This is a genomic window from Peribacillus sp. NPDC097224 (assembly GCF_044761985.1).
GTDB lineage: Bacteria > Bacillota > Bacilli > Bacillales > DSM-1321 > Peribacillus.
Window position 1 is genome coordinate 459,628 of the sequence record NZ_JBIWDK010000003.1, and the last position, 57,671, is coordinate 517,298.

Sequence of the window (57,671 nt, forward strand, 5' to 3'; positions counted from 1 at the left end):
GAAGCAAAATGTGTGCATGAAAAACTACATAAACATGATTCGCAATTATTTAGGTATTTTGGAACTACCAAAGCTAAGTTTGCAATCTTGACCAATGGTATTGAATATAAGTTCTTCACCAATTTAGAAGAACCTAATAAAATGGATGACAAACCATTCTTTATATTTAATTTACATGAAATAAGAGAAAATCACCTTCTGGAGTTAGCCAAATTTAGAAAAAACTTTTTCAATGTAGAAAATGTATTAACTACTGCCTCCGAATTAAAATATACAAATGAAATTAAGAATTTTTTAACTCAACAATGGGAGGAACCAAATGAAGAGTTTATCAAATTCGTATTAAATGATGTTTATCAAGGTGTAAAGACAAAAAAAGTAATCGATAATTTTCGGGAAATAGTAAAAAAATCCCTTAATCAATTCGTCAATGATAAAGTAAATGATAAGCTTCAAAAAGCTTTAAGTTCAACTGATGGAAATGAGTTGAATACGACGGAAAAAATAAATGACGATATAGCACCAACAAACGAAGAAGAGCTAATTGATGAACTGGAAAAAGTAGTAGATGGACCTGTGATTGTGACAACCGAAGAAGAAATAGAGGGATATGTTTTAATAAAACTTATGCTTAAGGAAAACCTAGATGCAAATAGAGTTTACTATAGAGATAATAAAAGTTATTTTAATGTTTTACTGGATGATAATATCCGTAAATGGATTTGTAGATTAGGTTTTAATACTAGTAATAAGTATATCCAATTAAATGATGAATTAAAAACTACACATAAATTAGATAGTGTAAACGACATTTTATTATACAAAGATGAAATATTAAGGGTTACCGAACAATTCAACTAAAAATAGTTGATGATTGGACACCTTATAATTAGACAAATATAGCCACGTGACTATAAACACGTGGCTAATGAATTTTGTTCTAAAAACATGTGAAATCCAAAGTTATAAACCTTCAAAACCCACTATATCAATACTCCAATTAAAACGCCCAATCTCCATTACGGAAGACAGGTTCTGAAGTGCCGTCAGGAAGGATGCCGTCGATGTTCATTTTATCCGAACCAATCATGAAATCAACATGGGTTAGACTTTCGTTCAGACCATGTTCCGCCAGTTCCTCGGGGCTCATGTTTTTCCCGCCTTCAAGACAGAATGCATAAGAGCTTCCGATTGCTAAGTGGTTGGATGCATTTTCATCGAATAATGTATTGAAGAATAATACGTTTGATTGGGAAATGGGCGAATTGAATGGGACTAGTGCCACTTCTCCTAGATAGTGTGATCCTTCATCCGTATCGACCAATTGTTTCAGTATTTCTTCGCCTTGTTCAGCCTTCACTTCCGTGATCCGGCCGTCCTTGAACGTCACGGAGAAATGATCGATGATATTGCCGCCGTAACTAAGCGGTTTTGTGCTTGCAACCGTTCCATTTACGCCTGTTTTCAATGGGACCGTGAACACTTCTTCCGTTGGCATGTTAGCCATGAATTCATGTCCTTGCTCATTGATGCTACCAGCTCCGCACCAAAGGTGTTTTTCAGGCAATTCGATGGTTAAATCTGTGCCTGGTGCCGTGTAGTGCAATTTCTGGTAATGCTTTTCATTTAAATAATCCACTTTTTCATGAAGCGTGTCGTCGTGTTTCTTCCAAGCCTCGACAGGTTCTTTTACATCAACCCGGACTGCTTTAAAGATCGCTTCCCAAAGTGCATCGATGCGTTTCTCTTCAGCTACTTCAGGGAAGACTTTATCAGCCCAAGCTTGTGAAGGGACTGCGACAATGGACCAACTCACTTTATCGGACTGCATATATTGACGCCATTTTTTCAGTGCGGTACCCGATGCCTTTTGGAAGTTGGCGATCCGCTCAGGTTGAACATTCTTCAAAAGGTCAGGACTTGAGGAGATGACCGATAGAAAAGCTGCACCATTTTCAGCAAGCTCGATCGTTTCTTTTGCCCGCCATTCTGGATACTCGTTAAATACTTCAGCGGGGGCCATTTCATATTTTGTACGACCAACAATATCATCATTCCAGTTAACAATGACATTACGTGCGCCGTTTTCATAAGCCTTTTTAACGATGAGCCGAACAAGTTCAGCTCCTTCTAAGGTTGTGTTTAAAACGAGGGTTTGTCCCTTCTGGATATTGACGCCGACTTTAACGGCCAGTTCTGCGTATTTTTCTAAATTGGTTTGAAATTCATTCATCTTTTAAAACTTCCTTTCTCTTATCTACAGTTTAATTGTATCGATAATTTCTGAAAAAAGAAACTTTTTACACATATGTATCATAAAACGTGGGGGTTCAAATAAATCCGATAAAAAAATAGAGGAGGATGGAAAAGCTGAGTGCAGGGACTCAGCTTCTGTGAACACTCTCATTATTTTTTCAGTACATCATGGTCTACATAACGTTCCCCGTTGATTTCACTTAATAGGTTAATAGCCACTCTGGCTCCGTCACCGGCTGTAACGATAGTATGAACGCTCACGCCTGCACCAGCGCCAGCGGCCCAAATTCCCTCTACGGATGTTTTCCCTAGTGAATCCACGTCATACACTTTTTTAGTGCGCGGCTCTATGCCGTCTTTTGTTGTGACTCCCGCTTCTTCGGCTAGATTAGTGATCATTCCCGTCGCGAGGATGATGTAAGTAGCATCAATAGGGCCGTTTTCCGTTTCGATTGTAAATCCTTGTTCCGTTTTTTCGATGCCTGTAACTTTCGTTTCGATATGTTCAGCACCGAATTTCTTTGCCTGTTGAATTCCGATATGGACTAAGTCAGGTCCAGAGATTTCATCCACACCATAATGGTTTTCCATCCAGGCTTTTTTTGTGATACTTGCATTGCTGTCGAGAATGACTGTCTTTTTTCCTGCCTTGGCCGTGAAGATGGCGGCACTTCCGCCAGCGGGTCCGGCACCGATAATGGCAATTTCATACATAGGAATATTCCTCCTTTTTCTCTAGTTTGATTCTATCAAACGTACATAGGAAAAGGCTATTGAAATGATTTGAGAATAATCACAATAGTAAAATATATTAAAAGGGTGCAAAAAGCATGGAAGAGAGGGTCCCGGAAGACCCTCTCTTTTAAAAATTATTTGTCTAGGTTAATCCAGACGCTTTTAACTTCTGTATAATTTTCAAGTGCATAGGAACCCATTTCCCGTCCGATTCCGGATTGCTTATAACCACCGAATGGGGAGGCTGCATCAAATGCATTATAGCAGTTTACCCAGACAGTACCGGCACGTAACTTTCCTGCTACATAATGGGCGTTAGCTAGATCGCTTGTCCATAAACCGGCAGCCAACCCATATTCACTTGCATTTGCCCGGTTGATTACATCGTCTATATTCTCATACGGCATGGCAGCAATGACTGGACCAAATATTTCTTCTTTGGCAATGGTCATTTCCTCTTCTACACCGGCAAAGATCGTTGGTGAAACAAAGTAGCCTTCATCGCTAGGATTGTTTCCTCCTACCAATATTTCTGCACCCTCTTTTTTTCCTTTTTCAATGTAACCAAGAACTCGATTCTGCTGTTCCTGGGAAACGAGTGGTCCAATTTGTGTATTCGGATCCAATCCGGCTCCTTGTTTGATCTTTTTAGCGTGACTAGTCATATCAGCCACGACATTATCATAGTGTTTCTTTTGTATATAAACCCGGGAGCCGGCACAGCATACCTGACCCTGGTTAAACATGACACCATTTAAAGCTCCAGGAATGGCTTTGGAGAAGTCGGCATCTGGAAGAATGATGTTAGGCGATTTCCCTCCGAGTTCCAGTGTCACGCGCTTCAATGAATAAGAAGCAGAACGCATGATCATTTTCCCTACTTCAGTAGAACCGGTGAAGGCAATCTTATCGACTTCAGGATGGTCGACAAGGGCTTGACCAGCCGTTTCACCGAATCCAGGGACGATATTGACGACACCGTCAGGGAAACCGGCTTCCGCGATTAGCTCTGCTAAATAAAGGGCGGATAATGGCGTTTGTTCGGCAGGTTTCAAAATGACCGTGCAGCCAGTCGCAAGAGCGGCTCCAAGTTTCCACATCGCCATAAGAAGCGGGAAGTTCCAAGGGATGATTTGACCAACGACGCCTACAGCCTCATGTTTTGTATAGTTGAAGTAATTTCCATTTACCGGAATAGTTTGACCGACGATTTTAGTTGACCAGCCAGCAAAATATCTCATATGCTCAATGGCTAGAGGGATATCCGCATTTGTTGTTTCACTGATGGGCTTTCCATTGTCCAGTGTTTCTAATTGCGCTAATTCTGTTTTATTTTCTTCCATTAAATCTGCTAGTTTATACATCAACCTGCTACGGTTAGCGGCGCTCATCTTGGACCAAGGGCCTTCATCGAATGCTTTTCTTGCGGCCTTAACGGCTAAATTGATATCTTCTTTATCCGCTTCATATATATCTGCGAGTTTCTTGCCTGTTGCGGGGTTGGGAGTGGTAAAGGTCTTCTTCGAGGCACTTTCTACGAATTTTCCATTGATATAGAGCTTTTTAGGACCTTTTAAAAACTTGTCCAGCTTTCCACTTACTTCTAACGTTAGATTGGTCATTGTTTCCCTCCTGAATATAATGATTATATTGGGCAAAACATGATGACTTAATTGATAACGCTTTCATATGCCAATATTTATCATAAAATAAATAGATGAAATATTCAATCATTACTATTCGACATTTTATTCTTAAATGGAAAAAGGCTTGAAATCAACGTTTTTTCTATTTGAGTAAAGAAAAGTGTCAAGACAGTTGTAAATACTATAGCGAAAAGGAAAATTAATAGGTAATATTAAATAGGAGAATATATTGGTAAGCGATCAGATTTTAGGAGGTTTATATGGAAAACAATGCGAAAGTGATATCGCAGCGTAAACTGCTGGGTGTCGCTGGTTTTGGATGGATGTTTGATGCACTTGATGTCGGGATGCTTTCTTTTATCATCGTTGCATTGAAACAGGATTGGAATTTAACGAGCCAACAGGTCGGTTGGATCGGAAGTATCAATTCTATCGGGATGGCAGTAGGGGCGATTCTCTTTGGAGCAATGGCAGACCGGGTTGGCAGAAAGAATGTCTTTATCATAACCTTATTATTATTTTCGATTGCGAGCGGTCTGTCTGCAGCCGTCAGTACGCTTAGTTTATTCCTGATTTTGCGTTTCTTGATAGGGATGGGGCTCGGGGGAGAGCTACCCGTTGCTTCAACACTCGTTTCTGAAAGCGTCGAGGCAAGTAAAAGGGGACGTGTTGTGGTACTCCTTGAAAGTTTCTGGGCGGTCGGCTGGTTGTTGGCGGCGCTCATCTCTTATTTCATCATTCCTGTATACGGATGGCGTGTGGCTTTGTTATTAAGTGCGGTTCCGGCATTATATGCTCTATATCTACGTTTGAAATTACCCGATTCTCCTAAATATACGGAGCTTGAAAAGAAACAGAGACCGTCTGTGCTGAACAACATGAAAATGGTCTGGCAAAAAGGGCACGCACGTCAGACACTTGTTTTATGGATTCTTTGGTTTTGTGTGGTCTTTTCCTATTACGGCATGTTTTTATGGTTACCAAGTGTCATGGTCATGAAGGGCTTCAGCATGATTCAGAGTTTTGAATATGTATTGATCATGACGTTAGCCCAATTGCCTGGTTATTTCTCTGCTGCGTGGCTGATAGAGAAGATGGGGCGTAAGTTCGTATTGATTACATATTTAATAGGAACGGCAGGTAGTGCATTTTTCTTTGGCTCCGCTGAAGGCTTATCACTCTTGATCGTATCCGGCATGTTCCTATCGTTTTTCAACTTAGGTGCATGGGGGGCGCTTTATGCGTATACACCTGAACAGTATCCAACCGTCATTCGTGGAACAGGGACGGGGTTAGCAGCTGGAGTCGGACGCGTCGGGGGCATTTTGGGGCCGTTGCTTGTCGGGTATCTAGTTGCTGGAGATACACCGATATCGACCATCTTCACGATTTTCACAATCGCAATTTTAATTGGTGCTGTTGCTGTGGCATTTGGAAAAGAAACGAAGAATACCATTCTTTCATAAAGGAAGGAGGATGACTCGAAATGAGCATCCTCCTTCTATTAATTAGTGAATCTTTTTATAGTGTATGAAAGGAGTGTAGCCGCGTCCATTGGATTTTTTGCCTGTGTAATGGCAGAGACGACCGCAGCACCGGCAATTCCACTTTTAGAAAGCCTGTTGATATTATCCGCTGTAATCCCACCGATCGCAACGGCAGGAATCGAGGTACTGTGACAAATTCTCTCCAGTTCCCCTTTTTTCAAAGCAGTTGCGTCTTGTTTCGTTTTTGTCGGGAATACAGAGCCAACACCAATATAGTCAGCGCCATTGTTTTCAGCTTCAAGGGCCTCCTCCAAGGTAGAGACGGATACTCCAATGATCATATTGTCAGGAACAAGGGTCTTGATGATGGGAAGAGGAAGGTCATCCTGCCCAACATGAATTCCATCCGCTCCTACAGCAAGCGCAATATCCACGCGGTCATTAATGATTAACGGAATCGAAAGTTCATCAAGGACACCTTTTAATAGAGAAGCTTTTTGATAAAAAGTAAGGGAAGATGCCTGCTTTTCTCTAAGTTGGACGGCCGTAACTCCGCCTGAAACCGCCTCGGTGATGATAGTGGTCATGTCCTCGACGGCTAATGATTCTTCCGTGACTAAATAAAGGCTCAAATCAAATGGCACTTTCTTCATGCATTTTCACCTCGTATTTCCATATGGAATCATTCATTCCTGAGATGGCATCGATAATCCGTGTCCGGTATGTCCCTGTGCCATCATTTTTTTCAAGGGTTCTGGCAGCAAGCTCACCAGAGATGCTCATGGTTGAAATTCCTGCGATAGCAGCTGAATAGTAATCCTCCGTAATTCCGCAGAAGACCCCAATCAAGGCCGTCGACATACAGCCTGTGCCGGTCACCTTTGTTAAAAGAGGGTTTCCATTATCGATGATGGACGTACGTGAAGAGTCACTAACGGCATCCTTGGCTCCACTCACGACGACAACACTCTTCAGTTTTCTAGCAGCACGTAGGGATAGTTCTGCATTACTCATGGAAAGCGGTCCTGAATCGACCCCTCGCGTTACGATATCGCCTCCCATTAGCCGATGGACTTCACTTGCATTGCCGCGAATAATCTGGACAGTCATTGAATCGAGCAGTTCCATAGCTTTCTCTGTTCGGTAAGTGGTGGAACCGACGCCCACAGGATCTAAAATTACGGGTATATGGCAATCGTTCGCTGTTTTCCCGGCAATCGCCATCGCCTCCAAGGAAACATCATCCAGTGTACCTAAGTTAATCACCAGTGCTTGTGCCAGTTTGACCATGTCCGCCACTTCTTTTGGATTGGAAGTCATAACGGGAGAACCACCAATTGCCAGGGTAGCATTGGCACAATCATTTGCAGTAACAAAGTTGGTGATTTGGTGGACGAGTGGTTGTTTCTTTCTCACTCTGCCAAATAAGTCTGCAACGGATGTATTCATGTGAAATCACTCCGTTCCTTTTTATAAAATTGATGGAAATGGTGAACGGGTCCGTGTCCCTTACCGAGTTCTAAGCTATTTCGTATCGCTTCTGAAATATAGATTTTCGCTTGTTCAATGGACGTCGCTAAAGGAAGTCCATTAGCAAGATTAGATGCAATGGCAGAGGAAAGGGTACAGCCAGTTCCATGCGTATTTTTCGTATGAATGCGTTCACCCTTGATCCAAGAGAACTCCTTGCCATCATAAAAGAGATCATTTGGATTTCCTGCTGCATGTCCTCCTTTCAGTAAAACAGCCTTCGGACCCAGTTCCAGAATAGCGGTACATGCCTTATAAAAGTCCTGCTTCGTCCGGATCGGGAATCCGGTAAGGACCTCTGCTTCCGGTATATTCGGCGTGACAAGTGTAGCAAGTGGAAGTAAATCGATTTTTAACGACGAAACGGCCCTCTCATCTAACAGATGGTGTCCACTTTTGGAAATCATGACAGGATCAAGGACGACGATAGCCGGTTTAAATAATTTTAGTGAATGGGCGACGGTTTCGACCGTCTCCTTTGATCCAAGCATCCCTATTTTTACTGCGTCTACACGAATGTCTTCAAATACGGCCGCAATTTGATCGGTGATCACAGGGAGATCGATGGGCTGTACAGATCGAACTTCCAAGGTATTCTGTGCCGTAACGGCGGTGATAACAGACATGCCATAAACCCGATGGGCCGAAAATGTTTTTAAATCAGCTTGGATGCCGGCTCCGCCCCCAGAGTCAGATCCGGCGATCGTTAGTGCCCTTTTCATAAAAAAACCCCTTCATATAATGATTTTTTAAGAGAACTTTCAATAAAAGAAAGCCTATAATTGCGCCCGTTAAAGAACTAAGAAGAAAAGCTGGCAGAAAACCAAAAAGTGCCGCTTTTTTTCCCAATAATAAAAGCGCGATCGGATAACAGGCGATGGATCCGAGAATGCCTGTCCCCACTATTTCTCCCAAGCAGGCGTGTCCCATCCTTCTTGTTTTTTGGTAGAGGAAGGCCGCCAGCAGGGCACCAACCATGCTGCCCGGAAATGCAAAAATGGAACCTGTACCTGTCATGTTCCTGATAAGGGATACTAAAAAGGCCTGTGTCACAGCAAAAAGCGGCCCCAACATAACGGCTGTCATGACGTTGGTTACATGTTGAATAGGAAACACCTTCGCAAAACCAACAGGGATGTAAACGAATGAGCTAGTCAGGGTAGTGATGGCCGTGAACAAGCTAGTCAACGTCATTTTCCGTAACAAGTTACCAGTATCTAGCATTCAAAGAGGCCAATCCTGTTCGTTGTGAACCATGTCCCAAAATAAATATTCATATCGGGAGGTCATTAAAAAGTGTTTCTCTAATCTTTTTAATTCCCCCTCAGGCATATCTTCCGTCAGTTCGTCTAACAGCTTGGCCAACCATTTGTGCGCATCTGCGAATTCGGGGGATGCATATGATTGAATCCAAGCGATATAACGATTTGTTTCTAGTGCTGTACCATTTTGTTCTTTTAATAACGAGCCAATTTCATAGTAATCCCAGGCACAAGGAAGTAAGCAGGCAATAAGGTCGGCTAAAGTTCCATGATGGGCAGCATTGAGCATATAACCTGTATAGGCAAGGGTAATCGGAGTGGGTTCGGTATTTTCCAATTCCTCAGAACTAATTCCGAACTCCTTGCAGTAGCTCCTATGCAAATCCATTTCTACCTGTAGAGTCTCATTTAAAATACTCGCAAATTTGGTCATGATCTCAAGGTTAGTGGCCTTGATGGTCCCTAAGGCAAAAAGCTTGGCATAATCCATAAGATAGATATAGTCCTGCTTTAAGTAATAGGCGAATTTCTTTTCTGATAGTGTCCCGTTTCCAATTGCTTGAACGAAAGGATGAGTATGATTCTTTTTCCAAATTTCTTTTGAACGTTCGTGGAGTCTAGCACTGAAAGTTTTCATTTGGGTTTTCGTCATGATTTTTCCCCCTTATAATTCATTCACATACAAAGGAGGGGAGTGTCCAAAAATGAAGAACAGCCGCTTTCATATAGAAAGCGGCTGTTCTAGGAATGTACGAATCCCTTTTTCAACCTGCTTTCCTCCGCTGGTATGACCAGATCAGGTACAAAGGGTTTGATTCTCAGCCTATTAATGGCTCCCCTAGCAGTTTATTATTCAATTAAACGAAAACCCCGTTCCTGAAAACGGAACGGGGCAGATGGATGAAGTCAAATATACGACGACGATATCATCCACTTTCCTCCGCCGGCATCACCCGGATCAGGTTCAAAGGGTCCGGAACATCATTCCATCTCAGTCTTATAGAAGACTCCCCTAGTGGTATTTCGTATGTGATTATTGTCATCATATCAGATAAAAAGGAAAATGCAACCTTTGAATCCAATAGAATTTTATGAGTATTTTGTGGCGTGAAAGGGGTAGTAGGATAAAATCCCCAATGGTAAATGGAGCATACCTAACCCACGGTCAATTGGAGGGAAATATAGTTATTAGCAAAATAGGGATATGGTCTTACCTTGTGCTAAAAGGGCACACGGAAAAATAATATAAAAATTAAAAATTATTTGAATGTAATTGACTTATCCTTGCAAGTGGGATAAAATCATGTCAAAATCATTTATATTCTGTATTCTTATCCAGAGAGGTGGAGGGACTTGGCCCTATGAAACCTCGGCAACAGACCCATCGGGGAACTGTGCTTCTTCCAACAAGCAATCGCTTGGAAGATAAGAAGAGACGAACGGACCTCTGTCGACCTCTTCTTGGATTAGAAGGGGTTTTTATTTTTGTCAAATAGGGTTTAAGAATCCCATACAACAGGTATATATATTTTGGCTTTAGCAAATCCTATAAGATTAGGGGCATTATATGTGGAAAATATGAATAAAAGGAAAGGGGCCATTCATATGGCAGAGTTTTTCGAGAAAAAAGAACAGAGGAGAGCATTGTTGATAGAAGAACTATTATCAAATGGTGTATACAAAACCTCTGATGAAAAGCATCTCTATGATGCTCCATTAAAAGCTCTTGAAGATGAATATAAGATCGTTATAGATAGATCAGGTAATGAGTCACCTCCAGAGTGCATGACTTAGTTAACCTATAGTGAACAATCAAAGAGAAAAAGCATTTGCTGTGTAAAAGCGAATGCTTTTTCTCTTTGAACTGACATAAAAAGTACAAAATAGAAAAATATAATGGGTATTTTGTCACATTTCACTAGTGAAATAACATATTTAAAACATGTAAAATGATTGATTTCGCCTAGTGCTTTGGTTATGATAAAAATGTAAAATAATTGAAAAATAGGAAGTGATTATATTGAAGCCTCCTCATATAACAACAGTTGAAAAAATTGAAGAAAAACGAAAAGAAATGATTATGTTAGCAAAAAATTATGGTTTGACAAGCAGGATGACCATTCAAGCAAGTCAAGAGTTGGATTCTTTATTGAATGCGGTCACACATATAAAATTCCTGGGAGTTTGTCGCGAATAATCAGTACATCCCACTAGACCATTCAAATCCAGGCAATCGCCTTTTGCAATGGAAGTCATGTAGTGACACGTTTACCAAGAATGACCAAATCGCGTTCCACTCCATCGAGTTCTGCTATTTTCGGTAAATGCGCCCATTTTTCAAAACCAAATTTTGAAAAAAGCTTAATACTTGGTGCATTGTGTGCGAAAATAAATCCAAGAAGTGTCTTAATCCCTATCTTCGGACTCACCTCTATAGCCTTTTGGATTGAAAGTTGTCCAATTCCTTTCCCACGGAACTCCTCATCTATATAGATGCTAATTTCAGCGGTAAAATCATATGCGGGTCTACCATAAAAAGATTGAAAACTCATCCATCCAGCTGTTTTTCCATCATGTATGATCATATATAATGGCCGTTTGAGAATATGATGTTCTTCAAACCATTTGAGCCGTGATTCTACTGTAACTGGTTCTGTATCCGCAGTGACCATCCTCGAAGGTACTGTAGAATTGTAAATTTCGATAATTTTAGGCAAATCCTCAAATACTGCTTCCCTGAATTCTGTAAACTCCTTCATCATTAAGCTCCAATCCATTTATTATGGCATTCCAATCACCAGTACAGGTGCGTCATGCAATTTAATTTTTATTAAGTTATTCAAATGTTAGGCTTGTCCTCTTTTTGGGTATTTAAAAATAAAATACTTCCTAGTGAATACAAAAGGAGAAGCAAAACAAATGAAGAAAATCGTTGGCTTATTTTTTATTGTACTTGTTATTTGTTTAGTTGCCTATGCGTTTCAGGCAGTAGATGCGAAAAACGATCAAAGAGTCATGGCATTTGGAGATTCTTTGACTTACGGAAAGGGCGATAAAGAAGGGGAAGGATATATTGATGACTTGAAACATAAAACGAATGATTCCGATTCAGAAAAAGTCCAATTCTGGAATTATGGTATTAAAGGTCAGGAAACGGACGGTGTCATTAAACAGCTCGAAGATCTTGAGATTAACACAAAATTGGATAAGGCTGACACATTTATCGTCTATATCGGAATCAATGATTTAATTAACAGTAATGGTGGAAACTTAAAAAAAATCAATGATCAAAAGATAAATGATGAAAAGAAAGAGTATGTACAACATTTAGATAAAATTCTTTCTGAGCTTCTAAAGAAAAATAATAAAGCTGATATCTTGGTGATAGGGTTATATAACCCCAATAAAGACGACTTGAAATTAGAAAACCATATTAGTGATTATAATCATTCGATTCAAAAGATGGTGGACAAGGATAGTAGACTAAAGTATATCCCTACAAACGATTTATTCGAAAACAAAGATAAAAAAGCATACTTCAGTGATGAAATTCATCCAAATGAAGAAGGCTATCAGCTTATAACCAATCGAATCTTAGATAAATATGATTTTAAATAAGAACGATAAAAGGGCATGGAAACTTGATTTCCATGCCCTTTTAGGTTTATTTATCGGGGGCGGATTTCTGGTTGGTTATGTTTCTGATGGTGCCTCCGCCTGTGGAAACTGTAAGTCATGGAGCTGCCGATAGCGACCATTATTTAGTAGCAGTTGTTCGTGCGTTCCATTTTCTTGAATTACCCCTTTTTCAAGAACGACAATTTGATCTGCCTTTTGAACGGTTGATAACCGATGGGCAATGACGATTGAAGTCCGGTTCTCTAATAGGTTGGATAACGCTTCCTGAATCAGATGTTCGGATTCCGTATCGAGCGATGCCGTCGCCTCATCGAGAATGATGATTTGGGGATTCTTCAAAAGGGCCCTGGCGATGGCAATCCGTTGCTTTTGGCCACCAGAAAGTTTGACCCCACGTTCTCCGATTTGTGAGTCATATCCTTTTGGGAACGTCTTGATGAAATCATGAGCATATGCCGCCTTAGCCACTTCGATAATTTCCTCGTCCGTAGCGTCGAGTTTACCATAGGTTATATTATCGCGGATGGTCCCGGTAAACAAAATGATGTCTTGCGAAACAACCCCCATTTGGTTCCGTAAAGATTTGAGGGTGAGATCACGAATATCATGGCCATCCATTTTTATTGTCCCTTGTTGGGGGTCATAGAAACGAATTAAAAGGCTGGTAATCGTTGATTTCCCTGCCCCGGATGAGCCGACAAGAGCGGTTACCTGTCCTGCTTTTATCATCAGGTTAAGATTTCGGAGTACTGGTACCCCCTCGACATAAGCGAAATCAATTCCTTGAAATTCGATTTGTTTCGTGATTTTGGGAACATTAATTGCTGTCTTTTTGTCCTGGATTCCAGGTTGTGTCTCCATTATTTCGGTGATCCGTTCAAAAGCTGCAGCCGATTGTTGCACGATACTGATTACACGGCTGAAATTACGGATTGGACTTTGCAGAAGCCTGAGATAAGCCAGGAATGCCACGATTAATCCAATCGTAAATTCTCCCTGCATCACTTGCCAGGCACCAAATACAATCACGGCGATCAGACCTAAATTATTCATTAAATCTATGAGCGGGCCAAACATGGACCTCAGTCGAACTGATTTGATGTTTGCTACCGTATTCTCATGATTTCGGTCCGCGAATCGTTTTGATTCAAATTCTTCATTTGTGAAGGATTGGATGAGCCGTATGCCGGAAAGGGAATCCTGCAGCTGATTGCTGACATCGCCGGCCGAACTTTGCACGCTTCTGAATGAGAGGCGGATTCGTTTACCAAATACACGTGTCAGATAGAACATGAACGGAAAGGTAATGAGAAGGACCACGGTCAGTTTCCAATTGATGAACAGCATATAGATTGCGATGGCAAAGAAGGTGACCGTATCTGTAATAACTTGTAGCATGCTTGATGAGATGAGTTGTTGAAGCAGGTTCACATCATTCGTGAGCCGGGACATTAAGTCACCCGTTCTATTTTTATCAAAAAATTTCATATCCAATTTTTGAATATGGTCATACATTTCATTTCGTAAATTCATGATCGCTTTTTGCCCCACTTTAGATACGATATAGCCGTTCACATAATTAAGCAAAGCTAACAATATGGCCGCAAAGAGGATACCTATGCCTACCCAAATCAATGAGTCATATTCTTTCCCAGGTATGACATCATCAATCGTATATTGCGTAAGTTGTGGGATGGAAAACTCAAGCATGGAAATAAAAAACATTATGCATATGATCATACTTGAAAATTTCCATCTGGATGGGATACGATTGAATATTTGTTTCAACATTGACCGAATGCTTCCTTTTGATGGTGCAGCTGTCAGGGTGCTACGGCCCTTGTGGCTGAAAGGGATATGTCCCCCGCTCATATTTAATCACTCCTATGGTAAATTGAAAGTTGTCTTTAAAAGCAAAAAAACCTTTATGATTATCATAGAGGTTTTAAAAAAATAGACAACTTTTGAGCGGTTTTTCTTTAATAAAGAAGCTTATATTTTACAACTTATCCCTTCGGTGGAATAATTATAAAAAAGTGAATAAGGAGCTGGTAGAGTGGAAGAAAACACAAAAATCAGGGAAGAACTTCTCCAGGCAGTGAACGGGTTATCGGATGAACAGGTAAATGCACATCCCGAAGATGGACGTTGGAGCATCATTCAGGTATTGGAGCATCTATTTCTAATGGAGAGGGCGGTAACAAAAGGAATTGCCGATACACTGGCAAGTGGCGAGAGCAATCGAGTAGATGATAAACCGATCCAGTATACATTAAATCGTGACGTAAAAGTGGACGCGCCTCCATTTGTCATTCCGTCAGAGAAGTTCCAAACATTAGCTGAAGTAAAAGCTAAGCTCGCCTCTTCACGTAAGGCATTGGAAAAGGTAATCTCCCAAGCGAAGGAGAATGACTTGGAAGAGAAGTCATTCCCACACCCCTTGTTTAAAGATTTAAGTTTGAAGCAGTGGATTCCGTTTGTCGGTTTGCATGAGAAACGGCATTTATTGCAAATTGAAGAGTTGAAGGCCAAACTAAAAAAACTCAGCCAATAGGTTGAGTTTTTTTTATATATGTATTGATTTAGGAAAGACTATATAAGCAGTACTTACCTATTGAGAGATGAGAAAAATGTGGGTAAAAATCATGATTATTGCTTTAACGCGCAAAATTCGTTAAAGTGAACTAGTGAGAAAATGGACATAAAGGAGTGCAGTCACCATGGAAGAAATAAAACATTGCTCGGACTCTTTGGTTATAAAAACGAGTCTAGTTCTACCACCTGATACAAATAATATCGGTACAATGTTTGGTGGGAAATTAATGGCTTACATTGATGACGTTGCGGCCATTTCTGCCATGCGCCATGCTAGAAGTAATGTCGTTACGGCATCGACCGATTCTGTCGATTTCCTGCATCCCATTCATGAAGGAAATGCAGTATGCCTAGAAAGCTTCGTTACGTATACGGGTAGGACATCTATGGAAATTATCGTAAAAGTGGTTGCCGAGGACTTACTTACTGGAGAACGGAATCTATGCGTTATTTCCTTTTTGACCTTTGTTGCCATCGATGAGAACGGAAAACCTGTTCCAGTTCCCCGCTTGGTTCCGGAGACTGAAATGGAGAAGAACTTGAATGAATCTGCCAAACACCGGGCAGACGTTAGGAAAAAAAGAAGAGATGATACACAATTCATCGCAAGCACATTTGGTGTGAAATTGCCTTGGACTGAAAAATCAGAACCAGGGTTATATAAATAAGTACGAAAAAACGGGCATTTGCCCGTTTTTTTTAATCATTGCTTGATAATATACCGAAAAAGCGAAGGATGTTTATAAACAGGTTGATGAAATCAAGGTACAGATTCAATGCCATGAGCGGGACTTCTTCTGCCGTTACCCCATAGTGCTTCATGCGGTTGAAATCATATAGAACATATCCGCTGAAGACAAGAATGCCAATAAAGGAAAAAACAAGCATTGCCGTGGAACTTAACGGTGAGAATATATTAAAGATACTGATGGCGATTAGCGCTAGCAAGGCAGCAAAGAAGATTCCACTTAGAAAAGAAAGATCTCTCTTAGTGGTTGTTGCATATAGAGCTAACCCCCCAAAGACGACGGTTGTCGTCACTCCAGCCAAAATCACGACGTTAGCGCCTGCCAAAGCGAGATAGTGAGCGATGATGGGATAGGTGGTCATTCCCGATATGAAAGTAAATGCATAAAGAAATGTATATCCAATTGCTTTTTTCCTTCTCAAGATAAAGGCTCCAATCAGCATGGCGATTTCCAAAATCGCCAAGGGAAGAAATAAGGCCGGGGGTATAAATATTCCAGCAGCCATTCCTAAAACGGAAATCGCGAGTGATAGAGCAAATGTGCGCATAACAGAGGGCATATACGCATTAACGGTATGTGAATACATTCGGTCAACCTCCATATAATTATTATTACCCATTCTTACGAAAGATAAGGGGAAAGGTTTCACTTTATTACCCAAACCCTGCTAGAAAAAGCTACGCACCGTCCATTCATAAGGTGAGTATTATCAGAATATAAATTTTCTGAAATATCAAAATATTTAGATTGGTTGGATGAGTGGAACTAATACATAAAAAATTTCAGTTTGAAGATAAGATAATTATTCATTATTTTTAAATACAAAAAAATCTTCATTCTTTGTGATGAGCAAAAGCTATTAGAATCCTTATCGGAGTAAATAAAAAGAAATAAAGTTAATTTTTAGAAATAAAATTATAGGAAAAAATTATTCCTCAAGTTATAATATATTAAAAAAATGTTATAATTTGATATAAATATATTGAATTAATATTAAAAATTGATTACACTTTTATTTAATTATCAGAAAATTTTTATTTTACCGGTAAAACAGTTTAGGGGGGATCGGGTTGGAAAAGACAATATTACAGATAGAGAACCTCACTACGTCATTTCGTATTAAGAATAAATATCACGCAGCGGTGGACGATGTCTCGTTCACGGTGAATGAAAATGAAATTGTAGCCGTGGTTGGTGAGTCAGGTTGTGGTAAGAGTGCACTAGCCCTCTCTATCATCCAATTACATAATATGCAAAGAACGAAATCTGAAGGTGTCATAAATTATAAGGGTCAGAATCTACTTGACCTTAATGAGTCACAAATGAATAAAGTTCGAGGTAAGGAATTGGGGATGATATTCCAAGAACCTCTGACGGCATTGAATCCCCTAATGACTGTCGGAAAACAGATTGAGGAAAATCTTGATTATCATACGAATCTATCAACCAATGAAAAAAAGAAAAGAACAATTGAACTGCTAACCCAGGTTGGTATCCCTTATCCGGAAAGGACCTACAAGCAGTTCCCTCATGAACTTTCAGGTGGCATGCGCCAAAGGGCCATGATATCGATTGCGATAGCTTGTAATCCTGCCTTGGTCATTGCGGACGAACCAACGACGGCTCTCGATGTGACGATCCAAGCTCAAATCCTGGATTTGTTGAAGGAAATACAGAGCAAGACAAAAATGGGAATCATCTTGATTACTCATGACTTAAGCGTAGTGGCCGAAGTGGCTGACCGGATTGTCGTGATGTATGCCGGACAAGTGGTCGAGACTGGCAGTGTTAAAGATATATTCAAAAAACCATTGCATCCTTATACACGATCTTTGCTAAATTCCATCCCTTCGGCTACCACTGAAAAAAAACGTTTGCACGTTATAGAAGGAATCGTGCCCTCCATAGCGAAAATGGATAGGAATGGGTGCCGATTCCAAGAACGGATTCCTTGGATCCCCAAACAGGCCCATGAGGAGTCACCTGTCCTGCATGAAGTTGGCCAAGGTCATTATGTTAGGTGCACGTGTTATAAGGATTTTTATTTTCAATCTGAAGGAGAGGCAACGCCTTATGACATTACTCAAGGTAGATAATTTAAAAGTGCATTTCCCTATAAGGGGCGGTTTTTTTCGTAGAGTAGTAGATCATGTCAGAGCTGTCGATGGTGTGTCATTCGAATTGCAGCAAGGTGAGACCTACGGTTTGGTTGGAGAATCAGGTAGTGGGAAGTCAACGACGGGTAAAGCTGTGGTCAAGCTGAATGAGGTGACATCAGGAAAAATCATGTTCGAAGGCAGGGATTTAGCTTCGTTGAGCAGAAAAGAAATCAAGCCATTCCGAAAAGATATCCAAATGATTTTTCAAGATCCGTATTCTTCTTTAAATCCTAAAAAGCGGGTTCTCGATATCATTGCCGAGCCGTTAAGGAATTTTGAAAAGTTGTCGCCTGGAGAAGAAAAGAAAATTGTTCAGGACTTCTTGGATAAAGTCGGTCTAAGTCCCGAATCCATTTATAAGTATCCACATGAGTTTTCAGGCGGACAGCGTCAGCGTATAGGAATTGCGAGATCTTTGACGTTAAAGCCAAAACTGATCATTGCCGATGAACCTGTGTCTGCGCTGGATGTATCGGTCCAAGCACAGGTATTGAACTTCCTTCAAGATTTACAGGAGGAGTTTAACTTGACCTATTTATTTGTCGGCCATGATCTTGGAGTAATCAGGCATATGTGTGACAGGATGGGCGTGATGTATCGCGGAAGAATCGTAGAAGAGGGCACAAGCCAGGAAATCTATGAAAACCCTCAGCACATCTATACCAAACGTCTGATAGCGGCCATTCCGGACCTAGAACCGGAAGTGCGTGAGCAAAAAATACTACTCAGGAGGAAATTGACAGCGGAGTATGAAACGTCTTATTCCCAATACTTTGATGAAAACGGACGGGCCTACGATTTAAAGCCAATTTCGTCCACTCATAGAGTCGCAATACAATAAGGAGGTGGAAAGTAATGTGGAAATTTATCCTTAGGCGCCTATTAGTCATGATTCCGCAGCTCTTTCTGTTGAGCATCATCGTTTTCATGATGGCAAAAGCCATGCCAGGTGATGCCTTGTCAGGTCAGGAAATAAGCAACCCAAGGGCGGATCCGGCTGAGCTTGAAAGAATCAGGGATGACATGGGCTTGAATGACCCTTGGTACCAACAATATGTAAGATGGGCATCAAATGCTGTCCAAGGGGACTTCGGAGTGTCTTATACGCACAAAATACCAGTTATGGATGTCATTGAAAACAGGCTTTGGAATACGGTTTTTCTTGCAATCGTCACTCTTATCTTTACATATTTGCTAGCTATTCCACTCGGCATAGTGAGCGGTAGATATAATGATACGTGGATGGACAAGGGAGTTACCGGTTATAGTTACCTAGGTTTTGGTACACCAATTTTCATATTTGCTCTTATTATGCTATTTGTTTTCGGGTTCGGTCTAAATTGGTTCCCATCTGGTGGAAGCGTCGATTCCAAATTGGATTCAGGGACGTTCGCTTATGTGGTCAGTAAGATTAACCATTTGATCCTGCCAGCTTTAAGTACGGCTTTAATTGCAACGACAAGTACCATTCAATATTTGCGAAATGAAATCATAGATAATAAGATTAAGGATTTCGTAAGGACCGCTCGATCGAAAGGTGTTCCGGAATCGAAAGTATACTCACGACATATCTTGAGAAATTCATTTCTACCGATTGCAGCATTCTTAGGATATGAAATCACTGGATTAATCGGTGGCTCTGTCATAATCGAGACCATCTTTAGTTATCCAGGATTAGGCCAGCTATTCCTTAGCTCTGTAAGCCTAAGGGACTTCAGTGTCGTGACGGCCATTGTCATGATGACAGGATTCGCCACTTTGCTTGGCACTCTTCTTTCTGACATCATACTTAGCGCGGTGGATCCGCGTATACGGATAGAATAGGAAGCGGGGTGAGTCTAATGGAAATGAAAGTGCAAACTGGAAATAACATACAAATTCAAGAAGTGAGTCCTTCGGGAATGAAAATCATTTGGCAGGAAATTAAGAAAGATAAAATGGCAATGGGCTCATTGATTCTACTGGCAGCCATCTTGCTTTTCGTTTATGGCGCATCTTTCTTCATGGATGCCAAGGAAATCGCTAAAGTCGATTTCCTATCCATCTATATGGAGCCATCTTCGGACTATTGGCTTGGAACTGACTATGGTGGACGGGATGTATTTGGACAACTCATCATCGGTACAAGGAATTCATTCACGATTAGTTTATTTATTACTTTATTCACGGCTATCATCGGATTGACTTTTGGGCTTCTTGCTGGTTATTTTGGCGGTGCTACCGATAATGTAATCATGCGTATTATAGATTTTGTCATTGCGCTGCCACAGTTAATGTTCATCATTGTTTTCGTTACGATTGTGCCTACTTTTAATGTCCCGGTTTTCATTTTGATCATGACGCTGTTTTTATGGACCGGTAAGGCAAGGCTCATTCGTTCGAAGGTATTATCTGAGCGAGAATTGGATTATGTTCATGCGTCACAAACACTTGGTACTCCACATTGGAAAATCATTATTTTCCAGGTGCTTCCAAATATAAGTTCTCTGATCATCGTAAACTTCATTTTGAATCTTGCAGGCAATATTGGCCTAGAATCCAGCTTGACCTTTTTAGGATTCGGTCTTCCAGAGAGCACACCGAGTTTAGGTACGCTCATAAGTTATGCTCGAAACCCAGATGTTTTAGAAAACAAATGGTGGATATGGATACCCGCATCACTCATGATTCTAGTGTTGATGCTGAGTATAAATTTTGTTGGTCAAGCATTGAAACGTGCTGCTGACGCAAGACAAAGAAGAGGATAAAAAAGGGGAGTGTATGTCATGAAAATTAAAAATTATAGCAAAGTATTAAGTGCATTGGCCATATCGTCGCTACTTCTTGCTGCATGTTCAGATGATACGTCGACTAAGGAGAAAAAGGGAAAAGCTGTTGAACAAGTGGATGCATCGAAATTCCCGGCGGTTACATCAAATAAAGGGAAACCAATCGAAGGCGGTCACCTTACTTACGGTTTGGTATCTGATACGCCATTTGAAGGAATCTTAAATAAAGTCTTCTACCAAGGTGATCCGGATAATCAAGTTATTACGTTCTTTGATGAAGATTTATTGGATACCGATGAAGATTGGGTATTTACAAATGAAGGCGCAGCTACCTATGAAATATCAGAAGATAATAAAACGGTCTCACTTACCATCAAAGACAATGTTAATTGGCATGACGGTAAACCTGTAACGGGGGCCGACTTGGAATATGCTTATCTCGTAATGGGAAGCAAAGAGTACAAGGGAGTCCGTTATGATGAACAAATGGCATTGATTGAAGGGATGGAAGAGTATCATGAAGGTAAGGCAGACAGTATTTCCGGAATCAAGGTAGACGGAAAGAAAATCAGCTTCACCTTTAAGAAAGCGAATCCTTCGGTTAAGACAGGACTATGGACATATCCGCTTCACAAGGAATACTTAAAAGATGTTGCGATTGGTGATTTGGAGTCTTCCGATAAAATCCGTAAAAACCCAATAGGTTTCGGACCATTCAAAGTGAAGAAAATCGTTCAAGGTGAAGCGGTCGAATTCGAAGCGAATAAAGATTACTATCGCGGAGCTCCTAAGTTGGACAGCGTCACCTTGAAAGTCATCAACCCATCCGTTGTTGTAAAATCATTGGAAAACGGGGATGTTGATGTAGCAGAAGTTTCAGCGGATTATTATGATCAAGCCGATAAGTTGGAAAACATCGAGATTTTAGGGAAAGTCGATTTGGCTTATACGTACATCGGTTTTAATTTAGGGCACTATGATAAGAAAAAAGGCGAAAACGTGATGGATAACCCGAAATTCCAAGATAAACGACTTCGCCAGGCGATGGCCTATTCCATCAACAACGAACAGGTCGGCGAGAAGATGTATAAAGGACTTCGTTTCCCTGCCAACTCGGTTATTACGCCAACCTTTAAATATAACAATAAAGATATAAAGCCATATGAATATGATCCAGAAAAAGCGAAAAAATTATTGGATGAAGCAGGATATAAAGATACGAATGACGATGGCCTTCGCGAAGATCCGGATGGCAAGGAGTTCAAAATTAATTTTGCATCCATGAGTGGTGGAGATATTGCCGAACCGCTTACGAAATATTATATCCAGCAATGGCAGGAAGTCGGGCTGGATGTACAAATGTTAGATGGACGTCTTCATGAGTTCAATTCATTTTATGATTTGTTGAAAAAAGATAGCGATAAGGTAGATATTTTCCAAGCAGCTTGGGGTGTGGCTTCCGATCCAGATCCATCTGGAATCTGGTCAAGACAAGCACAATTCAATTATACTCGCTGGGTGAATGATAAGAATGATGAACTATTGGCAAAAGGAATTTCGGAGGAAGCGTTCGACGATCAATACCGTGTCGATGTCTATAACGAGTGGCAACAATTGATCCATGATGAAGTGCCTCTTATCCCAACTCTATTCCGATATACAATGACAGGGGTCAATGAACGTGTGACTGGTTATGATTATACTGCAGGTCGCCAATATCAATGGTTTGATGTAGGTGTGACAGAAGAATCAGCTAAAAAATAATGTAGAAAGTCGGCTGCCTCCATTGGCAGCCGATTCTTTGGTTTTAAGATGGTGAATTAAGGTTATATATGAATTGTAAGTATTTGGAAGGGTGATAGTGATGGAAGTGAGAAATCCAAATGAAACAAAGCGGGAACTTGAAATATTGTTTACGGAATCGGTTGGTCGTCTATTAAAGCCACTTGAAGAGGAAATCATTACAGACATCGTAGCCTATCCTGATGAAAAGAGAATTGCCTTCTTGGAATTTATGAAGGAAATGTCCAATAAACAAAGACAGTTAAAGTAATCATGGTTCGCAAGTTTAATGACGTTACCTGGATTAAGGAATTTCGGTTGTATGGGACCGTCATATGACGGTCTTTTTATATGGCTTTTAATATGTTCTTTGATCACTGAAAGAGATATACTTTTATATAAGAAGAAGGGAGTGTCATTGATGAATCAAGTTAATGAAAAAGAAATCGTTTCGTACATAAAAGAGTTAGTATCCATTCCCAGTCCATCCGGTTATACGGAACAGGCCATTAAGTATACAGCAGCCTTCATGGAAAGTAAGCAAGTACCCTACCAAATCACGAACAAGGGGGCATTGCTTGCCACTTTAAAAGGTAAAGATGATAGCTGTCATCGATTGCTGACGGCCCATGTGGATACATTGGGAGCCATGGTTAAGGAAATTAAGCCAAATGGCCGGCTGAAGTTGACGATGATTGGCGGGTTTCGGTGGAATTCCGTTGAAGGAGAATACTGTGAAATCCATACCGCAAGTGGAGATATTGTCACAGGCACGATATTGATTAACCAAACATCCGTACATGTGTATAAAAATGCTGGGGACGCTAAGCGTGATGAAGAGACAATCGAGGTTCGTATCGATGCAGTCGTCAAATCAAAAGAGGAAACAGAGGCCGTGGGCATATCCGTTGGTGACTTTGTTTCATTCGCACCAAGGATCGAGGAAACGAAGACTGGTTTCTTGAAGTCTAGACATTTGGATGACAAAGCAAGTGTTGGCATTTTGCTTCATATTATTGAGCAGATTCAAGCGGGGAAAATCGAATTGGCATATACGACGCATTTCCTGATTTCAAATAATGAAGAAATCGGATATGGCGGTAATTCCAATATTCCTGATAAGACGGTTGAATACTTAGCTGTCGATATGGGCGCAATCGGGGAAGGGCAAACGACGGATGAATATAGTGTTTCCATTTGTGCTAAAGATTCTTCCGGTCCGTACCATTATAAGTTACGCCAGCATCTGGTTTCACTTGCCAAGGCGAATGACATCGATTATCGCGTCGATATTTACCCGTACTATGGTTCTGATGCCTCAGCAGCAATCCGTGCAGGATTCGATGTGGTTCATGGCTTGATCGGACCAGGGATTGATGCATCGCATGCATTTGAGAGAACGCATCTCTCATCTTTGAAGCATACAGCGAACCTAGTTGCACACTATTTACAATCTGAGCTTGTCTGATCACATAAAAACACCCTCGCTTAAGCGAGGGTGTTTTTATTTATCGGTCGATTCCATTCGTTTATCAGTCAAACTTGAAGATATATCGGTCCATTTATCAATATATCGGTCAAATTACGATGTTTATCGGTCAATTGGTTACTTAAAGGTTTAGTTCTTCTGGTGGCTCACCGTTATTATTCATAAGTCGAATAGAATCGGGTTTGATCTGTAATAATACGTAGTTTGGATCTTCTGGCCCTTCAAACCATTGTTCAAAGGATTTATTCCATAATTTTTTCTTCAATTCGGCGGTATCATTGATTTTCGATGTTCCTGAAATTTCAATGTATGAATCGCCAAGGCCTTCATTGTCATAGCCAAACAAGACATGAACATGTGGGTTCTTTTCTATTTCATCTATTTTTTCAGTCTTTACGCTTGTTGGTGTATAAAAGGTTAATTCCTCGTTGAAGAATGTCATGTAGCGCGAATAGGGCTTGTTATTTTCTACTGTTGATAGGACTCCGATTTTGCTTTCCTTGATCACATTCAATATTTTTTCTTTTAATTGATCTTGACTCATCTTCACCACTCCTTTTATTTTTCTCTTTATTACTCTTCCTCTTATGCCTATAACTTAAACGGATTTGCACAGTTTTTATTATTTGGATGAATGGAATTTATGCTAAAGTACCATACTATTGATTACGTGTTTATGGAAAAAGCAAATTCTTGTTTTTAAATCTATAGGTGAAGGTGAGTACAAGCAAATGAATTGTGGAGAATTACTGATCATCGGCGGGGCGGAAGATAAATGCCTAGAAGGTGAAGTTTTGAATAAATTCGTGGAGCTTGCAACGAGAAAACCAGGTGGAATCGGGATCCTACCGACTGCTAGCGAAATTCCCGATGAGGTTAGTAAAGAATACATCCGCATCTTTAAAGAGCTTGGTGTAAATCGAGTGGAAGTTCTCGAGGTGAATTCGAAAAGAGATGCAGAGGATCCGGCCATTTGTGAACAATTGGCCTCTTTTTCGGCTGTATTCATAACAGGGGGGAATCAAAGTCGATTGTCCGAGCTGATCCGTGATTCCCGATTGCATCAGACTCTTTCGAAGTCCTGGCATGATGGAATGGTTGTGGCCGGGACAAGCGCGGGTGCCTCGATTATGGGGAAGCGAATGATTGTTGCCGCAGATATGAAATTGGATGATGAAAAATTGAAGGTGGAAATAGGGAAGGGATTCGGATTTTTGGATGGACTCCTGATTGACCAGCATTTTTCACAACGCGGCCGGTTCGATCGGTTATTAAGTGCGATAGCTGAAAATGAAGAAATCATGGGTATTGGTATAGATGAAAATACAGCGATAGTAGTAAGCGATGGGAAATTTGAAGTGTATGGAATAAATCAAGTTCTGGTGCTTGATGGAAGTAGTAGTGACTATATCAATATTACGATTGCTGAAAACGGAAGCGAAGAACTGACACTTTCAGGTTTTCGTCTACATGCTTTAACTAGAGGGTATCAATTTGACTTGAAGACAAGAAAATTGTCGCTGGAGAAGAGGATTCAATCATGAAAATCAATCGAGTCCGCTATTTAAAAGGACCTAACTTTTTCGCATATAAACCAACCATTTGCATTGAATTGGACTTGGAGGAACTGGAGGAAAGGCCATCTGATTCGATTCCTGGCTTTAATGAAAGGCTGTTGGAGGTGCTCCCCGACCTGGGCAAGCATACATGTTCTCATGGATACGAGGGTGGTTTTGCTGAGAGGTTGAACCGTGGTACATGGATGGGACATGTATTGGAGCATATGGCGATTGAACTGCAAAATATGGCTGGTATAGACGTTGTTCGTGGGAAAACGATTATGATGAAAGATCCTGGGGTTTATTCCGTTACCTACGATTATAAGGAGCCTAAGTCGGGATTTCAGGCATTCCTCTCCAGCAAAGAAATCGTGGAAGCCATTTTAAAACGTGAAAAGAATATCAATGTTCAATCCTATGTGGAGCAAATAGCCAATTTATATTACCAACATAAATTGGGACCTAGTACAGAGGCCATTTACCAGGCGGCACATGCGAGGAATATCCCTGTGGAGCGAATTGGGGAAAATAGCTTGGTCCGGATAGGGACTGGTTCTAGGCAGAAGTTTGTCCAGGCGACGATTACAAGCCAGACTTCCAATATAGCCGTAGAGAATGCCTGTGATAAATCGATGACGAAGGAAATTCTGAAAGGCTGTGGCCTTCCCGTACCGGAAGGCGAAGTCGCGCATTCGATTGAGGAAATATTTGATTCAGCGGATAGACTTGGTTTTCCACTCGTCCTTAAACCTTTTAACGGACGGCAGGGCCAAGGGGTCATTACTCATATTAAAAATAAAGATGAATTATTTAATGTCGCTCATTGCTTGGAATCCCACGTACAGAAGTATATTGTGGAACGCCATTTTGAAGGACATGATTATCGCTTATTAGTCGTAGATGGAAAGCTTGCTGCCGCTAGTCTCCGGCTACCACCTTACGTCATCGGGAATGGGAGGGAGACTATACGCAACTTGATAGAGAAGGAAAACCAGAATCCGTTGAGGGGAGAGGGCCATGAAAAACCGATGTCCAAAATCCCCCTTACACATACGGTAACGTGTTATTTGGAAAAACAGAACAGGAACCTGGGGAGCATTCCGAAAAAAGGCGAGGTAATCCAAGTGGTCGGAAATGCAAACCTTTCAACTGGAGGGAAGGCAATCGATGTAACGGAACAGGTTCACCCGACTATAAGGAAAGTGGCTATAGGTGCTGCAAATGCGATTAATCTGGATGTAGCGGGCATAGACTTTATTTGCCAAGACATTTCGAAACCATTCGATTACACAAAAATGGCCATCATAGAAGTGAATGCAGCACCGGGGATTCGGATGCATCATTATCCAAGTGAAGGCAAAAAAAGAGATGTGGGCAAGGCAATTGTCGATTATCTATTTCCTAGCCGAGAAGAAGCGGCCATCCCGATTATCGCAGTAACGGGGACAAACGGAAAAACCACAACGACCAGAATGATACATTATTTTCTTTCTAATGATCGGAATAAAGTCGGAATGACGAATTCCGACGGGGTATATGTGGGACAAGAGGTTCTCGATCAAGGGGATTGCAGTGGGCCAATAAGTGCAAGAATGGTCTTATCCCATCCAGAAGTAGATACAGCCGTATTGGAGACAGCAAGAGGTGGGATTTTAAGGGAAGGGCTTGCTTTTCGTAGGTGCGACGTAGGGGTTATTACCAATGTGAGTGAGGATCATCTTGGTCGTGATGGAATTGAAACGCTGGAGGACCTAGTTAAATTAAAGCGACTGGTAGCGGAGGTTGTTCTCGAAAATGGATATTGTGTGTTGAACGCGGATGACCCTCATGTAGTGGCCATGAACGAATATACAGACGGGGAAGTGATTTATACCTCTACTCAAGCCAATCATCCCGTCATAATGGCAGCGATTAAAGAAAGAAAAAGGGCTTGGTTTGTGGATGAACAAGGAATAATCAATTATGCGGAAAACGGAGGAGTAAAACGTTTCATGGAATGTGAGGAAGTACCCATCACGATTAAGGGTAAGGCCCGCCATAACGTATCCAATTTGCTCCAAGCTTTAGCGGCAGCCTCGACACAAGGCATTTCTATCGATGAATTACGAAAGAAGGCTATGACATTCATGCCAGATGGAAATCTATCCAAAGGAAGATTTAACTTGAAAAAGGTCAATGAAAGGACCATTCTCATTGACTATGCTCATAATGCAGCAGGACTAAAAGCCATTTTCGATACCGTTAGTGCGTATCATAGAAATCGACTCATTACTGTTTTGGCGGGACCAGGCGATCGAATAAATGAAGAAATCATTAGCCTGGCAAATATCGTGGCTGTACAGACGGATTTGTTCATTATTAAAGAGGACGATGATTTGCGAGGCAGAAACCCTTTAGAAGTAGCTGAACTGATTCAGGAAGCAGCGTTTAAAAGAGGTTTGACCGGTGAACAGGCAGTCATTGTTCCAAATGAAATGGATGCGTTTTTAAAAGCTTGGGAATTATCCCAACCTGGGGACCTTCTATTGTTTTTTTACACCGATTTTAATTATGTAGAGCGGTTTTTCGAAACCATTACAAAAAATGCATTGCTTAAGAAAATGAATGGAAAATAGGTAAATAGCGGCTTTAGGAAGATGATCCTTACATAAAGGTCATCTTCTTTGGCCTTTTACCCTTTATCCTATAAAAAAACCTGTAGTTCAGACTCCTAAAAAGTCTGAACTACAGGGTATAGTAATAGGGTTAGCTTTTTTTTGCGTTGGTTTCATTGACGGCAGGCACATTTGTCTTTTCGTTGTTATAAACACGTTGAAGTACAATGGTCTGTACAATCATGAATAATCCGCCTACTGACCAATATAGTGGCAAAGCAGCAGGGGCGGAGAATGAAATGAACAAGATCATGGCAGGTGAGACCAAACTCATTATCTTCATTTGTTTCTGTTGATCTTCCGGCATTTGCCTCATGGAAATCACAGATTGGAAATAGTAAATGACTCCGGCAATGAGTGCCATGGCGATGTTAGGCTCCCCAAGGCTGAACCAAAGGAAGTTATGGGTAGCAATTTCATGAGATCCTTGAATCGCATAATACACACCCATTAGAATCGGCATCTGGATCAAAAGGGGCAGGCAACCCATATTTAAAGGATTGACACCATGTTTTTGATAGAGTTTCATCATTTCCTGCTGAAGTTCCTTCTGTTTGGCCGGATCTTTCGTTTCTTTAATCTTCTGCTGAATGGCAGTCATTTCTGGCTTGAGTCCATTCATTTTCGTCTTCATGTTGCGTTGTGTTTTATATTGCTTGATATTCAATGGTAACAGAATGAGACGAATGATGACAGTCATCATGATGATGCCTATCCCATAATTCCCGTTAAAAAAATCCGCATTAAATTCAAGCAATGTGTTCATCGGATTGACTACTACAGTATGAAAGGGTCCGCTAGTAGCTGCTGAACATCCTGATAAAAGGCCGATCATTAGAAAGAGTGTTCCAATTAATAGTACATTTTTCTTCTTCAAAATATATTCCTCCTCAAATTGTTAATGGTTAAACAATGAGAAGGAGGCTTGGCTCTTCAGAATCATCTGGAGAGTCCTTTTGGCGAATATAAGTGATAAAGCGTCGTATTCCTAGTGGATGAAAAACGCTACCTGTATAAACAAGAGATTTACCAGGGCTTGAGTGAAGTGAAGCTTGATATTTATCATTTAAGAGTGTCTGATTTTTATTAATAAAGTAAAACGCCGCAAAAGGGAAGACGAAGGTCAATAAGTACCCTGCCCATAGTGCATGGCGGATGGTTTGATAATCAAATTCTAATAATAACTCCCACATAGTAATCCCTTCTTTTTCTTAGATAAGGATAGTTGCTGTATAAAACGCATTCTAATATCTGTAAGAACACTATACCAGATTCAAGTTATAGAATGCGAAAAAATCATATGTTTTTTAAAAAGAAAATAGAGGGATATTTTAGTTTTTCATGGGTACGCTGAATGAAAATCATTTTAATTATATCAGTCAGCCATGTCACGGATGGTCTGCAGCCTACATATGAATAGAGGGAAGTTTATAACGAGGTGAAAAAAGGATGAATCTATACGATCCATTAAATTCGCACATCAATTATTTTGATAGTCAGTTCTATCTTAATCCATTTAACACATATGTGGATAATGGTTTTCCAGTGGAGCCCAATCAATCTGACTATCTGAATTTTGGAGAGCGGCAGCCGCCACCACCACGACCGCCTCAAGGTGGACCACCACCACGACCACCTCAAGGCGGTCCACCACCGCCTAAGCCGCCTCAAGGTGGTCCGCCACCAAGGCCCCCTCAAGGAGGAGGACCACCTACTGTACCTCCGCCGTCATTCATCCCCCAATTTCCAAATGTAGGTTTTTTCGGAATTGAAGCTGGGGCAATGAGAGGGTGTTTATATAAAAATACGTATATTTGGTTAAGGAATGGCCGCTCATTTTGGCTTTATCCTACGTATGTTGGTCGGAATACCGTAGCAGGTTACCGCTGGAGACCCAATCAAAAACGATGGGCCTACTATGGTACCGATGAAGATGAAATTCAATCTTTTCAATGCTATTGAAAAAAAACAATCCGCAAAAGCGGATTGTTTTTTTGGGGGATCCAATGTTATCTCTCTTTCAAAAAAAGTCGGGAAAATCCGAAATGATTCCATCCAAGTTCATTTTCTTTAGAGACTGCATCTGTTTTTTATTGTTGACTGTCCAAGTAAATACTTTCATTCCGTGACTCTGAATTCGTGTTTTAAGATTCGGGTTTAACAACGTTTGTTTTGGATTCGCAAAAGTTGCAAATTCTGAAATCTCTTTTAGTTTTTGATCCGAAATTCGCCGATTGATTAGTACGCCGACTGGAATTTTGGGTAAGAGTTCGTGAAAAGTTTTCATGGAGTTCATATCAAAAGAATGAACCATGATTTTATTTTCAACGTTTGAATTAAGCGGACTTTTCAAGAGTTCTTCTGCCAGTTTTCTCTCGATACCGGGGTAAAGGGAGGGGTGTTTAATTTCTATTAATAGTCCAATCTCATAAGACGAAAAAGTTTCCAAAACCTCGCTAAGCAAGGGAATCTTTTCATTTTTAAAATCAGGGTGAAACCAGCTCCCGGCATCCAATTCTAGTAACTCTGCGGCTGTATAGTCCCTGAGATTTCCCTTACCGTTAGTCGTCCTCTCGAGAGTTGGATCATGATGCACCATAAGTTCCCCATCTTTAGTAAGATGGATATCTACTTCCAGAACATCCACGCCCATCTCTATTGCTTTATAATAGGATGCCATTGTATTCTCAGGACAATATCCCGATGCCCCGCGATGTCCAATCTTTAGTGGTGTATGTTGATTTGAGAGAATGGGAACCACCCTTTTCCTTCTGTTAAAGGAAAAAATGAGCAGGATGAATAAGATGATAAAGACTATAAGGAATAACTCTTTCAATTTGCACACTCCTTGATTATATTTATGGGTTATTAGATATCTACCCTCATTTAAAAGAAATAAAAGAACGTTGTCAAAACGTCTATATGAGAGAGATAAGGAGGATTGAAGGAGCTTGGCGTCTTGTATATAACAGACAATAAAAGAAAGAATGGATGCAGCTTTAGAAGCTGCATCCATTCCTTTTTCATTATACGATGATTGGTGTAACGTCTATATTCCCGCGGGTTGCCTTGGAGTAAGGGCAAGTTGCGTGTGCTTTCTTTACAAATCCTTCAGCTTCTTCTTTGCTCAGGTCTGGGATGGAAACATCTAATCTAACGGCCAATTTGAAACCGCCATCTGTCTCATCTTTCCCGATTGTGACATTCGCAGTCACGGATGTATCCACTTTCTTTTTTTCCTTACTAAGTACAAGGTTCAATGCACTGCCAAAACAAGCGGCATACCCTGCGGCAAATAACTGTTCCGGGTTTGTTGCCTTTTCACCAGAACCACCTAATTCTTTCGGTGACCTTACATCAAAATCGAGGATGCCGTCCTCCGATTTTACATGGCCTTCACGTCCACCGTGTACGGTAACTGCAGTTGTATATAATGGTTTCAAAAAAACAACTCCTTTTGATTTAGTTATATTATATAGGTTCCCATTAATTGGACTTGTTAAACAAAAGAAAGAGAGTTGGTCATCTATTTATAATTTATTTAAAAAATGTATGAAATTGGAATAAGTTGTTTTATAATAACTGTATTAAGCCAAGTAGTACACTTATTACAGTGAGGGGGCTGATGATGTTTGAGTTGGACGTACAAAGTAGAAGACCCATTTATGAACAATTAATGGAAAAATTCAAAGAGCTTATAATCAGTGACGTACTAAAAGAACATGACCAGCTGCCTTCCGTTAGAATATTGGCTCAGGAACTGACCATTAACCCTAATACGATTCAAAAAGCTTATAGGCAGCTTGAAGCGGAAGGGTTTATATATACGATACCAGGAAAAGGTAATTTCGTTTTACCCCCCGGGGAATTGAAGAATTCATTAAAGGAAGAGAAGATAAGGTCGGAGCTTACTAGGGTGTTAGCGGAAGCCCTGTATATTGGTATCGAAAAAAAAGAAATTTATAGGTTGGTCAAGGATATAAGTTCGATAGCAAAGGGGGGGGAAACATGATAGAAATCAAGCGTGTTAGTAAGTTATATGAAGGAAAAGTAGCGATCAAAGACGTAAGTTTGGATATACAAAGAGGATCTATTTTTGGATTGTTGGGATCGAACGGGGCAGGAAAGACGACCCTTTTGAAAATGCTATCAGGAAATTTGATCCAGGATAGCGGTGAAGTTCTTATCGATGAATCCCCAGTATTTGAAAACCGGGTAGTGAAAAATCGATGTTTCTTCCTTCCTGATATGCCTTACTTCTTGGCTAACTATTCCATCATGCAAATGGCAGGTTTTTATAGTCATGTTTATAGTGAATGGAATCAAGAACGTTTTTATCAATTGCAGGAAGTGTTTGCGATTCCCTTTCAATATAAAATTCACAAGCTGTCTAAGGGAATGCAGAGGCAGGTTGCTTTTTGGCTGGCCCTTTCAACGATGCCAGAAGTTTTAATACTCGATGAACCCTTTGATGGGCTTGATCCGGTCATGCGCAAAAATGTGAAACAGTTGCTGATTCAGGATGTATCCGAACGAGAAATGACGATCTTGATTTCATCCCATAACCTTCGGGAAATTGAAGATTTAGCAGATCATGTGGGGATATTGCATCAAGGGGAGCTCATCATCCAGAAGGATTTGGATGATTTGAAAGCGGATGTACATAAAGTTCAAATAGCCTTTAAAAATAAAATTCCATATGGCATTTACCGTGGCATGCAAATCCTGAATAAGGAAAGGAGGGGCAGCGTCATCGTCTGCATCTTAAAAGGAAAAGAATCTGATATCAAGACTCATTTCAGCCAGTTTCAACCTGATATATTCGATATCCTGCCCCTCACTTTGGAAGAAATCTTCATATATGAAATGGGGGACATCGGCTATGCCATTCAAAATAGTCTCGTTTAATAAAGAACTGGTATTTTATATTTTTAGAAGTACCGGATGGATTGGGTTTCTTTATTTTATCGGCCTCATTTTTGCACTGCCTTTGGAAATATTAACGATTATTCTCAATAATAATAGTGAATATATGAACTTTGTAAATTTATTTTCCAGTCAGGGGATGATTCAATTCGTCCTAGTCATAAGCATTCCGGTATTGCTCGCCATTTTCCTATTTCGATTTTTACAAGTAAAACAGGCTTCGGATTTTATACATAGTTTACCGATCACTAGGAGAAGTATATACGTTCATATGATAGGGATGGGGATTTCCTTTATCATTGTCCCCATTTTGCTTACAGGCCTCATCTTGTATTTATTCCACTCAGCCTTAGATGTTGAAAAATTGTATAGCCTGACAGATATTTGGTCGTGGATGGGCATTACTTTTGTCATGGAGACAGTGATTTTCTCTGTAGCTGTCTTAATTGGAATGGTGACGGGATTATCGGCTCTACAGGGCTTACTTACCTATATAACGCTTGGGTTGCCAGCTGGGCTATTTATCTTACTAGCGGCGAATGTGAAGTTTTTGATGGTTGGTTTTTTTGCCGAATACTACTTAAGTGCCAACATGAATAGCATGTCCCCTATATTGGCGGCAACTGAAATGGAAAAAATGAATGTTTTCTCCTTTCAGCTACTAATCTATGCACTGGTCTCCTGCCTATTTCTATGGCTTTCATTGGTTCTCTATAAACGGAGAAAGCTGGAGCATGTATCGCAAGCCTTTGTGTTCCCCTTGATTAAACCGGTATTTAAATATGGTTTAACGATAAGCATGATGCTTTTTTCCGGCTTTTATTTTAGTCAAACAACCGGGAAAATCGAATGGGTCGTGTTCGGCTATGTGATTGGATCCATAATTGGCTATTATTTAGGCGATCTCGTCTTGCAAAAGACTTGGCGGGTCCGGTTTTCTTTTAAAGGGTACATCACCTTTATGGTGAGTGTCATCGCTCTTTCCATCCTTCTAAAGTTAGATCCGCTTTCGTATGAGTCAAAGGTGCCTGATAAAAAGATGATCAACCAAATATATATAGGGAACCATTCACCTATATATTATGAAGATGAGGATTCAGGGAGTTCAATCTATCTAAAAGAAAAAGAAAATATCTCAGCTGTACGTTTGTTACATCAGCAGATTCTTGAAAAGGGTAAGATGGAGAGCGTCGCAGATCCTAATCCTGAAAACTCCGTGTTTCTTATATACGAACTTGAAAATGGAAGACATTTAGCGAGGGAGTACCATTTGCAAAATTATGAGTCGTATATGCCGCTTTTAGCCAAAATCTATGAATCTAGCGAATATAAACAAACAGTGAATGAGCTGTTGCATGTACCGGTTGAAGAAGTTTCCAAAATGAAAATCAATGCCACCGGAGAAATGGATAAGTCCGTAATCATTACTGATAAACAGCAGCTTGCGGAAGCGGTTCAGGCGTTATCGGAAGACCTGAATAACCAGACACTCGCCCAAATGACGAAGACCTGGGGAGAATATGCATACATTGAAGTTCTTCTCGAAAATAACAAGACCATCTATATGAATTGGAACTCTTCTTATCCTGCCTTCACAAATTGGATGGAACAAACGGGACAAGCTGAAGAGGCAAGATTAACGGCAAATGATATCTCTCATATTCTTGTAACGAAGACCGATTTTAATTTATATAGTACGTCCGAAGAAGAAATTGAACAAATAGTGGAAAAGCAGTCGATTCTGTTGAAGATTGATCAGCCTGATGAAATAGAGATGGCCATCGAAAACAGTCAATTGGATTATGGGGAAGGAAAGTATACAGCTGTTTTTTATTATAAGGATAGCCGAGATTTTGAGATAAGGACTTTTTCTGGTGACCATGTTCCCGATTTTATTTTAAACCACTTTGAATGAATAGAAAGGGAGGATGAATTTGAAGAAAGGACATTGTAATGAAGCTGAAGGTTTCACCAGGGTTTATCATTCATTTTATAAGCGAATCTATTACATTGCTTTATCCATCATCAAATGTCCATATCTCGCCGAAGATATTACTCAGGAAACCTATATAAAAGCCTATACTAAACGTGATACGATCAAGGATGACAGAAAAATGGGGGCATGGTTAGCCTGCATCGCCACGAGGACGGCCATTGATTTTTCGCGTAAGCAAAAACGGGGAAGCCATTTGATTCAGCAGGAAATGATGGATTGGTTGGAAAGTCAGCCCTGTAGTCAAAATGAGGTAGAAGATGCCATGGATTTATGGACATTAAAAGAAGACATCATCCACGTCTTATTTAAATTATCCCATAAACAGCGGGAAATACTATTGCTTAAGGTGAATGGCGGGTTAAAAGAACGTGAAATCGCCATGGTGCTCAACATTAAGCAGGCGACGGTTAAAATCAATCTGTATAGGGCAAGAAAACAATTAAGAAATGAGTTGCAAAACAAGGAAATTGCATAAAAATCAACGGGATGATGCCCAATTGCTACTTCCATTTATATTTTTATTGAACGGTTTACGTAAGTTATTCTTACTTTAAGGAAAAAATATGTAAAAGGGGGGAGATGAGATGAAAATCAGTCAAGTTTATTATCTACTAGTCATCATGGCGGTTTTCATGGCGGGTTGTAAAGATGAAGAAGGTTCTACTCATTCTTCAACTGCGGATGAGGGCATCACTTCGAAGCAGGCGACCCACGCATCAGTAGAGGGAGCCACGTATCCTCTTGAAGAAATGGAGAGTTTGTCAAACAAAATGGATGTGGCGTTCACGAGCCAAAATCGTTCGAAATGGCAGAATGAAAATCAGGCAGTCATGAAACGTTGGAAACAATTGCATGATAAAGTAGGGATAGCGAATGAGGAGTATGCGGCGGTAGAAAATGAGCTGAAAATGATAGAGGCTGAGCTTCAAAAAGAAGAGGCAAATGAAGCAAAACTGAAATCAATGATGAAGGAAGCAAAGGTGAGAATCGATTTACTTAAGCTGACATTAAAAGAATGATGTGGGGCGATCTAAAGTTTTCCTAAACGATATTTTGGGTATAGAAAAGGAAAGAAAGGATGATGAATCATGAAAAAACTCCTAAAACGAGCAGTCATTTTTGCCGCTCCTTTAATCTTTAAAGAAGTCAAGAAACGTTGGAAAAAAAAGCGTAATCAAAAAGCCATGAAGGCTGGTAGGATAAGTAACTAGCAGACTCAACATCACATTATAAGCACCAGGGGAGAAGACGCTGATACAGCGTCTTTTGTTTTTTATTACTCCTTTCATTTCTTGGATTCATTCACCTCTACATCTTTCGTTCATATCGTGTTAAAATAGTAAGGTTGATTGAAATGGATACCGGAGTAGCGAAGGTATAAGCCTTATGATATATTTTTCGTACATATATTGTGTATGTTCAAGACTTTTGCATACTAGGAAAGGTTGACATTCCAATGTGAAAAAAACGATTAGGTTCTCTATACATGCTATGTGACAATTCCAATAATGAAAGGAACATATTATGCCTACTTTAAAAGATGAGGTCCATTCAAGACGGACTTTTGCAATAATTTCCCACCCGGATGCCGGGAAAACTACATTAACAGAGAAACTACTACTGTTTGGTGGCGCGATTCGTGATGCCGGAACAGTTAAGGCTAGAAAAACAGGAAAGTATGCAACGAGTGACTGGATGGAGATTGAAAAGCAGCGGGGAATCTCCGTTACATCTTCGGTCATGCAATTTGATTATGACGATTTCCGTGTGAATATCCTGGATACACCAGGTCACCAAGATTTCAGTGAAGACACATACCGCACACTGATGGCTGTAGATAGTGCCGTAATGATTATCGATTCGGCAAAAGGGATTGAAGATCAAACGGTTAAATTATTCAAAGTATGTCGGATGAGAGGCATTCCGATTTTTACCTTCATTAATAAAATGGACCGTCAAGGGAAAATGCCACTTGAATTGCTTGCTGAACTTGAGGAAGTGCTTGGTATTGAAACGTATCCAATGAACTGGCCGATCGGGATGGGAAAAGATTTCGTAGGTATATACGATCGATTCAATAACCGCATCGAACAATTTAAGACGGAAGGACCGGAACGTTACCTTACTTTGAATGACGAAGGTGAACTTGATGGAGATCATATATTGAAGGAATCACCGTTATATGAGCAAACATTAGAAGAAATTATGCTGTTGACGGAAGCCGGAAACCAGTTCTCGGAAGAGAGAATTGCTAATGGTCAACTAAGTCCAGTATTTTTCGGTAGTGCGTTAACGGCGTTCGGTGTCCAAACATTTTTAGATGCTTATCTCCAGTTTGCACCTGAGCCACAAGCTCGTATGACCACTTCAGGTGAAGTGAATCCTGTCAGTGAAGAATTTTCCGGATTCATTTTCAAGATTCAAGCGAACATGAATCCGAAACACCGTGACCGGATTGCTTTCCTCCGCATTTGTTCAGGAAAATTCGAGCGTGGAATGAATGTAAACTTGAGCAGAACGGGCAAACCAATCAATCTTTCGTCTTCTACCCAATTCATGGCGGATGACCGGAACACCGTGAATGAAGCCGTGAGCGGAGATATCATTGGTCTGTATGACACTGGGAACTATCAAATTGGTGATACGATTACGACAAGTAAAGATATGTATCAGTTTGAACGTTTACCTCAGTTTACCCCTGAGCTTTTCATGCGGGTAACGGCTAAAAATGTTATGAAGCAGAAACATTTTCATAAAGGTATTAATCAACTGGTCCAAGAAGGAGCGATTCAGCTCTTCAAAACGGTCCGTATGGAAGAATATCTTCTAGGTGCCGTTGGTCAACTTCAATTTGAAGTATTCGAACACAGAATGAGAAACGAATACAATGTTGAGGTAATGATGGAGCGTATGGGTAGCAAAATCACCCGTTGGGCAGAAGATGAAAAACTCGATGAAAATCTGCACAGTTCTAGAAGCATACTGGTCAAAGACCGTTATGATAAATATGCATTTTTGTTTGAAAATGAGTTTGCATTACGTTGGTTCCAGGATAAGAATCCGGATGTGACTTTATATAACCCAATGGATTTGAAATAAGGTTGAGCCCGTGGATCATAAACACGGGCTTTTCTCATAGAAATCAATAGTGATTAGTTTTTCCTATAGTTATGTCTTCAGCTTAGAGAATAAATTCGAAAAGGACATCTAAGGATCATCACGTAACTGTAATAAAGGGGAAGACTTAAGGATAATGCATATGAATAGAATCGTAGAAGGTATTCGTGCAATTTGGTGATACTATGAGCACCGTATAGAATAAAATTCCTTTGACAATATTGAAAAACTTATATATATTTATACCTATGCTTTAGTGCTTAAAAGCGTCTAAGTGAAAGTGAGTGCGAGCGATTCTTACCTCGAGAATATTTAACTTGAAAGCGGTGAAAAATATCATGCGTCTTGAAGATGCGAAGCTTAAGCTCTCATTGCCCGAAGCACTCGGTGTTTTGGCCATTCTATTATTGATTATAGCAACTGGAATTATACATTATGGCTTGGATCCTCATATTCCAATTATAGTAGCTATCCTTTTTTTATTTGTTTATGGGAAAGTGAAAAAGCTTCCATTTTCAATCATGGAGTCAGCTATCGTCAAAGGGGCGGTCTCCGGTATGGGAGCCATCTATATTTTCTTCTTTATTGGAATGTTAATTTCAATCTGGATGGCGAGCGGAACAATTCCGACCATCATGTATTATGGATTTGACTGGATTTCTGGTGAATCCTTTTATGCAGTGACATTTCTGGTGACATCGCTTCTCGGATTGTGCATCGGGAGTTCACTCACCACCTCGGCTACGATAGGTGTCGCTTTCATCGGAATGGCGGCGGCCATGGATTTATCGCTGGCCATCACGGCGGGTGCCATTATCTCGGGGGCCTTTCTTGGGGATAAAATGTCACCACTTTCCGATACAACGAACTTGGCATCGGAAACAGTGGGCGTATCTTTGTTTGAACATATTAAAAATATGCTTTGGACGACACTTCCGGGATTTATTATCACGCTGGTTATCTTTTTCTTCCTTTCCCCTGATATCAATATAGCCCGGATAGAGGAAATAGAAGTGATGAGCCGTACGTTGAAGATGGAAACGAATATCAGTATATGGAGCTTGCTTCCATTTATCATCGTTTTAGGTATGGCTTTGAAAAAGATATCAGCCATCCCGACTTTATCTGCAGGAATCGTTTCCGCAGCAATCATTGCCTTTTTACAAACACCGGGTTTTACTGTTCCAAAGCTAGCTGATATTCTATTTAGCGGTTTCGTTCTTGATAGTGGGATGGAACAGCTGGATTCCATTTTATCCCGGGGTGGCATTGAAAGCATGATGTTCTCGATTTCTCTCGTTCTATTGGCATTGGCCATGGGTGGACTTTTATTTGAATTGGGCATTATCCCATCTATTCTTAGTAGCATTCAGGATTCGCTGACGAGTGTTTCGAAGTTAATTGCCGCAACTGTTTTTACAGGAATCAGTACCAACTTCCTTGTTGGGGAGCAATATTTATCGGTGTTGTTGCCGGGGAAGGCTTTCCAACAAAAGTATGATGATCTGGGGTTGCATCCTAAGACACTGGCACGTGTGCTTGAAGATTCAGGAACGGTAGTGAATCCACTTGTACCTTGGGGAGTCTGTGGTGTCTTTCTGACAAAGGTACTGGATGTTCCGACCTTGGAGTATGCACCATTTGCTTTTTTCTGTTTACTCTGTCCATTACTTAGTTTGATCAGTGGATTCACAAAAATCGGCATTCATTATAATAAGTAAGAAAAAAAGCGGTGAAGAAAACGAAAGGTTTTTCTTCACCGCTTTTTTTACATTACAGACTCTTCTTTTGAAACAATACTCCATCCGTTCGCCAAAAGCTTATCTATATAATCTTCGATAGGCAATTCCTCTAAATCTATGGCCACGGGTTTCATAGATACATAGCATTCATCTTTCTCATAATTAACAGTGACTTTTACGACCTCGTACCCATTATGATACTTAGCATCAAATCCAGGGTCCTCGATGATATCTCCTAGAAAGGGACGAAAGGATGATTCAAATGTTTTCATTACAACTTCGGATCTATTTTTTTCCTTATGTTCCTTGGAAGACGTTAAAAAAATGAACAGTTTAATTTTCATCAGTACCTCTCCTTTTCTAAAGTATAGTAAGCAGTAGCTACCCTTTGAAGTTCTTGAAATAGGAAAGGCTGCCCCAAATGTCACCTTTGATGATGTTTGGGGCAGCCCTTTTTTTGTTAAATTGGTTTTATCCAATTCACTTGGAAGAGATAATATCTTCCGTTGGAACCGTCGTAATGACTTTTTCTTTTTGTTCAAGCAAGTTCATTCTCATCACGACATTTTGGTAGATACCCATTGAAAGCATCAGTAGGAGTAAGGATGAACCACCATAACTGATGAATGGAAGGGTAATTCCTGTAATGGGAATGAGCCCCGTCACGCCTCCAACATTAATGCCCACTTGTATGCCTATCATGGAAGATATACCAATCAAGAGAAGGCTGCCAAATGGGTCTTTGCATTTTGCAGAAAGGATGAAGCCCCTTAAGACGATGAAACCGAGTGTCAACAGGACGAAAGCCACACCGAATATTCCTAGCTCTTCCGCAATGATGGCCATGATGAAATCGGTATGGGATTCGGGAAGATAGCCATACTTCTGTACGCTGTCTCCAAGGCCGACTCCCGTAAGACCGCCAGAACCGATTGCAAATAAAGAGTTCACGAGTTGATATCCGTCTTCTCCGGCTGTACCGAAAGGATCAGCGAATCCGGTAAAACGGGATACCTTATTCTCGGTGAAAATACTCGAAAAATTCCCTGTCACTAGTACGCCTAGAGCTACAAGGCCGATTAATAGCATCGTAAGTATAGATAGCTTAAAGATACTTTTAAAAGACATGCCAGACGAAAGGACCATGGTAACTGCAATGAGAAATATGACGGCAGCCGTTCCATAGTCAGGTTGAATGGCAATTAAAAAGCAAATACCAACGAGAAACCCGATCGGTGGAATGACGGCTTTATCGATGCTGTTGATTCGATCCTGTCTTTTACCGTAAATGGCGGCCAGATAAATAATCATGGCTAGCTTGGAAAACTCCGCGGGCTGAATGGATTTTGTTCCTATCTTAAACCAGCTCGTAGCATTACCCGCCGTATGGCCGAAGATGAATAGAAGTAAAAGGATACCAGCCATTCCAAACATCATACTCATTAAAAACGTTTTGTGCTTGTACATCTTATAAGGAAGAATCATCGTCACGATCATGGCAATGAATGAGATGATAAAGGCCGTTTTTTGTTTTTCAAAGAAGAAATCCATGGACAAGCCGTATCGAGCAACTGCAGTAATCATGCTCGAACTATAAATCATGACTAAACCAAACAGACAAAGTAATGTGACTGCGATGAAAATTGGGAAATCATATGCTTTAATAATTCTTTTCACTTGTGCGCTCACCTCGAATATGTATGCGCGAAAAATTCGCCTTCTTATATAGTAACGGAAAATCGGTTAGATAGATAATGATTTTAATCATTTACTAGAATTTAACCTTAAAGAATCGAATATAAACACCCGGTTTATTTAATGCACATGAATACTACTATTCTCTATTTTCGATAATCTGGTTGGATACTCCTTTTAAAAAAACAATATTTTTCTTTTCGTCCCTTGAATAATAGTAATAATTTGTCAAATAACTTACAATTAAGATAATTAAAGGGAGGGATAGGATGGGACATATATACTTTTTTACTGGTTTTCCAGGGTTCATTAGCAATCAGTTGATTAGGGAGCTTATAAAACAGGACGAGGCAGTAGATAAAGTCTATCTACTTGTACTACCTGAGCAAATGGGAAAAGCGGAAGCGGAAATCAAGACAATAGAAAGTGAACTGGACGGGGCAAAGGTGCTATTCCAATTAGTGATAGGAGATATCACGAAAGAGAACCTCAATATCGCTGTTCCGGAGAGTCAAAGTCTTCAACAAGAAATCACGCATGTTTTTCATCTAGCTGCGATATATGATTTGGCTGTCCCGGAAAAAATTGCTCAGCTAGTCAATGTCGTTGGTACGAAGCATGTGAATGAATGGGTCAAAGGGATCCCCAACCTTGTGCGTTATACCTATTTTAGTACCGCTTACGTTGCCGGTAATCGGGAAGGTGACCTGTTTGAACATGAACTTGTACTGCCGAAAAGCTTCAAGAACCATTACGAGCGGACGAAGTATGATGCAGAATTACTGGTCGAGCAATTAAAAAGCGAAGTACCCACAACAATCATCCGTCCAGGGATCGTGAAGGGACACTCCAAGACAGGGGAAACCATCAAATTTGACGGGCCATATTTTATCCTCAACTTCCTAGATCGTCTAAGTTTCCTGCCTATGTACCCATATATCTCGTCGGAAAGGGAGACCGTTGTCAATCTTGTGCCAGTTGATTATATTATACAGGCAACCGCTTATCTGGCATTATATAAAGAAGGTGTAGGTAAGACGTATCATCTAACCGATCCGAGTCCTTGTAAAGCCACTGAGATTTATGAACTTTTTGTTGGTGAATTATATAAGAAGAAACCAAAGGGTCATATGCCAATGGCGGTAAGCCAGGCCTTTTTATCGATCCGTCCTGTACGGACATATTTAGGTGTAGAAAAAGAAGCATTGGATTACTTCACATGGCAGGGACGATTCGATTGTACAAAAGCACAGGCTGATTTAGCGGGATCTGGAATTGCTTGCCCGAATTTCAAGGATGGCGTACCGGCCATGGTCGAATTTTATTTAAGAAACAAAAACGAAAAAAGATACCAGATAAAAATAAGGTGAAGCAAGGGGAGACATTATGGAAGAACTACATAAAAAGTGGGAAGTGTATTCTCCGGCAACAGGAAAGAAAATAGCGGAACTTGATGAAACCCCACTGGAGTCCATTCCTCAATTATATATAAAATCAAGGCAGGCTTTTCTGAATTGGTCTAAACTACCCATCGCCGAACGCTTGAACTATTTAAAGCGCCTTCGTTTTTTGATGGTGGAAAAGATGGATGAACTAGCAGAAACGATTTCGAAAGATACGGGGAAGGTCAAGATAGAAGCGCTTGTGGCAGATATCATGCCAACGATAGATGCGATCAAGCATATTGAAAAACATGCTGCAAAAGCCCTTTCGAGGCAGAAGGCATCAACCCCACTCATGTTAATTGGTAAGAAATCCTATATTGAATATATGCCACGTGGGACGGTCCTTGTCATTTCACCTTGGAATTATCCTTTCCAACTGGCGATGGTGCCGATACTGAATGCCTTAATTGGTGGAAATACGGTCATTTCCAAGCCTTCAGAGGTGACCCCTTTAGTGGGTATAAGCATGGATGACTTGTTTCAAGAAGCTGGATTTCCGGAGGGCGTCATTCAATTTGCCCATGGCGGAAAAGAGCTAGGGGCGGCATTGACGGAACAAAAACCCGATTATATATTTTTTACCGGCTCTGTAAGGACCGGTAAAATTATCGGTGAAGTGGCGGCTAAACAATTAATCCCCACTACGCTCGAACTTGGTGGAAAGGATCCGATGATCGTATTTGGTGATGCCAATTTGGAACGTGCTGTAAATGGGGCACTTTGGGGAGCTTTTACTAACAGTGGACAGGTGTGCATGAGTGTGGAAAGGGTTTATGTGGAAAGGACCGTTTATAAAGAGTTTCTGTCCTTGCTGAAGGAAAAGACGACTGCTTTAAGGCAGGGTACACAATTAACGGACGATGTTGGTTCGATGACGTTCCCGGCCCAGCTTGATATCGTTGCAGACCACTTGGATGATGCACTGAATAAGGGAGCCATCATGGAATCCGGCAGCATTCCGCATGACTGGAAAAAGGGAAGTACTTATTTCATCCCACCGACCATTTTGTCCAATGTCGATCATTCGATGAAAATCATGAATGAGGAAACATTCGGCCCGGTTCTTCCTGTTGTGCCATTCGATAGTGAAGAAGAGGCGGTTCGTCTTGCGAACGACAGTCAATATGGACTTAACTCAAGCGTATGGAGCATGGATGAGGAAAAAGCGAACCGGGTGGCCCGTCAGTTAGTGACAGGAGCGGTGACCATCAATGATGTCTTGATAACCGTTGCCAATCATGGACTGCCGTTTGGCGGGGCAAAGCAAAGTGGTATTGGCCGTTATCATGGGGAACAGGGAATGCGGATATTCTGCCATGAAAAAGCGATCATGCAGGATAAAGGGAAAAAGAATTCGGAAATCCAGTGGTATCCTTATGAAGGGAAATACCCAAGATTTTTATCGCTGTTCCAACATTACTTTTCAGCCAAGACCAATTGGATCAAATTTGGAAGAGAATATATGGAATTATTAAAGATTTCCAAAGAAAAACGAAAAAAATGATTGTTATTTTTGCGGGTAGCACGTATACTACTAATATACTTAATAACTGATTTTCCTTTAATCAAAGGGGAGTAGCGTTAGGGTTCGCCCTAAAACAAAGTCGTCATTACGTGAATGGAGACATTCATCGGCTTTGTTGACATGATTTCATGTTCAGCAAGACCTTTGCCTATACGGCAGAGGTCTTTTTATTTTGCCAAATGCCGATAGGGAGGAAAATACAAACTATTGGAGGTAAAATATATGGAAGTATCATTATTATTGGAATATGGATGGGTCCTTCTTATCTTGGTCGGACTTGAAGGGATACTCGCTGCTGATAATGCAGTCGTCATGGCTGTCATGGTTAAGCATTTACCAAAAGATCAACAACGGAAAGCTTTGTTTTATGGATTGTTAGGAGCTTTTGTTTTCCGTTTTGCAAGTTTATTCCTGATTTCTTTCCTTGTCGACGTATGGCAAGTTCAAGCACTCGGTGCGCTTTACCTTCTCTTCATCGCTTTTCAGCATCTTTATAAGAAATATGCTGGTAAAGGCGAGGCTGAAGTCAAGAAACCTAAGAAACAATCCGGCTTCTGGATGACCGTCGTCAAAGTAGAAGTAGCGGATATTGCATTTGCCATTGATTCGATGCTGGCAGCCGTTGCATTAGCTGTTACACTTCCTGCTACAGGCTGGATGAAGGTCGGTGGAATTGACGGAGGACAATTTGCTGTCATGTTCCTCGGCGGGATGATAGGCTTGGTCATCATGCGTTTTGCAGCTAATGGATTCGTGAAGTTGCTTCATCAGCGTCCATCGCTTGAAACTGCAGCCTTCTTGATTGTAGGTTGGGTAGGGGTTAAATTGGCCGTCTACACGCTAGCTCATCCTTCCCTCGGCGTCTTAGAACAGCATTTCCCTGAATCAACCCTTTGGAAGTCAATTTTCTGGGTTGTATTAGTTGGAATCGCGGTTGGTGCTTGGGTCATTTCGAGTAAAAAAGAGAAACAAATTCAAGAAGTATAAAAAATGTCAGGCGTGAAAGTCACGCCTGACATTTTTTTGTGCAATGAAAATTAATCATTTTGTGGAAAATGACCGCGTTACCCACAAAAAAATAATCCTATTTTCGAAATTTATGCTTAAGAGTCAAATATTAAATTAAAGTAATAAAAATGACAAATGTCCTATGAAACCATTAGAAAACTTCGATTTTTTTATTGAACTGTAACTTTAATGTAATAAACGAGAAAAAACTAAGCATTTTATCATGTTATATCGAAAATTTAATCTGTGATTTTCGGAAAATAGGTCTTTTGGAACTGTCATTTAGGCTTGCTCCCCTTAAGATTAAGATGTTGATGCATTATTTTGCATCAATAGGAGCGAGGTGAACAAATGCTTGGTTTGTTGTTTACAGCATTCAAAAAAAAGCGTTCTTTAGAATCGACCGTCTTGAAAATTCAACAAGGCGATTTAAGCCTTCGAAATGATACCATAGAATCATTCAAGCCTTTTATAGCTAAAACCGTCTCATCCGTTTGCAGACGTTACATATATGAAACAGATGATGAATTCAGTATTGGATTGATTGCATTTAATGAAGCAATCGATAAATATTCTCCTGAAAAAGGAAGTTCGTTACTGGCATTTGCAGAAACCCTTGTTAAAAGGAGGGTTATTGACTATTTGCGGAGCCAGTCAAGACGTAAAGAAATGACTGTGGATCTTGCAGTGGACGAAGAAAATAACCAAAACCAAAGTTATTTCGATGATAAAAATTCCATACAAGAATATGAAAAGCAATTGGAATCAGAAAAAAGAAGTGAAGAAATTCATCTTTACATAAATGAATTAAAAGATTTTGGTCTGTCGTTTGACGATCTTGTCGAAGTTTCTCCGAAACATGCTGATGCTAGGAAAGGAGCAATCATGATAGCTAAAATGCTAATGGAAGATGACGAGTTAAAAGAAATCCTGTTTACCAAGAAACGTCTTCCTGTTAAGCAGCTAGAGGGTAGGGTGGAAGTGAGTCGAAAAACAATTGAACGGAACCGAAAGTATATCATTGCTGTGGCCATAATACTGAATGGGGATTTCCTGTACTTGAACGAGTATATTAAAGGGGTGATTAATGGATGAAAAAAGGAGTTGTTCTTTCTATAAATAAACGTTTTGTCACTCTTTTAACCCCTGAAGGCGAGTTCTTAAAAACTAAAAGGAAAGCCCGGCCCTATAAAGTAGGAGAGGAAATTACCTTTTCGACTGTTAAACCATCGTTTAATTTTTCTTTTTCCACCTTTCATTTTTCAGCAAAGAAAACCGTCGTGCTCAGCTTGACATCCAGTTTTCTTATTCTCATTTCCCTCCTTCCGTCATTGTTTTCTGACCATGTCTCGGCTTATATGACGATCGATGTGAACCCAAGTATTGAATTGGAACTTAATGATGAACTGGAGGTTCTCAAGCTCACTGGACTTAATGGAGATGGGAAGTTGGTGATTAGGGAAATTTCAAACTGGAAAGGCAAGAATGTTAAAACGGTCACGAATCGTATCGTGAAGACCACAAAACAACTTGGTTATTTGAAAGGGAAAAAACAAATTGTGGTTTCAACAACTTTATTGGATGAGAATAAAGAACTGGATAAGAACCTAAAATCAGAAATTAATAAAATCTCAACTCAGGATAATATCGCCCAAACAAAGCTGAAAGTTATCCCAGCAACAGAAAGTGACCGCAAACACGCAAGGGAGCAGGGGATTTCTACCGGAAAATATGTGGAAAAGAAGCTCGAGGAAAAGGAGAAGGAAAAAGGGGACACAAGGAAACCGGTACAGGGAAGTAACGCGAATCATTCAAGACACAGTGAAAATAATAGTAGCAAACGTGAATTACATAAAAAAGAAGCCGGAACAATACCTGAAAAAAATAAAGAGCTCGAGCAAAAGGAAAAAGCGGTAAAATCTTTAAGGGCTTCAGTAGAAGAGTCAACCAGAAAAAAGGAAGAATCGCCTCAGAAAAAACAAAAGGTGAATAATCCTAAAGTAAAAGCACCAAAGCAGGAGCCATCAAAGCCAAAGCCACAAAAGGAAAAAGCGTCAAGGCCACAGCCACAAAAGGAAAAAGCACCAAAGCCAAAGTCACAAAAGGTGAAAGCACCAAAGCCACAGCCGCAAAAGGAAAAGGCAGCAAAGCCACAGCCACAAAAGGAAAAAGCACCAAAGCCACAGCCGCAAAAGGAAAAGGCAGCAAAGCCAAAGCCACAAAAGGTGAAAGCACCAAAGCCACAGCCGCAAAAGGAAAAGGCAGCAAAGCCAAAGCCACAAAAGGTGAAAGCACCAAAGCCACAGCCGCAAAAGGAAAAAGCGCAAAAGCCACAGCCGCAAAAGGAAAAGGCGTCAAGGCAGCAACTGCCAAAGGAAAAAGCACCGAAACAACCACCCCATAAAGAAAAAGCAACAAAACAAAATAGTGAACATTCCCCTAAGAAAAATGAAATCGATTTTCACCATAAATAGAGCCCAGCTAATAGCTGGGCCCTTATCCATTATATTCAGTTAGGTTAATTATTGACCTTTAAGCTGAGATTGTGCCTGCTGGACAAGTCGTTTTGTGATTTCTCCACCAACCGAACCATTTGCTCGGGCTGATGTATCTGAACCCAATTGAACACCGAATTCTGAAGCAATTTCATATTTAATTTGATCTAAGGCCTGTTCAATTCCAGGCACAAGAAGTTTATTGCTGCTACTATTATTAGCCATTTTATTTTCCCCCTTATTGGTTCAGCGGTTTTTCCGCTGTAATTATAGTATGAGTAAAACGGTTGTTTTTACTTATAGGACGGATGTCAAATTTATTGGTAAACCTACCTTATTGTTGTAAGTAAGTCAGTTCCTAAAAGGTAATGGAAAAATCATCGAAAAAAGAGTACACTAAGATAGATTTTGTAACAATCATCGATTACGTAGAGTAAGAAAGGAAAACTGCATGGTTGCTATTAAAAAGCTATTATCAAAATTAACGCCAGCCCAACTTATCGTTGGTTATTACTTTATGGCCGTCAGTGTTTCTACAATACTGCTTAGTTTGCCAGTTGCTCTAAAACCTGGAGTGAGATGGGGATTCATGGATGCACTTTTCACTGCGGTTAGCGCAGTAAGTGTGACAGGATTAACCGTAGTCAATACAGCTGAGGTATTCAGTAACACGGGCTATTTCATCTTAATGTTCGTTCTCCAATTTGGCGGAATTGGCATAATGACACTTGGAACTTTTTTTTGGTTGATTTTAGGCAAGAAAATTGGGATCAAAGAAAGACAGCTGATCATGACTGACCAGAATCAGACTAATCTTTCGGGTCTTGTTAAGTTATTGATTCAAATTATAAAGATTTTTGTCGTAATTGAATTAATTGGAGCTCTTATTTTAGGTGTTTACTTCCTGAATTATTATCCAGATTGGAAGTCAGCCTTGGTCAATGGACTCTTTTTAGCGGTCAGTTCCACTACAAATGCTGGTTTTGATATTAGTGGTGTTTCCATGATCCCTTTCAAAAGCGATTATTTCGTCCAATTTATCACGATTATCCTCCTGATTCTGGGGGCAATCGGATTTCCGGTCTTAATCGAATTAAAAGAGTTTTTGTCGAATAGTTCGCGTAGTTATAAGTTTCACTTTTCCTTGTTTACAAAGCTCACCTCGGTGACTTTTTTTGGTCTTATCATTGGAGGAAGCATCCTTATCTATCTCCTTGAAATCAAGGGCTTTTTTCACGGGAAAAGCTGGCATGAATCACTTTTCTACTCATTATTCATGTCGTCGAATACGAGAAGTGGTGGCCTTTCCACGATGATTGTTAGCGAGTTTTCGGAACCGACCTTATTACTGATGAGCATTCTAATGTTTATTGGAGCATCGCCTAGTTCTGTAGGTGGTGGCATACGGACGACGACCCTTGCTATCATGATTCTCTTTTTGTGGAACTTCATGCGGGGGAGAAAGTCCATTAAAGTATTCAAAAGGGAAGTGCATCCTGATGATACCCGAAAAGCAACGGCTGTCATGATAATGGGTTCCTTGCTATGTATCCTGGCGATTTTCGTTTTGACTATAAGCGAGAACTTCACTTTGATGCAGATCATTTTTGAAGTTTGTTCCGCTTTCGGTTCAGTAGGTCTTTCGATGGGCATTACTCCGGAATTGAGTAATGTGGGCAAAGTTGTCATTATGATAATTATGTTTATTGGTCGGGTTGGAATTACCTCCTTCCTCTATATCATCGGTCATAAAGAAGTTACAGAGAACTACCATTATCCTAAAGAGCGTGTCATAATTGGCTGATTATTAAATAATAAAGATGAACCTTTCCGTTATTGGAGAGGTTTTTTTGGTTAATAGCAGGAATTGCAGATATTTTATGGAATTTTACTTTAAAGAGATTGTTTACCATATATAACCAAATCCAGAGCGAATCGGACAAAAAATTTTATTGTTAGTATGGGAGGTGTAAGATTGAATACCTATGTTGGCAGACTGGTTGTCCCCACCCTATTTTCCGCATTGCAACTACCCTATATAGTTTGGCTTTACGCCGAGTCACGGAAAGTCCCTGTAGTAGGAATATTCTATCTTGCCATTATTGCTGCCGTTGCATGGTTGTTAGGAGCCGTCTATGATAAAAAACAAAGGATCATTGAATTATTGAAAGATAGCGAAGGACGTTATCGCATTATTTCTAAATCCTCTAAAGAGTTGCTTAACAGCTTCAACGAAGTGATTTTTAAAACGGATGAAAAAGGGAAATGGCAATATTTGAATCCAGCATGGAAAATGATGAGCGGAAGGACTGTCAATGAATCACTGGGTCTCCATTTTTCAAAAGAAATAGATAAGACATCTTATCATCGCATTTTGAAAGCGTTTGCAAATTCCTTCCGTGAAGGAAAGCGATATTTCCGTGTCGACATTAAAATGAAGAATCGAAATAATGAAGGGTCTTGGGTAGAAGCGTTCGTTAAATTAGTCTATGACGACGGTGGTGAATTCATTGGGACGGCGGGCATATTATCGGAAATCAATGAAAGGAAACATGCAGAAGAAAAACTTGTAAGCCTGAATGAACATTTAGCCATTACCTCCAGCAAGTTATCCACAGCTGCCCAACTTGCAGCTGGTATTGCCCATGAAGTCCGAAATCCTATGACTTCCATCTTGGGGTTTGTAAAATTAATCAAAGATGGGTCTGAAAACAAACAGGAATATTATGATATCATTTTCTCGGAAATTAGCCGAATCGAGCAAATCCTCAATGAATTATTGTTACTTTCGAAGCCTAGTAAAACTGAATTTTCGGAAAAAAATCTAATCGGTATTTGCAATCATGTTTTAACGTTGTTGGAGACAAATGCTGTTCTTAATAATATCCAAATTCATAAAAACTTTGATGAAGACCCGATTTTAATTTACTGTGATGAAAATCAAATCAAGCAGGTACTAATTAACCTTATAAAAAATGCGATTGAGTCCATGGCGAATGGTGGTAACATTTTTGTCAATATTCAAGAAAAGGATCACGAGGTTTCAATAGGCATATTGGACGAAGGGGAGGGAATACCAGAACACTCGATTCAAAAAATTGGCGAACCATTCTTCACGACGAAATCGTCAGGTACGGGGTTAGGTCTTTCTGTATGTTTCAAGATCATTGAAAATCATGGGGGAAAAGTGTTCATAACAAGTGAGAGAGCAAAAGGAACGAAAATTGTTTGTATCTTTCCTACCTGCAAAACCAGTGAAAAAAAGGAGGTACCTTTTAAAATAATGAATCAATTTTCAGAAAATAAAATTTAATTATTGAAAATATTGTAAAAATAATAATATAATGGAAAAGAATGAACATACCGACCAGTTAGTTAGTAAAAGGGAGGAATGAATGTGAATTTCGAACACACTCAAAAAGTGAAGGACTTAGAAAAAAAGTTAATCGGTTTCATGGAACAACATGTCTATCCAAATGAGGCCGTCTATCAAAAGGAATTAGAAAAACAAAACAGTCGCTGGAGTGCCATACCGCCCATTTTATCTGAATTGACGGGTAAAGCGAAGGAAGCTGGACTTTGGAATTTGTTTTTACCTGATAGTGAACACGGAGCAGGTTTAACCAATCTTGAATATGCACCACTTTGTGAAATCATGGGAAGATCCATGATAGGACCCGAAATATTCAACTGTAATGCACCGGATACGGGAAATATGGAAGTTTTGGTTCGTTATGGAACGGATGAGCATAAAGAACGCTGGCTTAAACCCTTGCTTGCCGGGGAAATAAGGTCTTGTTTTTCGATGACTGAGCCTGAAGTGGCCTCTTCCGATGCAACTAATATTGAATGCAGAATTGTAAGGGAAGGTGATGAATACGTCATCAATGGTCGAAAGTGGTGGTCATCTGGGGCTGGAGATCCGAGGTGTAAAATTGCAATTGTCATGGGTAAGACCAATGCCGAAGCACCCAAACATGAGCAGCAATCGATGATTCTGGTGCCGCTAGATACACCCGGCGTCAAAATTGAACGTATGCTTTCTGTTTTTGGTTATGACCATGCTCCACATGGACATGCTGAAATCACATTTACTAATGTCAGGGTCCCTTCTGAAAACATCCTCTGGGGTGAAGGGAAAGGATTTGCCATTGCTCAAGGAAGACTCGGACCTGGCAGGATCCATCACTGCATGAGGCTAATCGGTGCAGCTGAAAGAGCACTTGAAGAATTATGTAAGCGTATACAAGAACGTGTAGCATTCGGTAAGCCTTTGTCGAAACAGGGGGTGATCATGGAGTGGGTGGCCGATTCGAGGATTGAAATTGAACAAGCCAGACTTTTGACTTTAAAAGCTGCTTATATGATGGATACTGTTGGAAATAAAGAAGCGAAAGCTGAAATAGCCATGATAAAGGTAGTAGCTCCCAATATGGTATTGAAGGTGATAGACCGTGCAATCCAAGGCTTTGGTGCTGCAGGGGTTTCAGGTGACTTCCCGCTTGCTGCCCATTGGGCCAATGCTAGAACATTGCGGCTAGCGGATGGCCCAGATGAGGTACACCGTCAACAGGTGGCTAAAATCGAACTTCGTAAGTATCAAAAGGATGAGGTGAAAATATGAAAATAACCGAGTTATTCGACTTAACTGGAAAGACGGCGATAATTACTGGCGGTGGAAGGGGATTGGGCGAACAGATAGCGACCGGTTTTGCCGAGGCTGGGGCCAATGTCGTCCTGTGTTCAAGAAAGAAGGCCGCGTGCGATGAAGTTGCCGCCCGCGTGGAGGAACTTGGCGTAAAGGCGCTTTCCTTTAAATGCGATATCACAAATCCTGCCGACGTACAAGAAGTCGTGAATGAAACGATCCGGAAATTTGGCTCCATCGATATCTTGGTGAATAATAGCGGTGCATCCTGGGGAGCATCGGCCATCGACATGCCCCTTGAGGCCTGGAACAAAGTGATGAATGTGAATGTAACGGGTACCTTTATCATGTGCCAGACTGTTGGCAGGATCATGATTGAGCAGGGATATGGAAAAATCATAAACATCGCCTCGGTTGCCGGTCTGGGCGGTACGAATCCAAACATACTGGATGCCGTTGGCTATAATACGAGCAAGGGAGCGGTCATAACCTTGACAAAAGATTTAGCCGCTAAATGGGGTCAACATAATATCAACATAAATGCGATAGCCCCGGGTTTCTTTCCCACAACCATGACGAAAGGCGTGCTAGCTAAAGGGGAAAGTCCTATTCTCGATTCCACTCCGCTCAAAAGATTAGGCAACGAGGATGACTTGAAGGGTGCTGCTGTATACCTCGCCTCAAAAGCTTCAGATTATGTGACGGGCAATATCCTGATTGTTGATGGCGGTTCTCATGTCATATAGAAAATAGAATCAAAAATGGCTGGAGGGTATGTAATGAATAATAAAAGATGGCTGTCCGTTTATCCTGATTCAATCTTGAAGGAAATTGAAGTCCCTGAAGTCCCGGTGCAACAGATCCTCCAAAAGGCATTTGAGTCCTATCCAAGCAACACAGCGATCACTTTTTATGGGAGAAAGATTTCGTACAAAGAGCTCTTCTTTGCATCACAGGCTTTTGCTTCCGCCCTTCAAAAAAAGGGAGTGCAAAAGGGTGATCGCGTTGCCCTCATGCTACCTAACTGTCCTCAATACGTTATCGCCTATTATGGGGCCTTGACGGCAGGGGCAATCATTACCCAAGTCAATCCAATGTTGGTCGAAAGGGAGCTTCAGCAAATTCTACAGGATTCCGGAGCCGAGACGATTGTCATTTTAGATGGATTGTATCCAAAAGTGAAGAGCGTACACCCCAATGGGAATGTGAAAAATGTCATTGTAGTCAGTCTCCAGCCATCTGAAGCGGATTTTCAACCCGATGTTGCTTTTGACCAGTTTTTGAAAACGGGTGACGGTAACATAATCCCTGTTTCATTTGATTCTGTAAATGATATAGCCGTCCTTCAATATACAGGAGGAACAACGGGACGATCCAAGGGTGCCATGTTGACGCATCGCAACATCTTGGCCAATGTCATTCAGTCTTATGAATTTTTTAAACATGAGTTGAAAATGGGAAGGGAACGAACGTTGACGGTCATCCCGCTTTTCCATGTGTTTGGGATGCAGTCTGCAATGAATTTGTCCATTTATACTGCGGGGGATTCGATTATGCTCCCTCGTTTTGAAATAGAAGAAGTACTTGAAACAATCAAGCGTGAACAGCCAACTACTTTTCCTGGAGTACCGACAATGTACGTCGCTTTGACGAATCATCCTAAAGCCGAAGAATACGGCATGGATTCTATACACCTTTGTAACAGTGGCAGTGCACCGATGCCCGTTGAGTTGCTTCGTGAATTCGAGAGGAAATCAGGTGCGAAGATATTGGAAGGATATGGACTTTCAGAAGCATCCCCAACCACACATTGCAATCCGGCGTTTGCTGAAAGAAAGCCAGGGAGCGTGGGGATTGGTTTCCCATCGACGGATTATAAAGTAGTGGACCTGGGGGAGGGATTGAGTGAAGTATCACCAGGGGAATTGGGAGAACTGGTGGTTAAAGGCCCACAAGTGATGAAAGGGTACTGGAACATGCCGGAGGAGACAGCGGTCACATTGAGAGATGGATGGCTTTATACGGGGGACATCGCCAAAGTGGATGAGGATGGATATCTCTATATTGTAGATCGGAAAAAGGATTTAATCATTGCTAGCGGATATAACATTTATCCGCGTGAAGTGGAAGAGGTACTTTATGAGCATCCAGCCGTCCAGGAAGCGGTGGTAATCGGAGTTCCAGATGCGTATAGGGGAGAAAGCGTAAAAGCGGTACTTGTTCTTAAAAGTAACCAGGAAACCAGCGAACAGGAAATCATCGATTATTGCCGGAAAAACTTATCGGCTTATAAAGTCCCTCAATTAGTTGAATTTCGAGATGCACTTCCAAAAACAAATGTCGGGAAGATTTTAAGGCGCGCTTTAAGAGAAGAAATGACTAGGAAATAAGAAGAGGCATGATTGTACGAAAGCGTATGGTATCAATTCAACTGATAGTTTAACAGAATGCGGGGATTACACACATGAAAGATAAAATGACGGAACATGGCATACGCTTATTCGAACAGAAAGGCTTCAGCGAAACGTCCATTCAGGATATTGTCGAATCGGTAGGGGTGACAAAAGGAACGTTTTATTATTACTTTACAAGTAAAGAACAGCTACTGATGGATATTCATCTCGCTTATATCAATGAACTGCTAATTGGGCAGGAAACGATTCTTCAGGATACTAGTAAAGGATGTAAGGATAAGCTGTTCGATATGGTTTATATGCTTTTAAAAAGCATCAAGTCCAAAAAGTCGAGTGCAACCATCTTTTTCCGCGAAATGAAAAACCTCAGCAAAGATAAATTGGATCAAATCCTTCCGAAGCGGGATGAATTCCGCAATAAAATAGAAGGATTGTTGATAGAGGGGGGCAAACGGGGGGAATTCCGTTCTACTCTTGATACCTCTATTATCTCATTTGCCATTTTGGGTGTGGTCAATTGGAGTTATCAATGGTTCGACCCTGATGGAAAAAAGACAGATCGGGAAGTGGCCGAAATATTCATGGAAATGATTTTACATGGAATTAATGAATAAACGAGTTAAAAAGGGAGGGTGACTCAATGTCGACCAATAAGATACAGTCGATATCGGTAATCGGGGCAGGACAGATGGGACATCAAATTGCGATGCTTGCTGCCCTAGGCGGATTCAATACGGTATTACAGGATGTCCAGGACACTGCTTTGCAATCGGCAAAGGAAAAGTTAGAGGCAATCATGAATAAATGGGTGCAAAAAGGAAAGCTGAGTGAAGACAGTAGATTGGCAGCCTTCACCCGTCTTCAATTTACGACCGATTTGAATAAAGCCGCCAGCAATGCCGATTTGATTATTGAGGCGGTAGTCGAAAAAATTGAAGTGAAGCAGGAGGTCTTCGCTAAACTAGAGCAATTTGCACCGGCAAACACCATTTTTGCGACAAATAGTTCGACTATCGTGAATAGTTTACTTTCCGGGGTGACGAACCGTCCGGATAAGTTCATCAATATGCATTTCTTTTTCCCGCCTCTTGTCATGGATTGCGTGGAAGTGGTCATGAGTGATCAAACATCCGAAGAAACAGCGAAGCTTGCATTAGAAGTCACGGAGAAAATGAATCGGACAGGAATTTTACTACGCAAGGAAATTTCCGGGTTCGTCGCAAATCGCATATTGGGGGCGTTGCAACGGGAAGCCCTTTATTTATATGAAGAAGGGATAGCGGATTATAAGGACATCGATTTGATTTGCCGTAAAGCTTTAAGTCACCCCATTGGCCCATTTGAATTGATGGATTTGTCTGGTATTGATGTGGGTTACTACGTTATGCAGCAACGTTATAAAGAAACAGGTAATCCAGAAGATAAACCTAATGCCTGTATAGAGGAAAAGGTGAAACAAGGTAATTTAGGAAGGAAAACTGGAAAAGGCTGGTACGACTATACAAATCAAGGAGTGAAGAATGTATGACAAACTTAGTGAGAGTGGAAAAAGAAAATCAGCTTGCGATTGTGACAATTGATAATCCGCCGTTGAATGTGATCAGCAGACAGGTATTTCAAGGATTGTCCGAAGTTTTCACACAACTTAAAGATGATAATGAAATTGTTGCCGTGCTCATTACCGGGTCTGGAGATATGGCGTTTGCCGCAGGTGCGGACATAAAAGAATTCCCACAAATGATGGGCAATCCAAATATGAAGGAGACGGTAAGAGAAAGCCATGGGGTTTTAACTCAGATTGACCAATTTCCTAAACCGACCATCGCTGTTTTGAATGGAATGACTTTAGGTGGTGGATGTGAATTGGCACTGGCTTGTGATTTGCGTGTTGCCGAAGTAGGCGTGCAAATCGGTTTACCGGAAGTGAAATTAGGGTTATTTCCAGGAGCTGGGGGCACGCAGCGTTTGTCGAGACTTGTAGGAAATGCTAAAGCGAAGGAAATGATCTTTACTGGAGATCCACTTTCTGCTCAGGAAGCAGAAAAAATTGGGCTCGTCAATAAAGTCGTGGATGTGGGAAGCGCGTTAAACGAGTCTAAAAAGTTGGCATCCCGAATGACGAGGCATTCATTACAGGCCCTATCAAGGATTAAGAAGGCCATCAATGAAGGGAGCGAATCCACACTTGAACAAGGGTTGGAGCTTGAAACGAATCTTTTTGAGGAAATCTTTCAAACGGAAGATGTGAAAGAAGGAGTTGCAGCATTTTTGGAAAAGCGGAAACCCGCGTTCTCCCATCGCTAAAAATTAGGAGGTATATTATGCATGAACTTAATGTGAACGTGCGTTT

57 protein-coding genes and 4 riboswitches (2 of these 61 only partly in view) are annotated in these 57,671 nt (G+C 40.7%); of the genes, 38 read left to right on the top strand and 19 right to left on the bottom strand.

Going from position 1 to position 57,671, the window contains the following annotated elements; all coding sequences use genetic code 11:
• Window positions 1-861, top strand: the 3' portion of a protein-coding gene (locus ACIQXR_RS08945; protein WP_403079835.1) for a type I restriction endonuclease. Its footprint begins 240 nt before the window's first position; the window shows 861 of its 1,101 coding nt (coding positions 241-1,101); the start codon falls outside the window, past its left edge; it ends in the stop codon at window positions 859-861.
• Window positions 862-1,000: 139 nt separating this feature from the next.
• Here the strand turns inward: ACIQXR_RS08945 and ACIQXR_RS08950 are convergent, their stop codons facing one another.
• The 3 genes from ACIQXR_RS08950 to ACIQXR_RS08960 form a co-directional block, all read right to left on the bottom strand.
• Window positions 1,001-2,233, bottom strand: coding sequence for an aminopeptidase (locus ACIQXR_RS08950; protein ID WP_402867887.1), 1,233 nt, complete (start codon window positions 2,231-2,233; stop codon window positions 1,001-1,003).
• Window positions 2,234-2,406: 173 nt separating this feature from the next.
• Complete coding sequence (locus ACIQXR_RS08955) at window positions 2,407-2,970, bottom strand: FAD-dependent oxidoreductase (protein ID WP_402867888.1); 564 nt, start codon at window positions 2,968-2,970, stop codon at window positions 2,407-2,409.
• A 155-nt stretch (window positions 2,971-3,125) separates the two neighbouring features.
• Window positions 3,126-4,613: an aldehyde dehydrogenase family protein gene (locus ACIQXR_RS08960; protein ID WP_402867889.1), complete on the bottom strand. Its 1,488-nt coding sequence runs from the start codon at window positions 4,611-4,613 to the stop codon at window positions 3,126-3,128.
• 284 nt (window positions 4,614-4,897) lie between these two features.
• Between ACIQXR_RS08960 and ACIQXR_RS08965 the strand changes: the two genes are divergently transcribed.
• Window positions 4,898-6,103, top strand: coding sequence for an MFS transporter (locus tag ACIQXR_RS08965; RefSeq protein WP_402867890.1), 1,206 nt, complete (start codon window positions 4,898-4,900; stop codon window positions 6,101-6,103).
• A gap of 38 nt (window positions 6,104-6,141) precedes the next feature.
• Here the strand turns inward: ACIQXR_RS08965 and thiE are convergent, their stop codons facing one another.
• From thiE to tenA, 5 genes are read right to left on the bottom strand one after another with little or no spacing between them, the layout of a single operon-like run.
• Window positions 6,142-6,777, bottom strand: coding sequence for a thiamine phosphate synthase (gene thiE / locus ACIQXR_RS08970; RefSeq protein WP_402867891.1), 636 nt, complete (start codon window positions 6,775-6,777; stop codon window positions 6,142-6,144).
• Window positions 6,758-7,573 carry a hydroxyethylthiazole kinase gene (thiM, locus tag ACIQXR_RS08975; protein WP_402867892.1) on the bottom strand — a complete coding sequence of 272 codons (816 nt, stop codon included), beginning with the start codon at window positions 7,571-7,573 and terminating at the stop codon, window positions 6,758-6,760. Before thiM ends, thiE begins: the two co-directional genes overlap by 20 nt.
• Entirely contained in the window at window positions 7,570-8,376 is an 807-nt protein-coding gene (gene thiD, locus ACIQXR_RS08980) for a bifunctional hydroxymethylpyrimidine kinase/phosphomethylpyrimidine kinase (RefSeq protein ID WP_402867893.1), read from the bottom strand. The genes thiM and thiD overlap by 4 nt, the downstream gene beginning before the upstream one ends.
• Window positions 8,345-8,878, bottom strand: a complete 534-nt coding sequence (gene thiW / locus ACIQXR_RS08985; protein ID WP_402867894.1) for an energy coupling factor transporter S component ThiW — start codon at window positions 8,876-8,878, stop codon at window positions 8,345-8,347. The genes thiD and thiW overlap by 32 nt, the downstream gene beginning before the upstream one ends.
• Window positions 8,879-9,568, bottom strand: coding sequence for a thiaminase II (tenA, locus tag ACIQXR_RS08990; protein WP_402867895.1), 690 nt, complete (start codon window positions 9,566-9,568; stop codon window positions 8,879-8,881).
• Window positions 9,569-9,673: 105 nt separating this feature from the next.
• Window positions 9,674-9,766: riboswitch (TPP riboswitch) on the bottom strand.
• A 68-nt stretch (window positions 9,767-9,834) separates the two neighbouring features.
• A riboswitch (TPP riboswitch) is annotated at window positions 9,835-9,940 on the bottom strand.
• 304 nt (window positions 9,941-10,244) lie between these two features.
• Window positions 10,245-10,348, top strand: a riboswitch (SAM riboswitch).
• Window positions 10,349-10,446: 98 nt separating this feature from the next.
• On the opposite strand from tenA, the gene ACIQXR_RS08995 reads away from it, so the two are divergent.
• Window positions 10,447-10,710, top strand: coding sequence for a Fur-regulated basic protein FbpA (locus tag ACIQXR_RS08995; RefSeq protein WP_402867896.1), 264 nt, complete (start codon window positions 10,447-10,449; stop codon window positions 10,708-10,710).
• A 226-nt stretch (window positions 10,711-10,936) separates the two neighbouring features.
• Window positions 10,937-11,113 (top strand): aspartyl-phosphate phosphatase Spo0E family protein, encoded by a 177-nt coding sequence (locus ACIQXR_RS09000; protein WP_402867897.1) that lies wholly within the window; start codon window positions 10,937-10,939, stop codon window positions 11,111-11,113.
• 55 nt (window positions 11,114-11,168) lie between these two features.
• Here the strand turns inward: ACIQXR_RS09000 and ACIQXR_RS09005 are convergent, their stop codons facing one another.
• Complete coding sequence (locus ACIQXR_RS09005) at window positions 11,169-11,678, bottom strand: GNAT family N-acetyltransferase (RefSeq protein ID WP_402868553.1); 510 nt, start codon at window positions 11,676-11,678, stop codon at window positions 11,169-11,171.
• A gap of 157 nt (window positions 11,679-11,835) precedes the next feature.
• On the opposite strand from ACIQXR_RS09005, the gene ACIQXR_RS09010 reads away from it, so the two are divergent.
• Window positions 11,836-12,534 (top strand): DUF459 domain-containing protein, encoded by a 699-nt coding sequence (locus ACIQXR_RS09010; protein ID WP_402867898.1) that lies wholly within the window; start codon window positions 11,836-11,838, stop codon window positions 12,532-12,534.
• 75 nt (window positions 12,535-12,609) lie between these two features.
• Here ACIQXR_RS09010 and ACIQXR_RS09015 read toward each other — a convergent pair whose 3' ends face one another.
• Window positions 12,610-14,427: an ABC transporter ATP-binding protein gene (locus tag ACIQXR_RS09015; RefSeq protein ID WP_402867899.1), complete on the bottom strand. Its 1,818-nt coding sequence runs from the start codon at window positions 14,425-14,427 to the stop codon at window positions 12,610-12,612.
• Window positions 14,428-14,611: 184 nt separating this feature from the next.
• Here ACIQXR_RS09015 and ACIQXR_RS09020 point away from each other — a divergent pair, with 184 nt between their 5' ends.
• Both ACIQXR_RS09020 and ACIQXR_RS09025 read left to right on the top strand, forming a co-directional pair.
• Window positions 14,612-15,109, top strand: coding sequence for a DinB family protein (locus ACIQXR_RS09020; RefSeq protein WP_402867900.1), 498 nt, complete (start codon window positions 14,612-14,614; stop codon window positions 15,107-15,109).
• A gap of 166 nt (window positions 15,110-15,275) precedes the next feature.
• On the top strand, window positions 15,276-15,818 hold the full coding sequence (locus tag ACIQXR_RS09025) for an acyl-CoA thioesterase (RefSeq protein ID WP_402867901.1): 543 nt from the start codon (window positions 15,276-15,278) through the stop codon (window positions 15,816-15,818).
• Between the two features lie 31 nt (window positions 15,819-15,849).
• Here the strand turns inward: ACIQXR_RS09025 and ACIQXR_RS09030 are convergent, their stop codons facing one another.
• A complete protein-coding gene (locus ACIQXR_RS09030) occupies window positions 15,850-16,485 on the bottom strand; it encodes a Bax inhibitor-1/YccA family protein (protein WP_402867902.1) in 636 nt (211 codons plus the stop codon).
• A 484-nt stretch (window positions 16,486-16,969) separates the two neighbouring features.
• Between ACIQXR_RS09030 and ACIQXR_RS09035 the strand changes: the two genes are divergently transcribed.
• The 7 genes from ACIQXR_RS09035 to ACIQXR_RS09065 all read left to right on the top strand — a co-directional run bounded on the left by ACIQXR_RS09035 (window position 16,970) and on the right by ACIQXR_RS09065 (window position 24,076).
• Window positions 16,970-17,995, top strand: a complete 1,026-nt coding sequence (locus tag ACIQXR_RS09035) for an ABC transporter ATP-binding protein (protein WP_402867903.1) — start codon at window positions 16,970-16,972, stop codon at window positions 17,993-17,995.
• A complete protein-coding gene (locus ACIQXR_RS09040) occupies window positions 17,973-18,899 on the top strand; it encodes an ABC transporter ATP-binding protein (RefSeq protein WP_402867904.1) in 927 nt (308 codons plus the stop codon). Before ACIQXR_RS09035 ends, ACIQXR_RS09040 begins: the two co-directional genes overlap by 23 nt.
• Window positions 18,900-18,913: 14 nt before the next feature.
• Window positions 18,914-19,882 (top strand): oligopeptide ABC transporter permease, encoded by a 969-nt coding sequence (gene opp4B, locus ACIQXR_RS09045; protein ID WP_402867905.1) that lies wholly within the window; start codon window positions 18,914-18,916, stop codon window positions 19,880-19,882.
• Window positions 19,883-19,899: 17 nt separating this feature from the next.
• Window positions 19,900-20,805: an ABC transporter permease gene (locus ACIQXR_RS09050; RefSeq protein ID WP_402867906.1), complete on the top strand. Its 906-nt coding sequence runs from the start codon at window positions 19,900-19,902 to the stop codon at window positions 20,803-20,805.
• A gap of 18 nt (window positions 20,806-20,823) precedes the next feature.
• Window positions 20,824-22,590 carry an oligopeptide ABC transporter substrate-binding protein gene (gene opp4A / locus ACIQXR_RS09055; RefSeq protein WP_402867907.1) on the top strand — a complete coding sequence of 589 codons (1,767 nt, stop codon included), beginning with the start codon at window positions 20,824-20,826 and terminating at the stop codon, window positions 22,588-22,590.
• A gap of 97 nt (window positions 22,591-22,687) precedes the next feature.
• Complete coding sequence (locus tag ACIQXR_RS09060; RefSeq protein WP_402867908.1) at window positions 22,688-22,879, top strand: hypothetical protein; 192 nt, start codon at window positions 22,688-22,690, stop codon at window positions 22,877-22,879.
• A 150-nt stretch (window positions 22,880-23,029) separates the two neighbouring features.
• Complete coding sequence (locus tag ACIQXR_RS09065; RefSeq protein ID WP_402867909.1) at window positions 23,030-24,076, top strand: M42 family metallopeptidase; 1,047 nt, start codon at window positions 23,030-23,032, stop codon at window positions 24,074-24,076.
• Between the two features lie 142 nt (window positions 24,077-24,218).
• On the opposite strand, the gene ACIQXR_RS09070 is transcribed toward ACIQXR_RS09065, so the two are convergent.
• Window positions 24,219-24,641, bottom strand: coding sequence for a pyridoxamine 5'-phosphate oxidase family protein (locus ACIQXR_RS09070; protein ID WP_402867910.1), 423 nt, complete (start codon window positions 24,639-24,641; stop codon window positions 24,219-24,221).
• A 187-nt stretch (window positions 24,642-24,828) separates the two neighbouring features.
• On the opposite strand from ACIQXR_RS09070, the gene ACIQXR_RS09075 reads away from it, so the two are divergent.
• Window positions 24,829-25,641 (top strand): cyanophycinase, encoded by an 813-nt coding sequence (locus ACIQXR_RS09075; RefSeq protein ID WP_402867911.1) that lies wholly within the window; start codon window positions 24,829-24,831, stop codon window positions 25,639-25,641.
• Window positions 25,638-28,271, top strand: coding sequence for a cyanophycin synthetase (gene cphA / locus ACIQXR_RS09080; RefSeq protein ID WP_402867912.1), 2,634 nt, complete (start codon window positions 25,638-25,640; stop codon window positions 28,269-28,271). Before ACIQXR_RS09075 ends, cphA begins: the two co-directional genes overlap by 4 nt.
• A 130-nt stretch (window positions 28,272-28,401) precedes the next feature.
• On the opposite strand, the gene yidC is transcribed toward cphA, so the two are convergent.
• From yidC to ACIQXR_RS09100, 4 genes are all read right to left on the bottom strand, one after another.
• Window positions 28,402-29,187: a membrane protein insertase YidC gene (yidC, locus tag ACIQXR_RS09085; protein ID WP_402867913.1), complete on the bottom strand. Its 786-nt coding sequence runs from the start codon at window positions 29,185-29,187 to the stop codon at window positions 28,402-28,404.
• 28 nt (window positions 29,188-29,215) lie between these two features.
• Entirely contained in the window at window positions 29,216-29,503 is a 288-nt protein-coding gene (locus ACIQXR_RS09090) for a hypothetical protein (protein ID WP_402867914.1), read from the bottom strand.
• Window positions 29,504-30,330: 827 nt separating this feature from the next.
• The gene (locus tag ACIQXR_RS09095) at window positions 30,331-31,146 is read right to left on the bottom strand and encodes a glycerophosphodiester phosphodiesterase (RefSeq protein ID WP_402867916.1); all 816 of its coding nucleotides are present in this window, start codon (window positions 31,144-31,146) and stop codon (window positions 30,331-30,333) included.
• A gap of 190 nt (window positions 31,147-31,336) precedes the next feature.
• A complete protein-coding gene (locus tag ACIQXR_RS09100; RefSeq protein WP_402867917.1) occupies window positions 31,337-31,753 on the bottom strand; it encodes an organic hydroperoxide resistance protein in 417 nt (138 codons plus the stop codon).
• A gap of 185 nt (window positions 31,754-31,938) precedes the next feature.
• Here ACIQXR_RS09100 and ACIQXR_RS09105 point away from each other — a divergent pair, with 185 nt between their 5' ends.
• The 8 genes from ACIQXR_RS09105 to nhaC all read left to right on the top strand — a co-directional run bounded on the left by ACIQXR_RS09105 (window position 31,939) and on the right by nhaC (window position 40,070).
• Window positions 31,939-32,322, top strand: coding sequence for a GntR family transcriptional regulator (locus tag ACIQXR_RS09105; protein ID WP_402867918.1), 384 nt, complete (start codon window positions 31,939-31,941; stop codon window positions 32,320-32,322).
• Window positions 32,319-33,218 (top strand): ABC transporter ATP-binding protein, encoded by a 900-nt coding sequence (locus ACIQXR_RS09110; RefSeq protein WP_402867919.1) that lies wholly within the window; start codon window positions 32,319-32,321, stop codon window positions 33,216-33,218. Before ACIQXR_RS09105 ends, ACIQXR_RS09110 begins: the two co-directional genes overlap by 4 nt.
• On the top strand, window positions 33,193-35,151 hold the full coding sequence (locus ACIQXR_RS09115) for a DUF6449 domain-containing protein (protein WP_402867920.1): 1,959 nt from the start codon (window positions 33,193-33,195) through the stop codon (window positions 35,149-35,151). The genes ACIQXR_RS09110 and ACIQXR_RS09115 overlap by 26 nt, the downstream gene beginning before the upstream one ends.
• 19 nt (window positions 35,152-35,170) lie before the next feature.
• A complete protein-coding gene (locus ACIQXR_RS09120) occupies window positions 35,171-35,707 on the top strand; it encodes an RNA polymerase sigma factor (RefSeq protein ID WP_402867921.1) in 537 nt (178 codons plus the stop codon).
• 109 nt (window positions 35,708-35,816) lie between these two features.
• Window positions 35,817-36,251 (top strand): hypothetical protein, encoded by a 435-nt coding sequence (locus ACIQXR_RS09125; RefSeq protein WP_402867922.1) that lies wholly within the window; start codon window positions 35,817-35,819, stop codon window positions 36,249-36,251.
• Between the two features lie 69 nt (window positions 36,252-36,320).
• Window positions 36,321-36,443 (top strand): hypothetical protein, encoded by a 123-nt coding sequence (locus tag ACIQXR_RS09130; protein WP_402867923.1) that lies wholly within the window; start codon window positions 36,321-36,323, stop codon window positions 36,441-36,443.
• Window positions 36,444-36,756: 313 nt separating this feature from the next.
• Entirely contained in the window at window positions 36,757-38,331 is a 1,575-nt protein-coding gene (locus ACIQXR_RS09135; protein ID WP_402867924.1) for a peptide chain release factor 3, read from the top strand.
• Between the two features lie 344 nt (window positions 38,332-38,675).
• Window positions 38,676-40,070, top strand: coding sequence for a Na+/H+ antiporter NhaC (gene nhaC / locus ACIQXR_RS09140; RefSeq protein WP_402868555.1), 1,395 nt, complete (start codon window positions 38,676-38,678; stop codon window positions 40,068-40,070).
• Between the two features lie 47 nt (window positions 40,071-40,117).
• On the opposite strand, the gene ACIQXR_RS09145 is transcribed toward nhaC, so the two are convergent.
• Both ACIQXR_RS09145 and ACIQXR_RS09150 read right to left on the bottom strand, forming a co-directional pair.
• Window positions 40,118-40,435 carry a hypothetical protein gene (locus ACIQXR_RS09145; protein ID WP_402867925.1) on the bottom strand — a complete coding sequence of 106 codons (318 nt, stop codon included), beginning with the start codon at window positions 40,433-40,435 and terminating at the stop codon, window positions 40,118-40,120.
• A gap of 136 nt (window positions 40,436-40,571) precedes the next feature.
• Window positions 40,572-41,768, bottom strand: a complete 1,197-nt coding sequence (locus ACIQXR_RS09150; RefSeq protein ID WP_402867926.1) for an FtsW/RodA/SpoVE family cell cycle protein — start codon at window positions 41,766-41,768, stop codon at window positions 40,572-40,574.
• Window positions 41,769-42,055: 287 nt separating this feature from the next.
• On the opposite strand from ACIQXR_RS09150, the gene ACIQXR_RS09155 reads away from it, so the two are divergent.
• From ACIQXR_RS09155 to ACIQXR_RS09175, 5 genes are all read left to right on the top strand, one after another.
• Window positions 42,056-43,156, top strand: a complete 1,101-nt coding sequence (locus tag ACIQXR_RS09155; protein WP_402867927.1) for an SDR family oxidoreductase — start codon at window positions 42,056-42,058, stop codon at window positions 43,154-43,156.
• A gap of 16 nt (window positions 43,157-43,172) precedes the next feature.
• Window positions 43,173-44,735, top strand: a complete 1,563-nt coding sequence (locus ACIQXR_RS09160) for an aldehyde dehydrogenase family protein (RefSeq protein WP_402867928.1) — start codon at window positions 43,173-43,175, stop codon at window positions 44,733-44,735.
• A 54-nt stretch (window positions 44,736-44,789) separates the two neighbouring features.
• Window positions 44,790-44,890: riboswitch (yybP-ykoY riboswitch) on the top strand.
• Window positions 44,891-44,978: 88 nt separating this feature from the next.
• Entirely contained in the window at window positions 44,979-45,743 is a 765-nt protein-coding gene (locus tag ACIQXR_RS09165; protein ID WP_402867929.1) for a TerC family protein, read from the top strand.
• A gap of 372 nt (window positions 45,744-46,115) precedes the next feature.
• Window positions 46,116-46,859: an RNA polymerase sigma factor SigI gene (gene sigI / locus ACIQXR_RS09170; RefSeq protein WP_402867930.1), complete on the top strand. Its 744-nt coding sequence runs from the start codon at window positions 46,116-46,118 to the stop codon at window positions 46,857-46,859.
• Window positions 46,856-48,238: an anti-sigma factor domain-containing protein gene (locus ACIQXR_RS09175; RefSeq protein WP_402867931.1), complete on the top strand. Its 1,383-nt coding sequence runs from the start codon at window positions 46,856-46,858 to the stop codon at window positions 48,236-48,238. Before sigI ends, ACIQXR_RS09175 begins: the two co-directional genes overlap by 4 nt.
• A gap of 48 nt (window positions 48,239-48,286) precedes the next feature.
• On the opposite strand, the gene ACIQXR_RS09180 is transcribed toward ACIQXR_RS09175, so the two are convergent.
• Complete coding sequence (locus ACIQXR_RS09180) at window positions 48,287-48,484, bottom strand: alpha/beta-type small acid-soluble spore protein (protein ID WP_402867932.1); 198 nt, start codon at window positions 48,482-48,484, stop codon at window positions 48,287-48,289.
• A 226-nt stretch (window positions 48,485-48,710) separates the two neighbouring features.
• Here ACIQXR_RS09180 and ACIQXR_RS09185 point away from each other — a divergent pair, with 226 nt between their 5' ends.
• The 9 genes from ACIQXR_RS09185 to ACIQXR_RS09225 all read left to right on the top strand — a co-directional run.
• On the top strand, window positions 48,711-50,063 hold the full coding sequence (locus ACIQXR_RS09185; RefSeq protein ID WP_403079838.1) for a TrkH family potassium uptake protein: 1,353 nt from the start codon (window positions 48,711-48,713) through the stop codon (window positions 50,061-50,063).
• A gap of 171 nt (window positions 50,064-50,234) precedes the next feature.
• A complete protein-coding gene (locus ACIQXR_RS09190; RefSeq protein ID WP_403079840.1) occupies window positions 50,235-51,572 on the top strand; it encodes an ATP-binding protein in 1,338 nt (445 codons plus the stop codon).
• Window positions 51,573-51,713: 141 nt separating this feature from the next.
• Window positions 51,714-52,883 carry an acyl-CoA dehydrogenase family protein gene (locus ACIQXR_RS09195; protein WP_402956487.1) on the top strand — a complete coding sequence of 390 codons (1,170 nt, stop codon included), beginning with the start codon at window positions 51,714-51,716 and terminating at the stop codon, window positions 52,881-52,883.
• Window positions 52,880-53,653: an SDR family oxidoreductase gene (locus ACIQXR_RS09200; RefSeq protein ID WP_403079842.1), complete on the top strand. Its 774-nt coding sequence runs from the start codon at window positions 52,880-52,882 to the stop codon at window positions 53,651-53,653. Before ACIQXR_RS09195 ends, ACIQXR_RS09200 begins: the two co-directional genes overlap by 4 nt.
• 33 nt (window positions 53,654-53,686) lie before the next feature.
• On the top strand, window positions 53,687-55,297 hold the full coding sequence (locus ACIQXR_RS09205) for a long-chain-fatty-acid--CoA ligase (RefSeq protein WP_402956080.1): 1,611 nt from the start codon (window positions 53,687-53,689) through the stop codon (window positions 55,295-55,297).
• 74 nt (window positions 55,298-55,371) lie between these two features.
• Window positions 55,372-55,935 (top strand): TetR/AcrR family transcriptional regulator, encoded by a 564-nt coding sequence (locus tag ACIQXR_RS09210; protein WP_402867937.1) that lies wholly within the window; start codon window positions 55,372-55,374, stop codon window positions 55,933-55,935.
• A 26-nt stretch (window positions 55,936-55,961) separates the two neighbouring features.
• Window positions 55,962-56,849 (top strand): 3-hydroxyacyl-CoA dehydrogenase family protein, encoded by an 888-nt coding sequence (locus ACIQXR_RS09215; RefSeq protein WP_402956082.1) that lies wholly within the window; start codon window positions 55,962-55,964, stop codon window positions 56,847-56,849.
• The gene (locus ACIQXR_RS09220) at window positions 56,846-57,625 is read left to right on the top strand and encodes an enoyl-CoA hydratase/isomerase family protein (protein ID WP_402867939.1); all 780 of its coding nucleotides are present in this window, start codon (window positions 56,846-56,848) and stop codon (window positions 57,623-57,625) included. Before ACIQXR_RS09215 ends, ACIQXR_RS09220 begins: the two co-directional genes overlap by 4 nt.
• 17 nt (window positions 57,626-57,642) lie before the next feature.
• A protein-coding gene (locus tag ACIQXR_RS09225; RefSeq protein WP_402867940.1) for an acyl-CoA thioesterase crosses the window boundary here: on the top strand, window positions 57,643-57,671 show its 5' end (the start). Its footprint extends 373 nt past the window's final position; only the first 29 of its 402 coding nucleotides appear in the window; the start codon lies at window positions 57,643-57,645; its stop codon lies off the right edge, out of view.

Excerpts from the sequence above, each read along its gene's own strand:
- ACIQXR_RS08950 (WP_402867887.1), bottom strand. The coding sequence starts at position 2,233 with ATGAATGAATTTCAAACCAATTTAGAAAAATACGCAGAACTGGCCGTT.
- ACIQXR_RS08955 (WP_402867888.1), bottom strand. The coding sequence starts at position 2,970 with ATGTATGAAATTGCCATTATCGGTGCCGGACCCGCTGGCGGAAGTGCC.
- ACIQXR_RS08960 (WP_402867889.1), bottom strand. The coding sequence starts at position 4,613 with ATGACCAATCTAACGTTAGAAGTAAGTGGAAAGCTGGACAAGTTTTTA.
- ACIQXR_RS08965 (WP_402867890.1), top strand. The coding sequence starts at position 4,898 with ATGGAAAACAATGCGAAAGTGATATCGCAGCGTAAACTGCTGGGTGTC.
- thiE (WP_402867891.1), bottom strand. The coding sequence starts at position 6,777 with ATGAAGAAAGTGCCATTTGATTTGAGCCTTTATTTAGTCACGGAAGAA.
- thiM (WP_402867892.1), bottom strand. The coding sequence starts at position 7,573 with ATGAATACATCCGTTGCAGACTTATTTGGCAGAGTGAGAAAGAAACAA.
- thiD (WP_402867893.1), bottom strand. The coding sequence starts at position 8,376 with ATGAAAAGGGCACTAACGATCGCCGGATCTGACTCTGGGGGCGGAGCC.
- thiW (WP_402867894.1), bottom strand. The coding sequence starts at position 8,878 with ATGCTAGATACTGGTAACTTGTTACGGAAAATGACGTTGACTAGCTTG.
- tenA (WP_402867895.1), bottom strand. The coding sequence starts at position 9,568 with ATGACGAAAACCCAAATGAAAACTTTCAGTGCTAGACTCCACGAACGT.
- ACIQXR_RS09005 (WP_402868553.1), bottom strand. The coding sequence starts at position 11,678 with ATGATGAAGGAGTTTACAGAATTCAGGGAAGCAGTATTTGAGGATTTG.
- ACIQXR_RS09010 (WP_402867898.1), top strand. The coding sequence starts at position 11,836 with ATGAAGAAAATCGTTGGCTTATTTTTTATTGTACTTGTTATTTGTTTA.
- ACIQXR_RS09015 (WP_402867899.1), bottom strand. The coding sequence starts at position 14,427 with ATGAGCGGGGGACATATCCCTTTCAGCCACAAGGGCCGTAGCACCCTG.
- ACIQXR_RS09025 (WP_402867901.1), top strand. The coding sequence starts at position 15,276 with ATGGAAGAAATAAAACATTGCTCGGACTCTTTGGTTATAAAAACGAGT.
- ACIQXR_RS09030 (WP_402867902.1), bottom strand. The coding sequence starts at position 16,485 with ATGTATTCACATACCGTTAATGCGTATATGCCCTCTGTTATGCGCACA.
- ACIQXR_RS09040 (WP_402867904.1), top strand. The coding sequence starts at position 17,973 with ATGACATTACTCAAGGTAGATAATTTAAAAGTGCATTTCCCTATAAGG.
- opp4B (WP_402867905.1), top strand. The coding sequence starts at position 18,914 with ATGTGGAAATTTATCCTTAGGCGCCTATTAGTCATGATTCCGCAGCTC.
- ACIQXR_RS09050 (WP_402867906.1), top strand. The coding sequence starts at position 19,900 with ATGGAAATGAAAGTGCAAACTGGAAATAACATACAAATTCAAGAAGTG.
- opp4A (WP_402867907.1), top strand. The coding sequence starts at position 20,824 with ATGAAAATTAAAAATTATAGCAAAGTATTAAGTGCATTGGCCATATCG.
- ACIQXR_RS09065 (WP_402867909.1), top strand. The coding sequence starts at position 23,030 with ATGAATCAAGTTAATGAAAAAGAAATCGTTTCGTACATAAAAGAGTTA.
- ACIQXR_RS09070 (WP_402867910.1), bottom strand. The coding sequence starts at position 24,641 with ATGAGTCAAGATCAATTAAAAGAAAAAATATTGAATGTGATCAAGGAA.
- ACIQXR_RS09075 (WP_402867911.1), top strand. The coding sequence starts at position 24,829 with ATGAATTGTGGAGAATTACTGATCATCGGCGGGGCGGAAGATAAATGC.
- cphA (WP_402867912.1), top strand. The coding sequence starts at position 25,638 with ATGAAAATCAATCGAGTCCGCTATTTAAAAGGACCTAACTTTTTCGCA.
- ACIQXR_RS09090 (WP_402867914.1), bottom strand. The coding sequence starts at position 29,503 with ATGTGGGAGTTATTATTAGAATTTGATTATCAAACCATCCGCCATGCA.
- ACIQXR_RS09105 (WP_402867918.1), top strand. The coding sequence starts at position 31,939 with ATGTTTGAGTTGGACGTACAAAGTAGAAGACCCATTTATGAACAATTA.
- ACIQXR_RS09110 (WP_402867919.1), top strand. The coding sequence starts at position 32,319 with ATGATAGAAATCAAGCGTGTTAGTAAGTTATATGAAGGAAAAGTAGCG.
- ACIQXR_RS09115 (WP_402867920.1), top strand. The coding sequence starts at position 33,193 with ATGCCATTCAAAATAGTCTCGTTTAATAAAGAACTGGTATTTTATATT.
- ACIQXR_RS09125 (WP_402867922.1), top strand. The coding sequence starts at position 35,817 with ATGAAAATCAGTCAAGTTTATTATCTACTAGTCATCATGGCGGTTTTC.
- ACIQXR_RS09130 (WP_402867923.1), top strand. The coding sequence starts at position 36,321 with ATGAAAAAACTCCTAAAACGAGCAGTCATTTTTGCCGCTCCTTTAATC.
- ACIQXR_RS09135 (WP_402867924.1), top strand. The coding sequence starts at position 36,757 with ATGCCTACTTTAAAAGATGAGGTCCATTCAAGACGGACTTTTGCAATA.
- ACIQXR_RS09145 (WP_402867925.1), bottom strand. The coding sequence starts at position 40,435 with ATGAAAATTAAACTGTTCATTTTTTTAACGTCTTCCAAGGAACATAAG.
- ACIQXR_RS09155 (WP_402867927.1), top strand. The coding sequence starts at position 42,056 with ATGGGACATATATACTTTTTTACTGGTTTTCCAGGGTTCATTAGCAAT.
- ACIQXR_RS09160 (WP_402867928.1), top strand. The coding sequence starts at position 43,173 with ATGGAAGAACTACATAAAAAGTGGGAAGTGTATTCTCCGGCAACAGGA.
- ACIQXR_RS09165 (WP_402867929.1), top strand. The coding sequence starts at position 44,979 with ATGGAAGTATCATTATTATTGGAATATGGATGGGTCCTTCTTATCTTG.
- sigI (WP_402867930.1), top strand. The coding sequence starts at position 46,116 with ATGCTTGGTTTGTTGTTTACAGCATTCAAAAAAAAGCGTTCTTTAGAA.
- ACIQXR_RS09175 (WP_402867931.1), top strand. The coding sequence starts at position 46,856 with ATGAAAAAAGGAGTTGTTCTTTCTATAAATAAACGTTTTGTCACTCTT.
- ACIQXR_RS09180 (WP_402867932.1), bottom strand. The coding sequence starts at position 48,484 with ATGGCTAATAATAGTAGCAGCAATAAACTTCTTGTGCCTGGAATTGAA.
- ACIQXR_RS09185 (WP_403079838.1), top strand. The coding sequence starts at position 48,711 with ATGGTTGCTATTAAAAAGCTATTATCAAAATTAACGCCAGCCCAACTT.
- ACIQXR_RS09195 (WP_402956487.1), top strand. The coding sequence starts at position 51,714 with ATGGAACAACATGTCTATCCAAATGAGGCCGTCTATCAAAAGGAATTA.
- ACIQXR_RS09200 (WP_403079842.1), top strand. The coding sequence starts at position 52,880 with ATGAAAATAACCGAGTTATTCGACTTAACTGGAAAGACGGCGATAATT.
- ACIQXR_RS09205 (WP_402956080.1), top strand. The coding sequence starts at position 53,687 with ATGAATAATAAAAGATGGCTGTCCGTTTATCCTGATTCAATCTTGAAG.
- ACIQXR_RS09210 (WP_402867937.1), top strand. The coding sequence starts at position 55,372 with ATGAAAGATAAAATGACGGAACATGGCATACGCTTATTCGAACAGAAA.
- ACIQXR_RS09215 (WP_402956082.1), top strand. The coding sequence starts at position 55,962 with ATGTCGACCAATAAGATACAGTCGATATCGGTAATCGGGGCAGGACAG.
- ACIQXR_RS09220 (WP_402867939.1), top strand. The coding sequence starts at position 56,846 with ATGACAAACTTAGTGAGAGTGGAAAAAGAAAATCAGCTTGCGATTGTG.